Raw genomic sequence first — 57671 nt, 5'->3', positions numbered from 1 at the left:
ACCAGCAGCCATCCACATTACTAATGCGCCGCATATTAAAAAGTAAAATGTATCTAGGGCATAGCCCAACTCAAAAGTTATTTCCACAATCCTCTCCTCAAAATCTAAATGGCTTCGCCATCGGTTTCGCCTGTACGAATTCGAACGGCATGCTCTAAGTCATAGACGAATACTTTTCCGTCACCAATTTTGCCAGTTTTAGCTGCGCCAACGATGGCTTCTACTAAACGTTCAACTTGATCATCCTGAACGGCGACTTCAAGTTTAACTTTTGGTAAAAAGTCTACTTGATATTCTGCACCACGATATAATTCAGTATGGCCTTTTTGACGCCCAAAGCCTTTTACCTCAGTGACGGTCAAACCATCGATGCCGATTTCAGATATTGCTTCTCGCACATCATCAAGCTTAAAAGGCTTAATGATCGCTGTGACTAGTTTCATGGTGTTACTCCCAGTGTTTTAGTGATATTTTGCAAATGATTGACAAAAATACAACAAATCCTATGCCATAATTTTTTATCATTAAAAACAATGGATTACCTAGGCCAAGTAATGTTTAGATACATGTTCTCGCACCGCTTAGGTGCAATTGTTCTTGGGTGCATTTAAATGGTGCTTTTTATGGTGAGTAATATTTAAGCTAAATATCTAATGGATGTCTTGATTTTTCAGGTTAGTTTTCGAAGGTTAAATAGGAGGGGGAAACTAGCATAGCTAGCTCCAAACTTTAGAGTTTAAACTTAACCTAAAGCGAGACTGAATATTATTTTTTATTACCCCACCCCTTTTTTTTTGTGGGTAGATTTAACTGACTTAGGTGCATATCTAAAGCCTCTATGGATATCCGAATTTCTCTCACGGATAGCCAAAGAGAATACAAAAGCAATACTAAACTACAAGCGAATATTGAACTGCCGACGGTTTGATAGTTGGCGTAAATGGCAAGCATTGATAACACGCACATAAAAAAGGAGGCTATTCCTGCTGCTTGCATATTCTTTATTAACTGAATTCGTTGTCTTAAGTTCTTTATTTGTTCGTTCGAATTAGTATTCTCTTTCTCTAAATCAAAATTTCTAATGACGCTTGCAAGTGCCAGAAAACGATTTGTGTAAGCGAGTAACAATAAGGATATTGCTGGGAACAACATAGCTGGTGTGGTGAGTGTAATATCCATTAAAGTTCGTTGGCTTTTATAAGTGGCTAAAATTGGTGTGATATTTTATATAAAAGCGTTTGTCTTAATCTTTGCATTTATATAGTCACAGTGTCTCAGTACATACTTGAAAAATTTCGAGTTATTTTTCTACTGCTAGCCCCGATTTAATCCAGCCTAACATATCCCCCTCAAGGTGGTGAATCATAGAGAAACCATTGTCTGTTAATATACCAGAAGCTTTATTCGCTCTATACCCAGAGCGGCAATACAAAACAATGTTTTTATCAATAAAAGTATTTAGCTGCTCTAAGCTAGTAGAGATTTCATTTAAAGGAATATTAATTGCTGAGGGTACATGTCCATCTGCAAATTCCTCTGGGCTTCTTACATCAATCAAAATATATGAATGACTTTTATCGTTTAGTATTTCAGCTTGACTTAGTTCAATCATGTTAGAAGCTTGTGAAGAAAGCCCAATTAAACTAAGAAAACCAAACACGATTGGTTTAATCATCTATATTTCCAAGGTTGTTTTTATAATTAGGATAGTAAATTTACTTACTCAAGGTGTAAAGGATTTAAGTAGTTGAGTAAGCAAGCGCACAAAGCATGAAAGAAGTCATCAGAACGATCCAAGTTGCGCTGTTTATAATTATTAGTACTCTCTGACTGTCTGCTAAAGTGACTTTTTTCTGCGCTCCGCAATTTGGCATCCTAACTTTTTGATTATTGTAGAAGGCAGGCCCTCCTAAGCTAATGCCCATAGTTGAAGCTGAAATGTTCAAGACAAACATTGATAAATTCTTATAGCTTTTTCTTTGAATGAGAGCTGCGCTCCCTAGTCTAAGGTTACAGGCTAATATTAGGCTGCAGCAAGCTAAGAATGACGGTGCTAGTTGCAATATATGCATTAACTTTCTTGTGGGTACTCCAAAATATTTAAAACGATTCTGTTTAACATTCCAAGAGTGGCTTAATTCATATAGGACCCTATAAATTAATGCGCCAACTCCACCGGCAATAAGGTACCAAAATATCACGCTGCAATATTGATAACAAAATCGTAATAAAACTGACTCTATATTTGCTTTCACCATACCCATCGGAGATAGCTTTTCTGTTTCACGGAGTACTAAAGGGGCAAGCATTTGCCGAGCAAGAATTTTCTTCTCAGACCTTAAGGCTTGGGTGACCTTCTTGGTTTGCTTAATAACATACTGAAATTTCAATGCTGTTAAAAGCATCATACTTTCAAAAAATAGCGGAAATTGAGGTAGTAGAGTAAACACCGCTATAATTGTACATACAGGAACTAAAAGGATGAGAGGGGCTAAAACGCCAGCTATTTGTTGTTGTCGCTTTTGTCTGGGCTTAGACGGCACCACCTTGTTTGCCATACCGTAAGCCATTAGCTTGAGTAGCGTAAGTGGGTGATATTTTTCAGGTAAATAGATAAATTTTTCAATTAGTACTACGAATATCAAGATCCAATAAGTGAGTAGTTGCTCACTTATTAGTATATTGATTAAATTTGACATACTAACTTTAGGCTACTTCAGGTTTAAAATAGTGTGTATTACTAATTCTGCGGAGTTTTTAGCCGCTGTTTCTAGGTAGGTTTGAAACGAAACCGTTGACGTTTTACCTGCAATATCTGATAAAGAGCGTATTACTAAATAAGGAATACCAAGTAAATGGCAGGTCTGGGCTATAGCGACGCCTTCCATTTCTACGGCGCAGGCAGTTGGAAAGTCTTTCCGAATTGCAGCTGCTGACTCATCACTCCCAACAAATGAATCACCAGTGCAAACTAATCCGAGTTCAACTTGAATGCCAGCCATACTCTTAGCTTGCGTATAAGCCGTATCAACTAGCTTTGTAGCACATTCAAAATGAGTGGGCATGCCAGCACATTGACCTATTTCATAACCAAAGTGAGTCAAGTTGGCATCAAAATGTCGCAATTCAGTTGCAATCACAATATCACCAATATTCAAATGACTGGAAAAACCGCCAGCCGAGCCAGTGTTAATAACATAGTCTGGGGAAAATTGTTTAACCAATAATGTGGTGGAAACGGAGGCAGCTACTTTACCAATGCCACATCTGACGAGCACAACATCAGTCGAACCAAGTTTACCTGTGTACACTTTAAGATGGTTTACTTGGTGTTCTTCACATTGTTGAAGAGAGTCTTGAAGTAGTGAGATTTCTTCATCCATTGCACCTAATATGGCAATTTTCATAGGGAGGCTTCTGAGTCATTTTATTTTCCATAAGTTTATTACGTAAGCGTTTGATTTAAAACATACAAATAAACAGAACTTATAAATAATAAGAATTTGAATTCTATTGTTTGAAATAGATGTCAGATTTTTTCATTTAAGACGGATTCAATCTAGAAAGCGACGAATAGATTGGCTAATGCTTCCTAAAAACGCTAATGTTAAATTAATGTTAACGCTGGGGGTGGTATGTTTACTTTTGTTTTTAAATTAAAACGTCATGTCTGTTTGTTATTTGCTTTGGTTTTGTTGGGTTGTCAATCAACGGCAACGACAAATCCCGTTATTGTTACTTCGGAGTCCCTTTTATATGACCAAGGTTTTGAAGGTTTCTCAGATCATTTAGTAGAAACTGAAGATGAAATATTTTATTTAGATGAAGAAGCTAAAACATTTGTGCACAAGGCTATAGTTAACTTAGATAGCGAGATTGACCAAGTTGAGGCTCTTGTACATGCCGTATTTGACCGTTCTGAATTAAATCTACTCTATCAAGCAAATGCAAATACTGTTGCTAATGATACTTATAAATTGAAGGAGGCGAATTGTTTATCAATGTCGATTATGACCTATGCATTAACTCGGGAAGCTGGTTTTAAAGTGGATTTTCAGGAGGTGTTAATTCCTGAATATTGGACTCGTCGTCAAGGGTATAGTCTACTTAATGGCCATATTAATCTAAAATTTACACCTCATCTTGATACTAATGTTCTCAATTTAAGGACTCGTAGTTATCAAATAGATTTCGACCCTCAGCCTGCTAGGCGAAGCTTCTCTAAAAAGCCTGTCTCTAAAGAGCGGATTGTGGCTATGTTTTACAATAATAAAGGTGCAGACGCACTTGTTAAGCAACAATTTCCCTTAGCTTATGCCTATTTTCGCCAAGCTGTTATAAATGAGCCTCTGTTTACTTCTGCTTGGGTTAATCTGGGGATTTTGTATCGTATGGCTGGTTATCTTGAAAGCGCTGAGAAGGTTTATTTACATGCTTTGCAGCAAAGTTCTAATAACCTGAATGCACTGGAAAACTTGGCTTATTTATACAAGATAAATGGCAATATAAACTCTGCTAATAAGATAATTGCTAAGGTAGAACGGAAGCGCGCTATCAATCCCTATTATCACGTAAACTTGGGAGAGCAGGATATTGAGCAACGAAACTGGAAATTAGCCTTGGGGCACTTTAAAAAAGCACTCATTCTAAACAGGAATATGCACGAGGGGTATTTTGGATTAGCCAGAGTTTATTTTGAAATTGGTGAGCTAGATGAAAGCGAGCGTTATTTAAAACTGGCAAAAAATAAAGCGTTCAATAATCACTATGAAGAAAAATACCAGAGCAAATTAGACTTTTTAAGCAGTTTGTAATTTTACAAACTGCTTAAAATAATGGGCTAAGCGACACCTAGTTCTTCGAGTCTTTCCTTTAAGTAGCTTTTGGCTGTATACCTATCTGATAAGACAACTTCTGGGTTTGGGTGTAAAAACAGTGGAAGTGAAATACGGGCTTTAGTCTGATCGCTTCCTTCTGGGTTCACAACTCTGTGGGTGGTAGATGGAAAGTATCCGGCAGACGCTTCTTGTAACATATCTCCAATATTGACAATTAGGTTGCCAAAATCGCAAGGCACGTCAATCCAAGATTCTCCGGTGCCTTTAACTTGTAAACCGGGTTCATTGGCGGATGGCAGTATAGTCAGCAAATTAATATCTTCATGGGCAGCTGCTCTTATCGCGTCAGCCTCTTCTGAGCCATCTAGAGGTGGGTAATGAAGAATACGAAGTAGGGTTTGTTCACTCTCAGTGACCATGCTTGATAAAGACTGTGTATAGTTTACAGATATGTCTTTTGGCGAGTATTTTTCAACCCAAGCTAATAACTCTGAAGCAAGCGTATTAGTATCACGATAATATTCTACTATTTCTTGTTTGAGTGATTCTGGACAGCGTCCCCACGGATAAAAATGAAAATATTCTTTAATATCTTTCTTTTTAAAGCCTTTGGCGGTCTCTGATACAGTCGTTGGGAAAAATCCATCATGGGTTTCACGGTTGTACAAATAGTCATTCTTTTCATTGGTATTAAAAAATGCTTGCCAGTTTCTATATATGCTAGTGACGCGATCTTTGCTAATAGGGTGGTTTTTTAATACCCCAAACCCAGTCTTATGTAAGGATTCAACAAATAACTTATCGGCATTTGGAGCCTGATAATCTACGGCTTTTAATTCCATGGTTTACTCTCTACTAAAAAATTATATATTTTACATTGGTCTTTTTTACAAGCTTAAATAGAAGCCAGCCAAAGCGGCACTCATTAGGTTTGATAGCGTTGCAGCTAATACTGTTTTTAAACCTAGTTGTGCAATTTCTTTTCTTCTATTTGGAGCTAGTGCTCCAATGCCGCCCATCAATATTGCTATTGATGAGAAATTTGCAAACCCACATAAGGAGAAAATAACTATAGCTTGTGTATGGGGGGACAACTCGGCTTGATATTTAAGGAAGTCTAAATAAGCAACAAACTCATTTACTACCATTTTTTGACCGATAAAGCTTCCGGCAATATTTGCTTCATCCCAAGGTACTCCTAAGGCCCACGCTATAGGCTGAAATACATAACCTAGGATAACCTCAAAGCTCAAGTCACCTGCTCCAAACAATCCTCCTGCCCAACCTATTAAGCCGTTAAGGAGAGCTATCAACCCAATGAATGCAAGTAGCATTGCCCCAACATTTAGTGCTAAGTGCAGTCCTGATGCCGCTCCACTTGCTGCGGCATCAAAGATGTTGGCGTACTGGTTATCTTCAGTCGTTTTTTGATCTAGTTCATTCTTAAACTCTTCCGTTTCAGGAATAATTATTTTAGCCATTAAAAGCCCACCTGGTGCTGCCATAAAGCTTGCTGCAAGTAGGTACTTAATTTCAACTCCCATACCCGCATAACCAGCCATTACTGAACCTGCTATAGAGGCTAATCCACCAACCATAACTGCAAACAATTCAGATCGAGTCAAATTAGGTATAAATGGCTTAATAACTAGGGGGGCTTCCGTTTGTCCAACAAATATATTTGCTGCTGCAGACATAGATTCTGGGCGGCTAGTTTTTAAGAAAAATTGTAGAAAACCACCAATTACTCGAATAATGACAGTCATGACCTTCAGGTGATACAACACCGTTATCAAAGAAGAGAAAAAGATAATCACTGGCAATACATTGAACGCAAATATAAAGCCCATTGATTTATTACCCATAGGGCCGAAGATAAAATCAATACCATCTTGGCTGTAACCAATTATGTTTTCTACATACCCTGTTAGAGAAAGTAAAAAACTAATGCCTGGGGGGAAATATAATACTAACGCGCCAATTGAAGCTTGGATTGCAAACGCTCCCCCTACTGTACGCCAATTTATGGCTTTTTTGTGAGCTGATGCTAAGTAGGCGATAAACAACATTAAGGCCACACCAATTAAACTAACCATACTTTTTCCTTATTTTTATTGTATTTTTTGTGCAGCATTTAACGGTAAGTTGCTAAAGTAAACTTTGTTGGATATGTGACTTAATAACATCTAGTGCTATACGGTTTTCGCCACCCTGTGTAACCACTACATCAGCCGTAAAGCGACTTGGGGCTATAAATTGATGATACATAGGTTTTACTGTGGATTCATATTGAGTGGCGATGGAGTCTAGGCTGCGGCCTCTCTCAGCAATATCTCTTTTAATTCTGCGTAATAAGCAAATATCTAGAGAGGTATCTACAAAAATTTTAATATCAAACAGTGGTTGAAGAGCCTCATTTGCCAATAACATTATCCCTTCGATAATAATAACGGGTGCTGACTTTAATGTTTCCGTTTCTTCAAGCCTTGTGTGGGTTTTATAACAATATCTTGGGTATTCAATAGGCTTCCAATTTTTCAAGGACTGTAAGTGCTGCATGAGTAACTCATGCTCAAAGGCCTTGGGGTGATCATAATTGTTTTTTTCTCGCTCAAGCATGGGAAGGTGATCTTGAGAGCGATAGTAATGATCTTCGCGTAACACTTGGACTGATTTACCTTTTTCAGAAAACTCTTTTAAAAGGTTCTCAGTAAATAGAGATTTACCGGAACCTGATGCTCCAGAAATGGCAATAACTAAGGGGGCAGACATACCACTCCAGATAATTGAATTAAGACTAGTAGAAAGATAACAGCGGAAACACAAAAAGTCAGCACTTGAAATCAGCTTTCAAGTAACTAATCTGGACTACAGTCTCTGAATCGATTGTTTTTTATTCTATCGATAGATTAAACGTTACTTTTTATTTACCTTTTATTTCTAAAAATGAAGGATCAAGGTGCTCAAGTGCATAGTTGTGAAGTTTAGATCTGGACCCTTCGCCTTGTGCTTTAGGTGGGTAAAAAAGTTCTTTATCTTGCGGTTGATGCAAAAACACTGCGTCTAGTGTTGCCCGGATTTCACTCAAAGTTTTATCTAAATTAGTACTAAAGTCGGGGCGCTTTCGTTTAGTGTGGCCAATTTCTATAAGTCGGTAAAAATATTTGTTCGCTAAGGCAATTATGTCTTCTGGGACATTCTTACTTTGAATTAAAAGTGGGTGAGGTTCTTTTATGCAGTACTCTAATAAAGCAACATAAAAACAAAACGGCTTATTGGACAGTTCTATTTCATTACCAAATTTAACATTAACTAAGGTTTTATCATGAAGGTTAATGGATAGCTTTACTGGAGAGGTAGGTTGTGAAAACTCACTTAAATTAACCGCTTCGGAGTTGGTTTTTACATAGATCTTAAAACTTAAATAAGTCAATAGTATCGCTAAAAATAGTGCCGCGGGCGTTAACGTCGTTAAATAAGGCCAATCAAATATTGCTATTGCAATTTCTATTTTTTGTTCTGTTGGTGTGAGGGTCGAGTTACGTATGGAGTAACCACCTTCAATATCAATACCTATATTCTGTAATTTTAAAAGTTTTACATTTGAGTTCTGTACATCTAAATAGGCGTTTAACTCTTTAATATAACGTTTAACTGACGGAGGATGAGAAATGGTACTAAATATTGGGTTGGCTAAACGAAGTTTGTTGAGGTCCAATGCTATTCTTTTTTCAATATTTAGGGAAAATAAGCTAGCTTCATATTGGTGCTGAAAATATTTTGCAGTGGAATAGGTACCTTGAAACGTACTCCATAGGATAAAAAAGCAGGCGGTATATTTGTATAAGGTTTGGTTTTGTGAGTTCATTACTGTGTTACTTCCACAATTAAACACTCATTCGGTAATGACATATGGTTGAAATACTCAGACCCCATATTAGGGCTTAACATCAGTAAGGTTTTTTGCATCTCACAGACTAAATCAGTATTTTGCGTATCCATCTTTAAATACCATTTAGCGCCACTTACATTTTCTTGAATTTTGGTAATGTAATTTTGGGAAAATTTGATACTGTCCTCCTCTTGCCAATAAGAAGAAATAATATCTACTTGGCCCGAAGCTAATAATTTACGTAATTCATTATGGTTGTTGGCATAAGTAATCTTTACATCTTCCTCAGATAGGCTTAATGACTTTAACATCCCTTTCGGTATTATGTGCCCAGAACGACTACTGGGGTAATCTAGAAGACCTAACTTTTTTCCCCATAAATATTGTTTGTTGATAATTGGCTTTTCTTTTACAGAAATTAAATATGCAGAGTAGTTTTGATACGCCCCAATAATTTTATAACCATAGGTTTGGTCAGTAGCAAATGCATTCATTAGGTTTTCTTTTACCAAAGCCAAGTGTGCTAAGCCTTTACCTATATATTGAATAATATCTTCATCTCTATTACTCCACCTTACTTCAACCCCCCCAAATTGTCGATCGATGACAGGGTCTGAACATAAAGCGCCAAGCAACAAGCTTGCTTGGTATTGATCCTCAACAAGAACAACAAAGCTATCACTGTTTGTTTGTGAGTGAGTATGACAAGATTTTGACTCATTGATGATGACCGGAATCGCTTGTGGAGTATTGACATTTACATAGGCACCTAAGCACCACATCAAAATTATGGATAAACTGATCGCAGAAAGGAAAATTGTTTTGTAGTATGGTGAAAAAATAGACAAAATTTAGTGAGCTATACTTATTTGTTGAACTTCAATTTGTTGATTTCAACAGTTAGTTTTATTTATTGCAATAGGTAAGTTTATTTGTTTGAGTTAAGTCTTTGTATTTAATAGAATAATAAAAAACAAGGTTGAATGATATTAAATGCTTTTTACTTTTTATAATTTGTTCAGTATACACGTATGTGTTTTTCTTCTAAATAATTGAGAAAAATACGTTAGTACTTATTTTGTACAGGAAGTTTTCAAAATAAAAATAAAAAAATTAATTTAATAAAATAGCAATATTTAGTAGATACAGTTTCGTCAAGCATACTATATGTCCAAAAAAAACTTAGAAAACACAAAACTTAGGAAACACACAATGTTTAAGAAAACTAAACTCAATCGTATAGCGATTGCAGTGGCTATGTCTGTTGGCATGTCCACGGCTGCAATGGCACAAACGACTACTTCGTCTATTCGAGGTAATGTTGCTAGTGAAGCTGGAGTCATCGTACCTGGTGCAACGGTAACGATTACGCATACTCCTTCAGGTACTGTGCGCACTGCTGTTGCAAACGCGAGTGGTATATTTTCTGCACGAGGCCTTCGTGTTGGTGGGCCATACTCAATAAGTGTCAGTGGTAGTGACTTTGCAACTGTCGAAATGAATGACCTTTACCTAACACTAGACCAGACATTCTCACTTCCTGTTACAGTAGAGAAAAATGATAGTACTGAGGTTATTCAAATAACTGGTTCTAGCATTGCTGCTGGTGGCTTTTCTAATGAAGGCTTGAGCACAAGCCTTGGTCTGGAAGCGTTAGGTGAAATTGCATCAATCGACCGTGATATTACAGATGCAGCACAACTTAACCCTTTTGCATCAGTTAACTTTAATGGTAGTTCAAAAGAATTAACTATTGCAGGAGCAAATAGTAAATTTAACTCTTTAACTATTGATGGTGTTGCATTGAATGACCGTTTTGGTTTGAATGCAAATGGTTATCCAACTCAGCGTTCTCCAATTTCGTTTGATGCTATCGAGTCTATTTCGGTTCAAACTGCTCCGTTTGATGTTGAGTATAATGGTTTTACTGGCGGTACTATTAACGCCGTAACTAAATCGGGTACTAACGAATTCCACGGCTCAGCAAGTTACTACTATACTGATGACTCTTTCATCGGAGATAAGAACGGTGATGACGAGTTCAACTTTATCTTTGAAGAAAAGACTTTTGCAGCGACACTTGGTGGCCCAATTATAAAAGATAAGCTTTTCTTCTTTGTTTCTTACGACAAATTTGAAGGTGTAGCTCCTCTTGAAGACGGCCCAGCTGGTTCTGGTGCGTTAAATGAAGAAGCAAACATTACGCTAGACGACGTTGCGCAAGTTAGCCAGATTGTTTCCGATGTTTGGGGATTTGATATTGGTGATTTCAATAAGCCTGATACTGCGGATGAAAAAATTCTTGCAAATATAGATTGGAACATTAACAACGATCACCGTGCTAAGTTTACTTATCTTCTTACCGACGGAAACAGTATAAACGAGCAAAATGGTAACAACTTTTTAGCTTCGGATAACATACTTGGTACATCATCAGCATGGTACAATCGCTCTGAAAGAGTAGAAAGCTTTATTGGTCATGTGTTTTCTGATTGGTCTGAAAATTTTTCAACCCAAGTTAAGATTGCAAGTACCACACAAGCAACAGGCCAAGAATCACTAAACGGCGCTGAGTTTCCATCTTTTGCAGTATTCTTACGTGAAGTTGACGGTGATGAGAATTACCTTGTAACTGGTCCTGACCGTTTTAGACACGGTAACTCGTTAGATCAAGAATTCTTAAATATTAAATTCTTGGCGGAATACTCTGCTGGCGATCATATATTTAAAGCTGGTTTTGAAAGAGAAGAAGTAGATGTAGATAACTTGTTTGCTCAAAACTCAGAAGGTTCTTATCTTTTTGATAGTATTGATGATTTAGCTAACGCTACCGCGTCAGCTCTTTTGTACAGCAATGCTGTTACCAATGACGAAAATGATTTACGCGCTAAATGGGGTTATAACTTTAACTCGGTGTATATCCAAGATTCTTGGGCAGTCAACTCTGATCTGACTGTTGATGTGGGCCTTCGTTATGATTGGTATGAATCTGAAGGTGAAATCCGTGAAAATCAAAACTTTGTAGACCGATATGGCTACTCAAACACTAATGATATTGATGGCTTAAGTGTCATTCTACCTAGAGTATCATTTGAGTGGTTAGCTGGCGATTATACTACTGTTCGTGGTGGTCTTGGACGTTTTTCAGGTGGCGCACCTAGTGTTTGGATTTCAAACTCTTACTCTAATGATGGTGTGATTTCTGACAGTGTTGATGACTTTGGTTCTGGTAATACTTATCTTGTACCCACTACACCAGATGCTGCAACAGGGCAATATATCCCTCAAGAAGTACTTAATGCACTTGCTACTGAAGCTCCAGACGGTTCTGTAAATGCACTTAGCGATGATTTTGATATTCCTACTACTTGGAAGTTAAGTTTAGGTGTAGCACATGAGCTTGAAAGTGGCTGGTTGTTAAGTGCCGATTATTTATTTAACAAATTGGATAATGCTACATACTGGTATGATCAACGTTGCGAAGAGCCAGTCGGTACCTCACCAGACGGGCGTGGTGTTTACGATTGTAGTGAAGGACCAGAAGCTATTGCGGTTGGTTCAGTAGATGAAGGGTACAGTACGTTAATAGCGGTTTCAGCGTCTCAAGAATGGGATACTGATTACGGTAGTTTCGATATGTTTACTAGTTATACGTTTGCTGACGTAAAAGATATCGGTTACGGCACATCGTCAACAGCTACCTCAAACTATTCTGACTTTGCTGCTTTTGACCGCCAAAGCCCAACTGCAGGTACGTCTAGTTTCCAAACTGAGCATTTATTTAAAATGCGTGCCAACTGGAGCAAAGAGTTGATTGAAGGTTACGAAACTAAAGTATCGTTGTTTGCAGAGCGCCGTACTGGTCAACCATATAGCTATACTTTTAACGAAAATAACGCTTGTGTACTTGATATAGGTGGCGGTCGTTGTTCTCGTGAAAGTCGTAATGATGACGCAGGTCACCTGTTATATGTTCCTTCAGGCATAGATGATCCGTTATTTGCAGCCACTTCGTTTGGTGGTGACGCAGCTTCGCAACAAGAGTTTATAGATTATATTAACAACTCTGAGCTTGCTCAATATGCTGGTAGTATCGCACCTCGTAACGGTGACAACTCATCTTGGACTACAATTCTTGATGTGAGAATTCAACAAGAATTGCCAGGCTTCATGCCAGAGCATAACTTAAAAGTGTTCTTGGATATTGAAAATTTCGGAAACTTACTCAATTCAGATTGGGGTCGTATCGAACGTACTCGTTATGAATATGAGCGTGATGTCGTTTCTGCTAGCATCGTTGATGGTCAATATGAGTATTTTGATTTAAATAGTGACAGCAGTATCAAAAACCTAGAAGTGCTTTCCCAATCAGTTTGGCAAGTTCAGTTCGGAATTAAATACGAATTTTAATTTCTTGGGTTTAAGATATAAATCTATATTATTAAGACTCCTCACGTAAGTGAGGAGTCTTTTTTTTGCATGTATTTAAATTTTTCTAATGGAACAACCTTGGGTACAAAATTTGAGGATGTATAAATATAGCAATCACTAAGGAGTATTATGAATTTTAAGCGTGTAGTTATAGGGCTATTTACAATGACATTATTTATTGGATGTAGCTCAACTAATCACCAAGGCACAATTAGGATAGCGACATTTAATGTTAGTATGGAAGCTACGAACTATGTAGAGCAAATTAGTGATGTTGAGGGAAATGAGCTATCTAAGTATATAACTGAAGGTAACCACCCACAGATCAAAAACATTGCAGAAATTATTCAACGCACTCAACCGGATATCATCTTGTTAAATGAGTTTGATTATCTACCTAGCTCTAAGACTGATATTCAGGCATTCATAGATAAATACTTGGTAATGCCACAAAGTGGAACTCAGGCAATTGATTACCCCTATTTTTATGCTGCGCCAGTAAATACGGGCATAGATTCAGGAGTAGACCTAGATAACGATGGTGTTGCTTCAGGCGTAAAAGGTGATGCATTCGGTTATGGATTGTATCCCGGGCAGTATGGCATGGTGGTGTTGAGTAAATACCCTATCAACGAAAGCAATGTACGTACTTTTCAAACCTTTTTGTGGAAAGATATGCCTGATAATTTGTTAAATACGGTTAAAAATGAAGATGGGACTCAGTATTACTCTGAAGAAGCGCAACAAGTATTACGTTTATCATCAAAATCTCACTGGGATATTCCGATTGAGGTCGACGGAAATAAGCTGCATATTTTAGCTAGCCACCCAACGCCCCCGGTATTTGATGGTCCAGAAAACCGCAATGGTAAACGCAATCATGATGAAGTTCGATTTTGGCGAGATTATTTATCCGCAGCAGCTGAATCAAGTTACATTTATGATGATGAAGGTGAACGAGGTGGTTTTAAAGGAATACACTTTGCCATAGTAGGCGATTTAAATGCATCCTCTGATGAAGGTGATGGTTTAAAAAGTGGTATTAAAGGGTTGTTAAATCATCCCAGTGTAAATGATTCATTTACACCTGAAAGCCAAGCCGCAAAGTTACATACACCTGGTAACACTTTTTCAGCGAGTCACACTGCTTTTTGGAGAATGAGAGCTGATTATGTTTTACCGTCAAATTCACTCAAAATAATAGAAAGTGGTGTATTTTGGCCAGACATTAAAGATCCTATTTACCGTCTTATTAAAGATAGAAAAAGTTCATCTGACCATAGACTAGTTTGGGTGGATGTTGAATTTATGTAATTGAGTCTAGGACTTTAGCTTCATACATTTTCGAAAAGCGCTTCCACTTTATTTCGTGTGTCTTCTATATTACTAACATCAGCGGGGGCGATAAATATTGTATCGTCACCAGCTATCGTCCCTAAAACACCATCTTTTTTACCAAGAGAGTCTAATAAACGGGCAATGAGTTGCGCAGCCCCAGGACTTGTTCTAATAATTACCATTGAATTATTATGAACAACATCTAGTACAAGTTGTTTGAGGGGGCTTTTTGCTGTTGGCATACCTAATTCAGGAGGCAAACAATATACCATGTCACCTCGAGCGTTTCGGGTTCTGACTGCACCAAATTTACTTAGCATACGGGACACTTTTGATTGACTGATGTTATCAAACTCTTGTGTTTTCAGAGCTTCAACAATATCTCCTTGGGATCCAAAGCTTTCGGTGTTCAAGATATCTTTAAATGCTTTAATTAACGCTTCTTGTTTGTTGCTTGCCATAAGTCCCTCGATTTTTAGTTAGAGTATTTTGCCGTATTGCTTGGGTTTTCGCAATTTGGCCTAGTGACCTTTACACCAATAAAAGCATTTTTTGGAACAGTTTGGCTCTATTTATTCTTTAGTTGAATAATAATCATCAGCTTATGCATATATTAAAAACCTACGGTTCCTTGTATAATTGTTCAGTTACAAACTGTTAAACAAGAATAAACTTGTATTTCACAACCTCGTTAGCAACATCTTATTGATTGCAACGCAGAAAGTACTTCACAGGAGAAAATCATGAAAATAGCTGTATTAGGTGCAGCCGGCGGTATCGGCCAAGCATTATCTTTATTGTTAAAAACTCAATTACCAGCAGGTTCAGAGTTATCTTTGTATGATGTTGCTCCAGTAGTTCCGGGTGTTGCAGTAGATTTAAGTCACATACCAACTGATGTAAAAGTTAAAGGTTATGGCAAAGATGATTTAGCGGATGCACTAACTGGATGTGACATAGTGTTAATACCAGCAGGCGTGCCGCGTAAACCAGGTATGGATCGCTCTGACTTGTTTAACATTAATGCAGGTATTGTAAGAAATCTAGTAGATGGCATTGCTGATAATTGTCCTGAAGCTTGTACTTGTATTATCACTAACCCTGTAAATACTACTGTTGCAATTGCTGCAGAAGCTCTCAAAGCTAAAGGTGTTTACAACAAGAACAAATTATTCGGTGTAACGACTCTTGATGTTATCCGTGCAGAGACGTTTGTAGGTGATTTGAAAGGTTTAAATCCAGCTAATTTACATGTACCTGTAATCGGTGGCCACTCTGGTACTACTATATTACCTTTGTTATCTCAGGTTGAAGGTGTTGAGTTTACAGCTGAAGAAGTTGCAAGCCTAACAACTCGTATTCAAAATGCAGGTACTGAAGTAGTTGAAGCAAAAGCTGGTGGTGGTTCTGCAACATTATCAATGGGTCAAGCTGCTGCTCGTTTCTGTCTATCTCTTGTTGATGCTATGCGTGGTGAGAATGTTGTTGAATATACTTACGTTGAAACCAACAGTGATGATGCGGTATTTTTCTCGCATCCAGTGCGTTTAGGTAAAAATGGCGTAGAAGAAATTCTTTCTTACGGTGAGCTAAGTGAGTTTGAAGAAAGCGCTAAAGCGTCTATGATTGAAGGCCTACGTGGTGATATCACGTTAGGTGTAGATTTTGTTAAGGGTTAATTAACCTTTAATCATAAAAAAACCAGCGAGTTGCTGGTTTTTTTATGCTCTTAATTTAGTAGTTAAGCCGGAACTACGGGATGCCTGGGTACTGTTTTATTTGTTCTTATAGGGCGAGTAGGCCTTGCTTGGCCTGTCAATTCACTAGTTAAAGCGCTCTTCCCTTGGCTGGTAGGAGGGCTTAATTTCTTAAGTTGTGGCTTAGGAAGTTTAGTGTAAATACAATCTCGTATATTTGCAGCTGTATAACCGGAACGCACTTTGATTCTCACATGGGGAATGTGTGCAGCATCTAAAGCCCCACTTACAAAAAAGTCACGTTGGCTTTTATAGCCGTCCTTGCCGTTCAGATGGACTAGATCGATTGCCATAACGGGAGACATGTCACTTTTTGAACATAAAACAAAATCTAAATGTTTGCTACTAGCTCTGGTGGTAGCGTTTAGGCTGGTTTTTTTGTTGGTACTCTGACGGATGCTTAAAATATCATTCATCTTGACTCGGCACAGAATTCTATAATCGTTTCCAACCGCCTCATCTATTAATGATAAAAATGTGCGCTCTACTGGTGTGAATAAGTTACCTTTCTTTTTAAATGGAAAAGCAATGCCCGGCTCATTTAGCTTCATTGCGCCCACTGCTACTATAATCAGTAGCATCATTAGTATAATTCCAAGTTCCATGATCTCTCCAAGAGCTAATGTCAGTTTTTTGACAAACGTATGTTGTTACTTGGATAAGCAAAGAAAGTGCCAATGAATTAAAATATTCATTGGCAAAAATTGGAGAGTTAATTAGTCATTTAGATTGCTGTTAACTTGTTGATTTAACAAGAATATCAACTTGACTACCGGCACCATCTTTAGAAATTATTACTACTTTTTCCCCCTTTTCATATTGTAATACTATTCTGCCCTTTAACATCTCTTCATCTTCAGCTTCACCAAGCTCTTGAAGATAAAAGTCTTTAGTGGTTTGCTGATCATCGACAGCAAAATAAGACAAAGTTGCAGGTAGTTTAGTGTCAAACAGTTGGCAAAATTTAGCATTTGGATATAAAGGTAAGGCGAAGAAGTCAGTTGGGCAAACCTTACTAACAGTAGGAGCAACCTGTTCATCTATCACTAGCTCGTCAGCAATCAAGTTGCTTGAAATAGCCATCATAAGTAAGGTGGCAGGTTTTAGAATAAATTTTAACAAACACGTATCTCCTAGAATGTCCTTTTGTTTACTATAGAAGTTCATTAAGTTAGCAGCAAGGCAATTCAGCGCAGTAAAGGTATGCCGGCTGCCCAATGAGTATATTTATGTTCAAACTATGTGTAGATTATTTAAGGCTGACCTTGTTTTGCTGTGGCTTACTGATCGGTATTCAGGTGCCGGCTGTAGTTGACCAGTATGAAAAACGAATTAATGCACAGTTATCAGAAGCCCAGACTATATTGAGTGGATTTCAACAAACAGCAGAGCGTTATTTTCAAGGAGATATACATGCTCTTTTGAAACATTATGAGTTAAGTAAGGATGATGTATTTAGACATGATGCTCAAAATATTCGGTATATCACTGAGCGTGTTACCTTTTTAGAGGCAGAGCAAAGGGTGTTATTGCAGAGTGAAATTCACCGCGTATTTCACGTGTTAGTTACTCCTGAGCGAGAGACCTTTAACGAAACCATGAAACATTACAATCACATGATATTAATTGATCTTCAAGCTCTAGTTTGGGGGGTATTGTTTGGATTTTTAAGTGCCACATTAGTAGAAGGGATCCTGCATCTACTTGGTTATTGCGTAATGTGTCTAAAACCACATAAACATAAGGATAATTTGTGATTTTAGAACAAGCGATATTAGATGTTATTCCTGGGAAACAGCAAGCGTTTGAAATTGCGTTTAAACAGGCCCAAGTCATTATTTCTTCTATGGAGGGGTATATCCATCATCAATTACAAAAATGTATAGAGAAAGACAATCGTTATTTATTGTTAGTACAGTGGCAAACGCTAGAAGATCATACTTTGGGTTTTAGAGAATCTCCTGAATATCAGCAATGGAAAGCGCTATTACATCATTTTTACGAACCCTTTCCTGAAGTTGAGCATTTTCAGCTCGTGCAAGCTTAAATAGATGCGAAGTTACTATCGGAATCTGACGATTTTATTGAGGAGTTATTCTAAAAGAGTATTTTACCTTATTACTCTAGTCATTTACGTCACCACTTAGTTTAGCTGTGTATTAGTTCCTCTTAGGAAACTCTCTACTTTGGTGATTTAGAGGTGCTCGCAATTCTTATGTTAGGGCGTTAGAATTAGCGAAATATCTAGATGAGCTTCATCTAATTGCATATTGACCTTAGTGTCGCTATTTTTTCTCGTAGGAATACTTATCAATCACATGGACTCTACTTCTTTTAAATTAACTTCTTCACAACTCCATTTTTTTAGCCAAGGGCAAAGTGCGGCAAGATGGGCGGGTATTGTTGCAAAATATCAACCACTATTTACTGCGCATCCGGCTAAAAAATGGCTTTTAGCTGAATCTGACAGCTTTGTGTTTTCTGCTTTGTTTTATGCATTATTAGCTTCAGGAAAATCTGTGGTACTGCCACAAAATACTCAGCCCGAACATATTAAGCAGGTAAAAGAGACTGTCGGTGCGAGTGTTGGCCCAGCAGGTATATCGCCAACTTATCAATCTGATTTAGACTTCTGTCCAAGCTCAGAGATAACATTAACGATTCAATTAGATTCCAAAGTGTATTTTTATACTTCTGGCTCTACAGGTGTTCCTAAAATTATTGTTAAGCCATTTAAGTTGTTACAAAAAGAAGTGGATGCATTAGAGGCTAAATTTTCTGAGCAGGTGACAGGCACCGTTTTTGTTTCAACCGTACCGCATCAGCATATATACGGCTTGCTCTATAAAATTTTATGGCCCATGAATAAAGGTCATCAATTTGTTCCGCAAGGATTTGAATATCCAGAGCAAATGGCAAATCAAATCGCCAAAGATGATTGTATCTCAACAACTATTATATCAAGTCCTGCTCAATTACAGCGAATGATTGCAGACAACCCCTTACTAGCAGTAAAGGATAAGGTAACTAATATCTTTTCTTCTGGAGGTCCATTAGACGCGCAGAAAAACTTAGGTTTACAAGATGTTTTACAATGCACTTTAATAGAGGTTTTTGGGAGTACGGAAACTGGAGGAATTGGTTGGCGTTGTCGTAAGTCAATACAAGATGAAGACTGGCATATCTTTAATGAAGTAAATATATCTTATCAACAAAATAGCGATTTACTGGCTATATCTTCATCTTATATTGATGAACCATTTTTCAATGCAGATGATCGTGTTGAAATAATAGATGCTAATCGGTTTCGAGTCTTAGGGCGAGCGGATAGCGTGGTAAAAATTGAAGAAAAAAGAGTCTCGTTAGATGAAGTGCAAGCAAGGCTAAAACAACATCCATTTGTGGACGATGCGTTTGTGGTGGTAGTTGGTTCAGAGCGGCGCAAGTTGGCAGCGTTAATTGTATTAAATGATGAGGGATTAAAGACCCGTAAAGGGGCAAAAAAGATTGAGTTAGATAGGCTATTCAAAGGCTTCTTATCTAACTGGTATGAAGCCATTTTACTGCCAAAAAAATATAGATATCCAGTTGAATTACCCTATAATGCCAGAGGAAAATTGAGTAGGCGAGAAGCGGAGTCTTATTTTGAGTGAAGATGTATATCATGGAGATATATTAACTAAAGAGTTAGCTGAAGGAGAAGTTAAATTGGAGCTTAAAATTCCCGAGAATCTCTATTATTTTCGAGGCCATTTCCCATCAGCTCCCGTACTCCCAGGTGTCGCTTTAACCCATTGGGTAATGGAATATCTATCTGAATATTTTGATGTTGATCCTGCTCAGTTTGTGGGCTTAAGTGCTTTAAAGTTTCAAATTATTATTCGTCCAAATTATGAGATATCTCTGCATTTAAGAAGAGTCAACTCGAGTAAATATTCCTTTAGCTACAGCTCTGTTCATGGGCAGCATGCATCAGGCAAGGTACTGTTTAAGTGAAACCTCAGTACTGCATTGTTATTCCTAATTATAACCATGGGGATGTGATTGAAGACACTATTGCGAGTCTTATTAAGTTTTCACTGCCTATCATTTTAGTGGATGACGGCAGTGAATCTTTGACTCAGAAGGTGCTTTCAAAAATTAATGAAAATTATGCTGAAGTGTTGTTGTTACGCAGAGATAAAAACGGCGGTAAAGGTGCTGCTGTTAATACTGGCCTTGTAAAAGCCTATGAGATGGGTATGACCCATGCTTTGCAAATTGACGCTGACGGACAACATGACTTAGCAGACGTAGACACTATGCTGGCTGAGTCTAGAAGTAATCCCAAAGCGTTAATTAGTGGTAGGCCAATCTACGACGATAGTATTTCAAAAGGCCGTTATTATGGCCGCTTTATCACTCACTTCTGGGTATGGATTGAAACCCTCTCTTTGCAGATAAAAGACTCAATGTGTGGCTTTAGAGTTTACCCATTAGAGGCATATGCCGAGTTAATCAAACAAGTTAATTTGGGAACTCGCATGGATTATGACATTGAAGTTATGGTGCGGTTATTCTGGCAAGGGGTAAATGTAAGGTTTATTGCCACTAAGGTTCATTATCCTGAAGGCGGGGTTTCCCACTTTAATGCACTGCAAGATAATTGGTTAATCTCAAAGATGCATAGCAAACTTTTTTTCGGCATGTTGGTGCGTTTACCTGCATTGCTTTTTAGACGCAGTAATAGGTAGTCATGGAACAAAATCAACATTGGTCAACACTGAAAGAGCGTGGCAGCATGTTCGGTATTCAATGCCTAGTTTTTATCTACAAGGTCTTTGGTAAAGGGCTTTTTCAGATATGTTTGTTTCCTGTGATGCTTTATTTTTATTTTACCGGGCGCATTGCAAGGCACGCCATTAAAGACTATTGGATACAATTAGAAACCACTCGAGGCGTCACACCATCTAAAGGTTATAGGTTACATCGCCATGCATTTAAGGTATTTATTTCCTTCGGATTAGCGATTGTGGATAAGTTCGATGCCTGGTTAGGTAAAATTCATATTGAAGACATTGAAATTATGAATTCTGAGGTTTATAACAAATTAACCTCTAACCAAGGGGCGGTAATTTTAAGTGCCCACTTAGGTAATATGGAAATATGTAGGGCTATTTTTAGCTCTGGTGAAAATAAGAAAAAGCTCAACGTTATTACTTACAACGAGCATGCGCCTTCATTTAATAATTTTCTCAAAAAAATTAATCCAGATGCCGCAATAAATTTTATTCATGTGAATAACTTTGGGCCTGATGACACTATTATGTTGAAACAGAAAATAGATGATGGTGAAGCAGTGGTTATTTTTGCAGACCGTACTTCAGTGAATAACCCAAACAGTGTTAATTTCGTCCCTTTCTTGTCTAAACCAGCACCCATAGCTATTGGGCCCTTTGCCTTAGCTACAATTATGGAATGCCCCGTATTTTTTATGACATGTATAAAAAATTCAGAAAAGGGAAAGTATCAAACTTACATTGAAGAGTTTGCTGAGCCCACTAAAGTGAAGCGCAAAGAGCGTAAAGAGTATTTTCAAATGTTGATGGAAAAGTATACCGATAGATTAGGTTACTATTGTTTAAAAGAACCTTATCAGTGGAATAACTTTTTTGATTTCTGGCGTGCTAACGAAGCAGAAAACCCTAACCAACCAAAACAAAAAATAGATAAAGCGGGAGTAAGCTAAATGGAGTCAGGCTTGAATAAAGTGTGTTTGGGTTCAAATAAGATTTCTATTGAAGATGTCGTGAAAATTGCAAAGTCTGGTACACAAGTTGTGTTATCTGAAGATGAGCTGTTTCGGAAAAGAATCGACCAAGGCGTAACGTTTTTAGATAAATTGCTAGAAGAAGACGGACATATCTATGGGGTTACAACTGGATATGGTGACTCTTGTACTGTAGAAGTGCCCTTGTCACTGGTTGATGAATTACCTATTCACTTAACACGGTTTCATGGTTGTGGATTAGGTGAATTTTTTAGTGTTGAAGAAGGCAGAGCAATATTAGCTGCTCGCTTGATATCTTTATCTCAAGGTTTCTCTGGGGTGAGCTGGGAGCTACTAAACTTGCTAGTGGCTATGTTAAATCAAAACATTATTCCAGTTATTCCTCAAGAGGGTTCTGTAGGGGCAAGTGGTGACCTTACTCCTTTATCATATGTAGCGGGAGCCTTGATTGGTGAGCGAGATGTTTATTACCAAGATAAAATCATGCCAAGCGCAGAAGCCTTTAAGTTAGCAGGGCTTACCTCAATAACACTTCGTCCTAAAGAAGGCTTGGCTATTATGAATGGCACAGCGGTAATGACTGCATTAGCTTGTCTAGCCTATGACAGAGCCACTTATTTAGCGAAATTAATGGCAAGGATAACAGCCTTATCCAGTTTGGCATTGAAGGGTAATAGCAACCATTTTGACGATATCTTATTTAGCGTAAAGCCTCACCCTGGGCAAAACCAAATTGCTGCGTGGATTCAACAGGACCTCAATCATCACTCTCATCCACGTAATTCACAACGACTACAAGATAGATATTCTATTCGTTGCGCCCCTCACATTATTGGTGTGTTGCAAGATAGCTTGCCTTGGTTCCAAAGTATGATCACCAATGAGCTTAATAGCGCTAACGATAATCCCATTATAGATGGCATTGGTGAGCATGTATTGCACGGTGGGCACTTCTATGGTGGCCATATCGCTATGGCGATGGACTCACTAAAAAATTGTGTTGCTAACTTAGCTGACCTAGCCGACAGACAAATTGCAACTATGGTTGATGTAAAAATGAATCATGGTTTGCCTTCTAACTTGTCTGGGGCGCAAGGCGAAAGAAAGTTTATCAATCATGGTTTTAAAGCAATACAGATAGGCTGTTCTGCTTGGACCGCTGAAGCATTAAAGTTAACTATGCCAGCCAGTGTATTTTCCCGTTCAACCGAATGTCATAACCAAGATAAAGTGAGTATGGGAACCATAGCCGCTAGGGATTGTTTGCGGGTTTTACAATTAACTGAGCAGGTTATTGCTGCAACGTTATTGGCTTCAGTGCAGGGCGTGTGGTTGCGTATTCGAAGTGGAGAGCTTCAAAAGGCATCATTAACCACAGAGATGACAAGCATGTTAGATGATATTAGCGAGTTTTTTGAGCTATTAGACGAAGACCGTCCAACGGACAAGTTGTTACGTAAGACCGTTGACTTTGTTAAACAACAAAAATGGTCTTTATATGAAAGCTAAAGCCATACTTAGTGTCAGTACTGAAATGGAAGTCCAGTTTTATGATGTAGACTCTATGCGGGTGGTGTGGCACGGAAATTATGTAAAGTATTTAGAAGCAGCACGATGTGAGTTATTAAAAGCTTTTAACTACAATTATTTAGAAATGGAAGCCACAGGCTATATTTGGCCGATTGTAGACATGCGCTTGAAGTATGTTGCGTCTGCAAAATTAAGTGACTTTATTATCGTTGAGGCAAACCTAATTGAGTATCAAAGTAGGTTAAAAATTGAATATGTGATCAGAGATAAAGCCACAGCCAAGATATTAAATAAGGCATATACCATTCAGGTTGCGGTAGATATTACAAATGGTGAGATGTTATTTGAAACGCCCCAGTGTTTATTAGAAAAATTATCGCCATTTATAAATGAATTATAAAAATAGCTTGTGGGTTTAAATACGGAGTAGGGAATATGAGTAACACAGAGGCGTGTGACGTAGTCATAATAGGGGCTGGTCCAGCAGGAGCTATTGCAGCCGCTATTTTAGCTAATAGAGGCTGGAATACCGTAGTTGTAGAACGTGAGGAGTTTCCTCGCTTTTCAATAGGTGAAAGCCTATTGCCACATTGTATGGAATTTGTGGAACAAGCGGGTCTGTTGGATGGATTGCTTAAACATGCCTCTGAACTGAACTTTCAATATAAGAATGGTGCAGCTTTCTACCGCAAAGGCGAACGTTCAGATTTCAATTTTGAGCAAAAATTCTCTGAAGGGCCAGGTACTACATATCAAGTGAAACGAGCAGCATTCGACAAGTTATTAGCAGATGAAGCCGCTAAGACAGGCGCTGACTTTAGATACAAGCAAACGGTTCAGTCAGTAACGAATGATGAGAAAGGTGCCTGCCTAGAAGTTAGTACCGAGCTAGGAAGCTACCAACTAAACGCCAAATTCATGCTTGATGCCAGCGGTTTTGGCCGAGTCTTACCTCGGATGTTGGATTTAGAGTTACCCAGTAACCTTAGCAATAGAAAAGCTGTATTTACGCACTTGAAAGATAATATTCCTAAGAGTGCCAACTTCGATCGTGAAAAAATATTAATCACAGTTCACCCTGAAATCGCTGATGTTTGGTATTGGTTAATTCCCTTTTCTGACGGTACCTCGAGTATTGGTGTGGTAGCCCGTCCAGAGTGTTTCGACGAGTCTCAGAGCTGTGAACAGCAGTTACTCAAGTTTATACATGAAGACGACAATTTAGGTGAGCTATTAGCCACCGCTGAAGTGTTACAACCAGCTCGAATGATTGGGGGGTACTCTGCCAGTGTTAAGTCTTTGCATGGGCCTAGTTTTGCGTTACTTGGTAATGCTGGAGAATTTTTAGATCCGGTATTTTCATCTGGTGTGACCATAGCAATGCGCTCCGCTGCTTCTGCTGCAACATTGCTTGACCGTCAATTATCAGGGGAAACTATCGATTGGCAAACCGAGTATGAAGTTCCATTACGTAAGGGAATTGAAGTATTTAAAACCTTTGTGATGTCTTGGTATGACACCAGCTTTCAAAATGTAATCTTTTTCCAAGATGAAGAATCAGAGGTTAAGCCTATGATAACTTCAATATTAGCTGGGTATGCTTGGGATGAAACCAACCCTTTTGTGAAAAGCTCAACTAGAGGCATTCGCATGCTAACAAAATTATGTGAGGCAGATTAGTTGTATAACGCGACACCTTTATACATAAATGGTATTGGCTTATGCAATCCGTTAGGTGGAAATGCAGATGAAGTCGCGGCAAATTTATTTGCTGGCACTCAAAGTGGAATGCTTTTACGCGAAGACTTACTCCATGAAGGTAAGATATTCGTTGGGCAAGTTACCGTAGGCTTGCCTGAATTAAGCTCGTTTCCGAAACACTTTCAAAGTCGAAATAATCAATTGTTATTACAGGCTTATAAACAAATTGAGCCCCTTGTGAATGAGTTTAAACTACAATTTGCGAGTACTCGATTTGGGATTATATTGGGTACGAGTACTTCTGGCATTGCTCAAGGAGAAGAGGCAATGAGCTATCGGCTAGAAGCAGAGAGTTTTCCTGATAGTTATGATTATCGTATTCAAGAGTTATCAAACCCTGCTGAGTTTTTGAGTGAGTATGCAGAGCTCGATGGCTACGTATCAGTAATTTCAACTGCCTGCTCATCTAGTGCTAAAACCTTTATAACAGCGGCAGAGATGATCAGCGCTGGGGTAATAGATGTTGCTATTGTTGGTGGAGTTGATTCACTGTGTGGAATGACAGTAAATGGTTTTAGTGCTTTAGAATCGACTTCAGATGGTATTTGTAATCCATCAAGCGTTAACCGTGATGGTATCAATATAGGGGAAGCGGCAGCCTTAGCTGTACTAAGTCGCCAAAGGTCAGATATTAGACTGTGTTCTGGTGGTGAGTCTAGTGATGCCCATCACATGTCAGCGCCACACCCAGACGGTGCCGGGGCCAAAGTTGCAATGCAACATGCATTAACACAGGCGCAGCTTAGCCCTCAAGATATTAATTACATCAACTTGCACGGTACGGCTACTCCAAAAAATGATGAAATGGAAGCGATAGCAGTGTCGTCGGTTTTTCCTGATAACCCTTATGTTAGCTCTACTAAAGGAAGTGTTGGGCATACTTTAGGGGCGGCAGGAGCAACAGAAATAGCTTTTTGTTATTTAGCATTACAGCAACAAAAGATGCCGCTTCACATTTGGGATGGTGAAAAAGACTCGGCAATGCCTGAATTAAATTGGGTTAAAGCAGGGAGCCAAATCGATGGGAGTTTAAAATATTGTTTAAGTAACTCCTTTGCATTTGGTGGGAATAATGTGAGTTTAATTATAGGCTTAGAACATGAATAAATATGCCATAGAAGATGTGGTGCCGCATGCTCACCCTATGATATTAATTGAGCACTTAAAAGAGTTCAGCGAAAATTCTGCTTCTTGCTTATTAGAGATTAAAGAAGATAGTAACTTTTATAATCCAGAGAGAAAATCGATACCATCTTATGTCGGCTTAGAATATTTAGCCCAAAGCATAGCTGCTTATGCGAATGCCAATAAGGTAGCTGAAGGTGGTGAGGTTGCTTTAGGGTTTTTAGTGAGCGCCCGCAGTTTTAAAGCTGCGGTAAGTGAATTTATATTAGGTACGCAATTAGAAACTAAAGTCACTAAGCTCTTTAAAGAAGAAAATGGTTTGAGTGTATTCGATTGCTCGATAGTTTGCGGTGAAGATAAGCTAATTGAGGCCAAAATTAATGTATATGAACCAGAAAATCCTGATTTGTATCTGAAGGAGAACACCTAAAAATGTCTAAACGGGTAATTGTAACTGGTTCTAGTAAAGGAATTGGCAAGGCAACCGCATTGCGATTAGCAAAAGATGGCTTTGATGTTACTGTCCATTGTAGGGGAGACCTTGAAGCTGCAAATAATGTGGTAGAAGCGATTAAGGCCATGGGCCAGGAAAGCTATTGTTTGCAATTTGATGTTGCTAATCGCAGCCAAACTAAAGCCATTTTAGAAAAAGATTTAGAAGATAATGGCGCCTATTACGGCGTGGTTTGTAATGCGGGTATAACCCGAGATACTGCGTTTCCTGCAATGACTGAAAATGAATGGGACGACGTCGTACATACCAATTTAGATGCCATTTATAATGTATTGCACCCGCTTACTATGCCTATGGTGCGCACTCGAAAAGGAGGGCGCATTGTAACTATGGCTTCTGTTTCTGGAGTAATAGGAAACCGAGGGCAAGTTAATTATAGTGCCTCAAAAGCAGGAGTGATTGGTGCCACTAAAGCTTTAGCATTAGAATTAGCTAAACGTAAGATTACCGTTAACTGTGTCGCTCCCGGTTTAATTGATACTGGAATGACAGATGAGTTACCTATGGATGAAATTATGAAAATGATCCCTCTAAGAAGAGCTGGTCAAGCTGATGAAGTTGCAGGTGCGGTTTCATTTTTGATGTCTGAAGATGCATCTTATATAAGTCGACAAGTATTATCTGTAAATGGTGGAATGGCTTAATGAAAAGAGTTGTTGTAACCGGCATGTCATCAATTACTGCTTTAGGTGATAACTGGGCAAGTTTTGAGTCAGCTCTTAAAAAGAAAAAAAATGCCGTTATTCGTATGCCCGAATGGCAAGATGTAAAAGGGCTGCATTCAGACTTAGCGGCTCCCATCTCTGATTTCTCTGTTCCAGAGCACTACACTCGTAAGAAAATACGCTCAATGGGGCGGTTATCTTTAATGGCCACACGTAGCGCTGAGATAGCGCTTCAAGAAAGTCAACTACTCGGAACCGAGGTGTTAACCAACGGTGACACAGGTGTAGCCTATGGGTCATCTATAGGCTCCACTCCTCCACTTATTGGGTTTGGAGACTTGCTTAAGCACCATGATATGTCAGGTATGACTGCTACCAGTTATATCAAAATGATGAATCATACTTCCGCAGTGAACATAGGTGTCTTTTTTGGTATAAAAGGTAGGATTCATACCACTAGCTCGGCGTGTACTTCAGGTTCTCAAGGTATTGGTTATGCCTATGAAGCCATAAAGTTTGGTAAACAGAAAGTCATGGTAGCTGGTGGTGGTGATGAACTATGTTTATCTGAAGTAGCTGTATTTGATACCTTGTTTGCCACTAGTACTAAATTAGACCACCCAGAACTAACCCCGAGACCATTTGATGTAGATAGAGATGGGTTGGTTATTGGTGAAGGGGCAAGCACACTTATTTTAGAAGAGATGGAGCACGCTATCGCTCGTGGCGCGCCTATTTTAGCTGAAGTGGTTGGATTTGGAACTAACTCCGATGGCTTGCATGTTACTCAGCCTAATAACGAGACGATGGCGGTATCTATGCGCCTAGCATTACTAGATGCAGGGTTATCAGCTGAAGACATCGGATACGTTAGCGCCCATGGTACTGCCACTGGTAAAGGGGACATTGCAGAAACCCGAGCCACTAGCAGTGTTATGGGAAGTAATATGCCAGTCAGCTCATTAAAAAGTTATTTAGGCCATACCTTAGGGGCATGTGGCGCAATAGAAGCTTGGGCGAGTATCCATATGATGAATAACAACTGGTTTGCGCCAACAATTCAACTAAAGAATGTAGACCCTTTATGTGGCGAGTTAGATTACATTGTTGGTGATGGAGCAATGATCGAAACTGACTTTGTTATGTCTAATAATTTTGCATTTGGTGGTATAAATACATCATTAATATTTAAGAGAACAAACTAAGCATTGCGGATTACTTGACCGATATAAAAACGGCCTTTTAGGGCCGTTTTTTATAGATTTTCAATAAGTGACTTAAAGTCTAACTTCAGTAACCACTCCGTTTTCATCAAACTCAATTGCTTGCTTTTTAAATTTATTTAACCAGTACATCCACGTTGAACCTTCTGTAGAAGGAGTCGCATGAATAGGTGGGCGGCCCATAGCGAAAAGAATGCCTTCTTTGGTCATGCCTATACTAGGTTTACCGGATTTAATACCCGCTTGATCAAGGGCATTTAAAGATGCCACTTTACTTTGATCACATGATGTACCAATAAAGTTGGAGATATTTTGCAACAATGACTCACCCGCTTTTCGAGTGTGCTTGTCCCAAAGGTAGGTGTAAGTTGCGCCGTTGTAGACAAATTCAACTTCTTTTTCGCCAATATCTTCAATTTCTACTTTTGAACACATAGGGATCATCATGCCATCTAGCTGATAATTGACTGCGTAAAGTATTTTTCGTTTGTTGTCAGGGTGCAAATTAACTAGGGTTACCAGTGTGGCACCTTCTTTTATTACACTGTTGCTATCAGCAGTTGAAGAACACCCTAAGGTGATTGAGCCAACCGCGATTGCTATGGCTAATAGAGATTTTGATTTGGTAAGTAACATCATTTTTAGTCCTTTTAAGGTTTAGTTAGCGTACCCTAATATTTCTATATAAAAAATAACGACTAGAGTGGCATTATTTAAGTGCAGATAGAGATAATAAACTCGTCTGCAATTGTTTCTCCATTTTGGCACATTCTTGCAAAGTCTCAGCAATAGTGTGCAAAGAGATATCTTGGCGCTTTTTACAAAATAACACAGCTTGCATGGCGAATTCTCGCCATTTATCGCCTATTTCGGTCGTTAGCTGTGATAGCTCATACAGCCTATTATCACCTGTTAAAACCGATGCCTCATCTAAAAAGCTAGCAAACATAAACCTAAAGCCAGCTCCACCTGTACCGATTTCTTCTTGCATCCTTACGATATTACCTAAATATAAGCGGGTGTATTTCATGGGCTTATACTCTAGTTTCACTATCTGTTTTGCTAGGTAATGTATTCCTTTAATACCAAAAAAAGACACCCCAGGAATGGGCAGTCCATTCATCATTTTGGCCGTTTTTCTAATGCTTTTATAGATCAGAGCATTTAATTCAACTTGATGTCCATTATCTTCTAAAACATACATTAAACCTTTTGGGGCAAGGGCGCCTTTGGCGAACCTTGCTCGTTTTAGATCGTCTGCGGGGCAGGTGACGACATCTTCAAAAACAGGGTCACTTATAAGATAATCACCTTGTTCGTTTTTTCCATATACAACTAGGTTATGAGCATTGAAATGAAAACGCATATCCTCTGGAAAATAAGGCAACCAATATACAGAAGTTTGCAAGCCTACGGCATGACCTTTCTCAAGCTCTTTGTCTAATGCTTGCATGCCTTTTTCTGGGCTCGAAAATTTTTGGCTATGTACTGTCATACTTAGTTTTTTAGCTACGCCTTTAATAATACTTTTAGGAGGCATTCGATATGCAATTAAAGGCAACCCATTAATTTTTATGAAAGGCAAATATGCAAAGGTAAGTGCTGATGCTAGGCCAAAAGCCATAGGCTCGCTCATTGATAGACGGCCCTGATTGCTTAACATATTCGCCACAACACCACTTTCACAATGTGATGATTGGCGATGCACAAAGTTATTTTCTATATGATTCATTAGGACTCTTCAATATTGATAAGCTGCAGCATTGATAGAGCAAAAACGTCACAATAAATGTCTAGTTTACGTTGGCTTAATTGACTAAATATCTTAGGTTTAAGGTGGCGTTTTACTTGCCACTGAAAGAACCCGCTCACTTGTGCTAGATTTGGGATGTCAAAACGGTGTTTGTGCATATGGTAAGCCAAAGGAGACAGCTCGCCTACTTCGACTGCTTTTTTGGCTTCTAATGTTAATAGCTCTAAATCTTCTACGGCCATGGAAGTGGCGAAACTCTCTACCTCCCATCCACTTGATTGCACACCTGTGTAATGGCCTTCTTTGTCCGTGGCATACATTAGCTTTTTATGGCCATCGTAGGTGGGGCTATTATCTTGTGGCACTTTATCTTCACGCATAATTAGACAACAGTTAGTTGAATGAATGCACTAGAAAAGCGACCGCTTTCAGGTACGTAACAAAGTAACTTTTGACCCGCTTTCAATTGAGATGAATTAAACAGTTCTTCAAGCATAATAAAAATAGATGCGGATCCTGTGTTGCCTTTTTGAGGTAAGTTGGTAAACCATTTTTCAAAAGGTAATTCAAAGTCAATATTGACCAAGCTTTGATATACTTTGTCTCGGAAGTAATTAGAGGAGTAGTGGGGCACAAAATAATCATAATCACTTGTTTTAAGCTCTCGCTTAGCGATGATTTTTTTAAGTGTTTCTTCTACGGTGAACTTAACTATATTTTCGTTTAACAAGCGTACATCTTGTTTCACTGACATGATTGACTCTTGCTCTCTTTGGGCTCCGCTGTAGGTATTCCACCCTTTGAGTTTGCCGTCAATTTTTTCAGCTCCTGCATACATACAGGCTTCAAGTTGGTTGGCAAAAGAGTAACTGTCTATCCAATCGATACGTAGAGATAAGCCATCGGTATTGGCTTTATCGCTTAGTAATGCGGCACCCGCGCCATCAGATAGCATCCAGCGTAAAAAATCTTTTTCAAAAGCCATTTCAGGGTGGTCGGCTAAGGTATCAATTTTATGTTGATGCTCAGAGTCAAAATTACGAGCATGCATAATGGAAGATGCCACCTCACTGGCGACTACTACACTTTGCTTGCTTTCACCTGCTTTTATATTCAAATAGGCATATTTAAGGGCCGTGATGCCACATAAACACACCCCTGAAGTTGACACGATTTCGCAGGGTGGGTTTTTTAACTCGCCATGAACCATAGCAGCATGATTAGGCATAACTTGGTCAGGCATAGATGAAGATGCTACTAAGCTGTCAAATGAGGTTAAATCGGCATCTTCTGCAAATAAGCCCCGAACCGCTTTGGCTGCTAATTCAGCGTTAGTGTAATTTTGCTCGCCAGTTTCTGGGTCTATGGCGTAATAACGTTGCTTGATGCCATTGCTTCTAAGAATGACTGCTCGGGCTCGAGATTTTTTATCACCAATAAGGCCTAAACGCTTTTCCATCTCACTATTAGTGACGGCTTTATTAGGAAGGGCTGCAGATAATTTAGTGATATATATATTATTTTTCATTCTACTCTCCAGATGGTTCCGCGTAGTATTTTTTTTGAGCAACAATTTTTTTTCTAGTCAGAGGCGAAATTAGCTTTTTAAGCAACGCACTAATAGGTACCACAGTGAGGATTAATAATATTAAAAAGGTTACGTACACTGAAAGCCCAATGGCTCTTCTTTTGCTGTGTTGTGGGCCAAGCTTGCGTAATATTTTTGACCAAATATTAAAGCTATGGCTGGCGACTCTTTCACTAGCAATCAATTTCTCGTTTATTTTTACGGCACCTAAACCCGCTAACATGCTTTCTTGCACAGGTTCGGGGTTAAACTCTAGGCGTTGTCTAATTGCTTCACCAAAACGCTTTGCATCAATAATATCTTGCTCGCCTACCCCTGCCGGTGGCACCCAAGATAAAGGCTTTTTGTTGCCGGTTAGCATCCATAGAGGCGTAGCTAAAAAGCTAAAAAATGCGCCGCAATCATCACTTAGCACTACGTTATCTACTAACTTAGCGTTCAGACCAGTAAGCAGGCTTTTTACTTTTTCTTGGGCCATTAACCACATTCCTCGACAACCAATAACGGTTACCACAGGTGTATTGTTAAACAATGCTTGGGCTTGTGGTGATTGTAAAAAAGAAGCAACTGGGATAGAAGGTGATAAAAACCAAACTTGATAGGTCAGGATAATTAAATCATATTCATCATATTGTGGTGCGATAGGGTTTAGCTCTACTGGTTCCATCACAACCGTTTCAGGAAAAATACGAAAAAACTTTAAAAAGGGCCAAGGAAAAGGAAAGGCTACCTTAGGTTTAATTACGATTGTTTCCATCGAGATTTGTTTAGAATCTTCAAGTGGCTGGCAGATAGAGTCTTTAATTTTAGACAATTGCCCTGTTTGGGTATAACAAATAGTCAGTATTTTACGCATGGATTAGCTGATTGTTCCTTCCTCAGTAAACCAGTATTATACTGAACCATGTCTCAATGTGAACTCTTAGTTAATGATGAAAATGTCAATTCTTGTAACCAAAATCTTCTTACTATGCTTGTTGTTCATGTTAACTCTCTCTACTGCTTTAGCTATTGATATAAAGGTGCAGGTCACTAGTAAAAAGCCTAAACAAGCTCAGTTACATATTGAGCTATATAAGCTTGCTGGCGACTTAGACTTCAAAGAAAGTTGGCAGCATACAGTTGCTATTGCTAGCCATGATTTTGAGATGAATGGGGATCAGAATACACAGTTTTTTATATTGAAAAATGTAGAGCTAGGTGAAATGTGCGCTCGTAGTTTTGTGGATGTAAATGGTAACAATAAATTAGATAAAAGCCCTATGGGATTGCCTAAAGAGCCCGTTGGTTTTGCTAACAACCCTATTTTGATTTTTGGTGAGCCTTTGCCATCTGAGGCTTGTTTTGAGGTTACCCCTACCACAACAGAAATACATATAAAGTTGCAGCATAAAAAGCGCAATAAATCTTAAAACTGAGAGTTAGGCTCTCCTATATCGATAACGAAAGGCGTTGTATTACTAGCATTGCGTATGGCGTCGAAACTAAAGTTTTCTATATCAGCGATAGCTGTATTCTCAGCATTTTGGGCTAACAGGGCATAACAATTTCTTTCACTTTGAGTTTCTTGCCACAATAAAATAATGACTCGTTGAGAGGGTTTAGATATGACTTCCATAGAGCTGACCAATAGGGCCTTTTCTAGCGCTTGTTTGTCTGCACCTAAAAATAAATTGCTGCCGTGAATATTAAACTCTTTGGCAATGTAAAAATTAGCAGCATTACCCACAGTGGATACAAAATCTAAGGGACGAATAGACTTTCCTGAATGCCCATCAATAATTAACTTTTGAACTAACTCAACTGAAAAGTATGGGGCGCAACTTACAAGTGATGAAGTATCTGGGTTGCTAACCTCTAGCTTTAACTTGGCTACCGCAGCTAGTCCTGCAAGGGTAAAATTATCCATTCTACGCACTGCTACATCAAAATTGGATTTTACTAGTTGCCGCAGTGCTTTGTTGTCCATAGACCGGGGGTGGGTAAAGTGAGCTTGGCGAATAATAGTTAACTTCATTGGTGTTCTGCCTTTAAAACGAGAGCTGCATTATTCCCACCGAAGCCACAATGATTGATTAGAACATGTTTGTAAGTATTAAGCTGCCCAGAAACAGGGGCAAAAGGGAGCATAAGATTTTCATCTTGAGTGTCTGGTACAGGTAAATAATGTGTATTTAATAATTCATCCATAAGGGCAATTTCAAGTGCGCCGCATGCTCCAAGTGTATGTCCAATATAGGGTTTGAGTGCAATGATGGGGGGGGGCGTTTCAAAATATTGTTTCAGGCCATGGTATTCAGAAATATCATTATTGTAAGTTGCAGTGCCGTGTACCTTAACGAGATCGATATCAGTTGGATGTAAGCCTGAATTTTCCACAGTGTGTTCTAGCACAGAGTTAATATGACTACCGTCCTCTGCCGTCATAGTTAAACTAGATGTATCACAGGCTGAATATCCCCCTAAAACACTAAAGTAGTGTTGGCGCTTAGGTGGAGTTTTACTTAATAGCAGCGCGCCTATTCCTTCTCCTAACATTAAGCCATCTCTTTGGTATTCGAATGGGCTTATTTTGTTCTCTGATATTAAGTCTAGAGAGTGAAAGCCATCGAGGGTGAGGTGATTGTAAAACTCACATCCAATAATAATAACCTGCTTTATATTAGTGTTTTCAAGTAAGCCTTTCCCATAAAGCAGTGCGTTTATACTTGCGGTACACGCTGTATTAAATACCATATGGCAGAGGCTTAGCCCTAGTGTTTGTTGCAAGTGCTCGCTAAGACGATCTATCTTAGGTACCCAAATAGCTGGGCCTGGATTAGGTTTTATTGTGCCAATATCTAACGAAGTTGAACCTAACATTAGGGCCGTGTGTTTAAGGTCCTCTTGGCTTAGCCCAGTTTTCTCTATCAGTTGTTGGGTAACTTTTGTAAGGGTGCTAAACACTCTTACTTCAGATGAATCGATACTTAAGCTGTGCATACCATAAAAAGGAACATTTTCTTGATTAGGCATAGCAACTGAAATATTGGGGCGGTCATTAAAAGTTAATGAGTCAGTAGTACTATTGCCGCAAGCTGAATGAGAAACACTAGAGTGAATGTAGATTGCCATTTTTATGGTTGTTTAACGCTTTGGATGTAATCAACAATACTGGATATTGAATGTAAGTGCTTACGTGATTCTTTTGAGCCCTCTACTTTTATACCAAAATGTTCTTTTAGTACTAACGCTAACTGTAATGCGTCTAATGAATCTAAGCCAACGTTTGATTTTTTTCCAAAGAGTGGCTCGTCATCTTCTATATCTTCCCATGACAAATCATCTTCTTTGTCACACTCAACTATTATTAGCTGTTTTAATTGTTTCTTTATCGCATCTAATTCCATAATACATCCCTAATTTTACGACTAAATAAAAATGACGCCACCCCCAAAGATGCCAAGCTGAAAAGGCAAAGTAGCATAATTTGTTGTGCTGAATTATTTGCTGTGGTGTAAAACATATTCTGTTTGATTAGTTCGGCGGCCCAATACATAGGAGAAAGTTGAGCCACTTCTCGCAGGCTTGCTGGCATCACATCCAAGGGCACCATAAAACCACTTAAAGCAGCTAAGATAATGTTTACACCACCGCCGAGTACGATAGCTTGTTCAAAACTTTTCACGAGAGCAGAAAAAATAGCTGCAAAACATACGGCACTAAAACAAATAAATAAGCCCATAGGAATAATATGTAATATTTGGCTATAGGTTATGGGAGCTGAATCGACCACTAGCGGTACTAGCCGCAATCCAATGAAAACTAATACTAAGAACTGAGCCAAGCTAATACAGTAAAACGCAGTTAGCTTTGTAAAAAAATAAGTGTACATGTTTATCGGGAATGTTTTTAAGCGTATTAGTGTGCCGCTTTGTCTTTCATTTACCAAAGTGATGGAAATAGGTAATACGATAAAGAATATTCCAAACACTAACCAAGAGGGAATGCTGTAACTAATAACGGGTGATAAAGACCCAGTTTTAGTTTTTATTAATTCCGATGTATCTGATTGTTTAACAATTTGCTCCATTTGCTGTTCTAAAGGTAAATCAGCATTTAACTCTTCGGTTTCCAGCATGTATAAATGTAACTTTACTCTAGCAAATGATAATTCTAAGTGTTGCTGAATAACAGTTTGCACAGGGATCGAAGCGTTAGCGCTGAATGTAACAACAAGCAAATTTTTAGCGCCGCTAGTGAATACATTGTCGTTGAAGGAGTGACTGAAAGATAATGTGGCAGTTGCAGAGTCTGAAGAGTGAGCGAAGTGATACCCTAATTTAGTCAAATATTGGACGTAGAGCTTTTCATATTGTTGGGGGGGTTGTTCTACATAAATACTAACAGAGTCGAGCATATCTGACTGACGGCCACTCATGGCGAATGTCATCAGTAACATAAAAGTGACTGGCATGATAAATAACACCGCAATACTGTGCAGGTCACTAAATACCACGTGTAATTCCTTTTTAATGCTCTGCAGTATCATGGGATCCCATTAATCTAAGATAGTGATCGGTTAGGGAGTTTTGCCCTAACTGCATGCTGTGAATACCGATTTCACTTTGTTGTAGCAATTGCATTATTTGCCACAGGGTTTCATCTTTTTGTACTTGGCATTCTAAGGTGTTGCTCTGACTAATATGGCACCCTGTTAGACTTTCGACTTTTAGTTTAATAGCCTTGGCTAAGGTATGAGTAAATGTGACTTTGAGTAATCGGTTGCTCTGTATTTTGTCAAATTGAAATGCTTTGCCACCTTTAAGCATATAAATATCATCACAATGTGCTTCAATTTCACTCAGCATATGAGAGGTAAATATGATGGTTTTATGTTGGTCTTTGAGAGACTCGATTAGGGCTAGAATCGCTTTTCTGGAAACAGGATCTACCCCTACAGTAGGCTCATCTAAATATAAAACTTGTGGGTCTTTGAGTAATGCAATTGCTAAATTTAAGCGCCTCTTGTAGCCCCCAGATATAGACTTAGACTTTTGTGTCAGTACGTTCTCTAATTGACATTCTTGTATCACTCTTTGGATCGCACTTTGTTGTTGAGCTGAGCTGTAACCGCATAAGCTGGCAAAGTATTCAAGGTTTTGCATTACGCTAAGTGGAAAATAGAATGCATATTCCTGAGGAACTAAGGCTATGTTTTCTTGAATAAAATGGCGCTGGTTTACTACCTGTTCATTATTCTGAGAAAAGCGGATAGATCCAGATGAAGGTTGCAGTAAGCCAGAAAGAATAGAAAGCAGTGTAGATTTTCCTGCACCATTGGGACCTATGAGTCCCAAACAGATACCTGAAGGTATAATTAATGAAATGCTTTCTAAAGAGAGCCTTTGCGCTTCTTTATATTGATAACTAACATTTTTAACTTCTATATCAATCATATTTTCTTGCTTCTATCGCAACGATTTCGCTTTAACAACTAGAATAGAGAAAATCATAGAATGGTCATCGTTATATAGTGGTACTTTGAATATTACTCAGTAACGAGCACTCGTATTCCATTACTTGCATGCCAGAATACGAGGCATATTGTTTAAGGCAGAGTAACCAAAGTCGCTTTTAATGCGACTCCGGCGAGGAACTTTCCGGCACCACACTCAAACTCTGAACTACTTGAAAACTCCTGGTGCTTATAGTTCGACTTTACATCGATAACGGCATTCATGCCTTTTTTTAAGGCGCTTTCTTGCAGAGCTTTGATTGCAGAAAGTAAAACCCATTCACACGCTTCTTGGTCTGATTTATTAAACGCATTGGTTTTTTTGCTGGTGGTAACTTCACCCCAAGTATTACTTGGTGTTGCATGTGATTGACCAGCGAAATAAACAGGAACACTCAATAATGCTTGTTTGGCTTTTGAAGAGCTAAGTAGCGGTTCGATTGGAAATTTTACTCGGTCGTCTCTGGCAAATGCGCTTGATGATATTAATAGGCAAGATACCAAGCCAGCTAATAATACTTTCATTGTTAGTCCTTAATAATAAAAATTTAATATTGAGAAACATGATCACAACATTAAATGCCTTGCTATTCAATCATTAATCTAAGGTTTCAATTGTTATTTGGTAATTGTCTAAATGATGAATTAGCTGAGTTATGTGATTATTTTGTGTAACCGAAAAACTAAGACTCCCGCTTTCGAAAAATTCACGTTTAGTGCTGTTACCGTTACTTAACAAAATATCAATGCCTATTAGTCCATTTTTTATATCAATTAGAGGCCAATTAGAAAGTTGATAGTAAGCGAGTAATTGTTGTGCGGGAATATCTGACATTGCTATGCTTTTACTCACCACCACTTCATCATTTTGTCGCCAAGTAAGTTGAAATAGTTCAATACCAGATAAGCTAAAACCTACCATTTGAATACTATCTTCAGCTAGTTCAGTTTGTAGCAAAAATTCATGTTGGTTATCTTGCTCTGTCACCTGAAGTTTTTGTAAAGAAATGCGGCCCACAAGCTCATCTGGCACAACTTGAATTAAATAACTGGCCTGTTCGCTGAGTTTTACTTGGTTGGATTGCTGTTTTAATGTACTGCAAGAGAATAGATATAGGGTAATAACGAGTAACCCGAAATTAAAAGTATTTTGGCTCATTATTATTGGTTCCGCTTTAAGATTGTCGTTGGCAGGGTGAAGCATAAAGACCACGCTATGATTACCCCTATTAATATAGTTAAACCAAATTGTAAAATCGCGGGGGTACTACTAAACACAAACATGCCAAAGGCAATGCCAGATGTGGCGGCTGATAGGCTTATGGCTTTTATTACATGCTGTTGTTTGCCGTGTTCAATTAAAAACACCACATAATCCACAGCTAAGGCAATAATCAAAATACAAGCTAACAAGTTAAACAAGGTCACATAACCTAAGAGTAAGTGACTCAAAGCTAAAGAGCTCAGTGCTGTGATTATGGGTATGGCAGCAAGTTTTAAGCCTTGTAAATAACCATATCTGAAAGTCATTAGTAATAATAAAGCACAGGCGGCTAGCATCAAAAACAACAGTAAATACCCTCGCAATTTTGCAAGAGCTTCTGAGTATTTTGTTGGTTGGTCAAAGTAATGTACTGGAAAGTCTAATTGCTGTTGCAGTGTTTGTAAAAATTTGGGGTCTATTGGCCCCATGTAACTTAAAATGCCTACTTGGTTATCTTCTTTAGCCGTTATAGCTGGGTAGAGTGTAAGTATTGCTTGAGGTAGCTGCTCTATCGTCATGAAACTGTCTGATGAAGCATTCAGGTTTGATACAGATTCAGTCGTCATAAAGTCAGTGATAGGCGTTAATTTCCCTTGTGCTAAACCAAGTTGTAACCACTTAATATTGGCTTGTTGGGTATTAATTGAAGGCACCCATTGGTCGACACCAAGTAATTCAAACTCCCCACCATTTATACTATTAATAGCCAGTCTAATTTGCTCTAAGCGTTCCAATATTTGTTGCTGGTTATCGCCCTTGGTATAAATGAACCTAGGGTATTGTTGATTACCTATAATCTGACTGACCCGTTTCTCATTGTTTACTAGGTGAGCTGGGCTGCTGTTGAATGCGTTAATGTTATCTTGAAAAAACCAAGTAGGAGCGGCAGCTAAGCAACATAAAATTAGCCCCGCCAATATAGCCTTGAAGCCTTTTGGCTGAAGCCCTAGTTCATTGATTGGGGGATGAGTTTCAGGCTTATTTTGCCAAGGCCAATGTACTATCAAGGTTAAAGCTGTAATTATGGTGAAAGCTAAGCCTGCGGTAATAAAAACAGCTACTTGTTGTAATAATGGTATGGGTAGCAAAAGTAGTAGCAAATAGCTGATAATAGTCGTACCACCACTGACGAAAATAGCAGGGGCAATATACCCTCTTAACTGTTTATTTCTAAACCCTGTATATTTTGCTGTTAATAGTGTGTGATACCCATAATCCACAGCTACACCAATCAAGCTTACTGCAAAAACTAACGATAAAATATGGATGTTGTCGAATACTAAAGTAAGCGCTAACATACCTGATAGTGATGCACTACCAAGCAATAAGCTTATGCAAATTAAAGGTTGGATACTTCTAAAGCTAACAAGGGTTAGTAGTAATACACCTACTATTGATAGCCCACCGAATAGTTGGGTTTCAAAGCTTGCTTGAGATGTTATCGCTGCTGAGTGAAACATTAAGCCGCTAGATAGAACCTCCATGTTTGATGTTTGGTATTGAGCCACTAACTTGTCTAATTGCGCTATGGTAGCTACCACTGTATCTAATTGAATCGCTGCTTGGTTAAAGTTTAAAAATAATGGGTAATACCTTTTATTTTCATGCTCTATATAGGTAAACCCTTGATCTTGTTGCCAGCGATTAATAGAGGATTTATCTGCAAACCAATCTGCAAGATTAAGCAGAGGGGCTTTATTAATTGTTAATGATACTAGCGGGTTCGAAGGGGCACTCATTAGACCCATGTAATTATTTACTATGTGGGAATAATCGTTGTTATTCTTGGCTCTAGTGGCAGCTTGGCTCAAAAAAGCTAAAGGGTAACTGGAATATATATTGGCTAACTCATTCACATCAAAGTCTTTGCTAGGCTCAGAGCTAGCTGCTTGAACTAAGCCTTTAGCTAGTAGTTGTTCTGCAATCTTTGCTAAAGTTGTTTTAGACACTTGATGTTCTTGATGCTGAATAAGCAATAACCCCTTAGTTTTAAAAGGCTCTGCAGCGGCTTTAGTAAGGTCATTAATTTCATCGCCTAGGTCTAATACATTGAGTATATTAGCGTCAAAAGTAATGCCTCCAGATACAGATTTATAAACTAAGGCGCTTGCCATTAGACTAGTTAGTATCGCCCAGAGGGTGATGATTAAGCTATTTTTTGAAAACGCCATCACTGGATTATTGACCTTTTTCTTTGAGCTGAGTGTGTGCCTCTAAGTATATATTGGTCAAGTTTCCATTAGATTCATACAGAATTATCTGTTGCAAAGCTTGCTCGGTGATCACTAAATCTAAGCTCTGCATAACATTGGATACGTTGGGATCCATAGGATCTAGGGTCAATCCTTTACTATTTTCTGAAATTTTAAAATATTGGGCTAGTTCTTGAGGATCTCCACTAAAAACTGGTAGTAACATGGCGCTAAAGTTGGCATCAGTCGTAAGCATTTTAAAACTACCGTCCGCTTGCTTTTCTGAAACACCATCTTGGTTGATAAGTAGAAAATTGTCGACCGGCTTAAGGGTATTCCATACTAAGCCTGTTTCAGGTGAGTATTGGTATTTACCTTGGGTAACAAAAGGCCGACTTAAAGCTGCTAAGCGTTTTTCTTGGATAAAATTACCCTGAATATGCTTTTGGTTGGCCCAAGGAAGTTCAAATCCATGCAATATCGGGAAATGTAAGGTAAGTAAAAAAAGTAATGATGAGAAAAAATGTCGCATTTATATTCCCTTTTCGAAGCCTAGAAATCTTAGTGCTTATGCTTTACGGTTTGTCTAATTAACCACTCTGATGCACCTAATATGCCCATCAAAATGTAAGAGATGATGCCATTGTATAGAGTCCAAATTTCAATGTCGCTATACAAAGCAGTGTAAAATGAAATGCCTGCATTTAGTATAAAAAAACCACACCATACCTTAGTGAAAAATCGGGTATAGCTGACGCCATAGTCAGATAAATTTTTATTTTTTATTCTAGCAAAGCGCTCAATGACAGTTGGGGGGTAAATTAAAGAATAACTAAACATTGCGAAAAACATTAAGCTCATGGCTACAGGATAAAATTTAATGCCGTAGTCAGAATTAGAAAGCAATGAAAACATTAATAACGTCAGTATTGCGCCAAATACCAGTTTAAAATGCTTATGTTTATGGGAGCTAGATTTATCTAATACAAATCGTAACGTTAACAATAAAATGAGTAAAGCCGAAACAATACTAGGGTTACAGTATTTAAGGCCAAAATAAGCAATTATTGGATACAAAATCGCGAGTATAGTGAGTAATATTGGCACTGTATTATGTCTCAATACAAATGATATAATTTACAGAACAAGGCTGTGAAGACAAAACATTAGCCTTATTGTTTTTCATAAATTTTATCGAATTTTGCAAAATCTTCTCGGTAAGTTTGTTGCAAATCCCTAGTCAGCTGGCGCACGGACTTAGTGATGCTATCAGATGAATAACTGCTAGTTTCTACCTCATTCAAAACAACTAACTTCATGTGGATTTTACTTTTGGGCACTTTATACCAGGGCCATCCTTTAGTGAGTGCTGGTGGCGTGACTTCAATTAATACTCGCTGAAAGTTCTTTTTACTTCGCAACGCAATATTAGCTGCACCACGCTTGAAGTTGAATTCTGTATTGGGGAGTGTTCGAGTACCTTCTGGGAAGATAATAAGGTTGCAACCTTTTTCCAAAGATGTTTTGCAATCTGTAATTAATTCTTCAGGATCTGCATTACTAATGTAACCAGTATTTTTAATAATACCTCTCGTAAAAATATTTTGAAGAAGAGTTTGCTTAACAATACAGTCTGCATTTTTGACAATTGAAATTAACACTACAACATCAATTAGAGATGGATGGTTGGCAATAATAATTTTGCCTCTGACGTTTTTAAGCTCCTCTAATCCTCTAGTATCGACTTTAGTTACCCCTACCACGTACATTAACCAAACAAACCATTTAAAGGTGAGATGCACTGCATATCGGCAAGCTTGTTTACGTTTATCTTCATTATTTTTATATCTGACTCTATAAAAAGGCAACCATAAAGCTGCAATTACCACACCTCCGAGTCCAAAAACTGTAAAGCAAAAAGCCGTGCCAAATAAACGCCAAATTTTACTTAAATATATGTTCACAGTAGTCTTTATGTACTCTATTTTATGATTTTTGAAAGTGTTAGTTGTATGTTCAGAATGTTGTAGTCGAATCATCCTACTATATTATTGATGCTAATTCTGCGGCTTGCCGTATCGCTACCATAGCGTCTAGTTGTTTAACTTGCTTAGATCCCCCAATACGATGATAAGGTACGGTTAAATCTTTAACATTTACACTGTTATCAGATTGTTGCCCAGCACAAATAATGATGGTGTCTGCCTCAAGAGTAAATTCTTTGCCTCTGCTTTCTAGCTCTAATCCATTGGATACAATTTTACGGTAAGATATCTTGCTCAAAGTTTTAATGTTTTTTCGTTTAAATTCTTCTCTGTGGATCCATACTGTGGTTTGCCCTAGCCCTGTGCCTGGCTTACGAACAGAGCGTTGAAGCATGGTTATTTCTACTGTTTGCTGAGTTTGCAAAGAGGTTTCTTTCTTTCCTCCTTGAGTTTGGTTAGTTAGGTCTATTCCCCAGTGCTTCGCAAAAATGTCACTTTGTTGTTTTAATGGTAAGTGTTCTGTATAGGGAGTGGTTAACTTGGTAACAACATCAAATGCAATACCACCTGTACCCACAATGGCAATTTTATCACCTAATGGCTGTTGTTCAATTACATCAATGTAACTTAACACATTCGCCGTTGTTGAGGTTGGTATGTTGAGAGGCTGTGGTTGTGTTCCGGTTGCAATAACGACTTCATCAAAGGAGTTCAACATATCAGTGTTTGGGATTGTGTTGAGTTTTAGGTCAATCGCGTTATCAACAATAGAAACCTTTAAGTAACGAATAAATTCTTTAAATTCGCCTTTTCCGGGAATGTTTGCGGCTAAATTTAATTGACCACCTAGCTTTGAGGAAGCTTCAAATATGCTCACATTATGACCTCGTTGAGAGGCGTAAATAGCAAACATGGCACCAGCAGGCCCTCCACCTACCACCGCTATTTTTTTAGGGGAAGGGGAGGCTGAAAATATAAGGCTTGTTTCAAATGCGGCTCTTGGATTAACTAAGCAACTCGCTACCTTGCCTTTAAAAATAGGATCTAGGCAGGCTTGATTACAGGCAATGCACGTATTGATTGAGTTCGCTGCGTCTCTTCTAGCCTTTTCGACAAAATGGCTGTCGGCTAAAAATGGTCTTGCCATTGACACCATGTCAGCTTCTCCGCTCTCTAAAATAGCTTCAGCGACATCTGGGGTATTTATTCTGTTACATGCAACAATTGGGATGTTAATGTGCTTTTTTACTAATGCCGTAATAGAACTAAAAGCGGCTCTGGGTACAACACTCGCAATAGTTGGTATTCTTGCTTCATGCCAGCCAATACCACTATTAATTATATTTGCTCCTGCTTTTTCTAACGCAGTAGCTAGTATCGCAACCTCGTTTATATTGTTTCCGTCTTTTACTAAATCAAGAATCGATAGCCGAAATATAATGATAAAGTGCTCGCCAATTCGTTTTCTAATGCGGCGAACTATCTCTAGAGGAAAACGTATTCTATTTTCAAAATTTCCGCCCCAAACATCGGTACGAATATTAGTGTGTAGGCATAAAAATTGGTTAATGAGATAACCTTCAGAACCCATTATTTCGACACCGTCATACCCAGCCATTTTTGAAAGCTCTGCACAGTTTACAAAGTCTTCGATCTGTTGCTCTATTGCTTGCTCACTTAACTCGTGAGGTATAAAAGGTACTATGGGTCCTTGAATAGCACTGGGCGCTACAAGTTCATTATGGTAGCCATATCGCCCCGCGTGAAGTATTTGTAAGCATATCTTGGTGGGATATTGGTGAACGGCTTCAACGATGACTTTATGTTGTGGAACTTGCATTGAGTCTTGCAAAATCGCCCGTTTGGGAGCCAATATTCCAGAACGGTTAGGAGATACGCCACCAGTAATAATAAGACCTACTCCGCCAGCTGCCCTTTCAGCATAAAAGGCTGCTAATCGCTTGAAACCATCAGGCTGCTCTTCTAAGTTAGTATGCATTGAGCCCATAATGATTCTATTGCTAAGAGTCGTAAAACCTAAGCTTAGCGGTGACAGAATATTGGGATATGGCATAGAGAGATGATCTAGAGTTGAGACTTTTGTTTGCCTAGTTTAACATGAATTTTTGATTTTTTAAGTTGCAATCTAAATGGAAGAAGTAGGTAAATTCAATGGAGTAGAAGAATTTTCAACCGAAAGTTCCAACCTATTCTATTGCGATGTACAAACATGCAGTATACAAAATCAAAAGATTTTTTCGCTTTTAAACGATGAAGATTGCGAACGATTTGTCAGGATTAATAAAACCTTACGCAAGTATCAATTTGGTATAGCTCGTTGTTTAGTGAAACAGGTGTTGTGTGAGTATTTTGATATTCCCCTAGAACATAAATACACACTTACGGATTATTGTGAATGGTTGGTCGTAGACATAAGTAGAAAATTTTATATTTCTATAAGCCATAGTAAGAATATAGTTGTGGTTGCTATTTCGTCGCAGAAATCACCTATCGGCGTTGATATTGAATTTCAAAAAGACCGAAACTTTAACGAGTTAATTAATAGCTTGGGAACTGAAAATGAAAAACTCTCATTCCAAAAAAGCCTTGATAAAAAACGAATGTTTTATCGACTGTGGACCGCAAAAGAAGCCTATATTAAAGCCTTTCAACTTAGTTTAAGTGAGCTAACTAAAATTGATTTGTCTGAATTAAATCACAATGAGTATGACCAAGAGTTTCAGATACAAGAGTTCACTCTTGAAAATAATAAATATTGTTTGAGTTTGCTGAGCAATAAAGGAAAAAGTGCAACACTTCAAAAGGTTGTTCTTAATTGAATGTTTGCTCCTCTTTGTGTGAACTCGTAGAATACCGAATCGAAAAAATAGGAGTATGAAGCAATGGAATTGGCGTTTCAGATTGCTAAGTGTGTTGCATGGGCCCCTGGGGTAGAAACTGAACAAGAGTGGCGTTTATGGCAAGCTGAAAACCATGATTTTTCATCTGATATCACTTTACCTGCATTAAAAGCTATACCTGCTATGCAAAGACGCCGCCTAAGTCCTTTCGCTAAGGTTAGTTTACATTGTGCTTTAGAGGCTAGCGATCATCAAGAAGGTAATTTACCTTGTGTATTTTCATCTCGTCATGGAGACTTAAATCGCACGACTAAGCTCATTGAGAACGTAGCAGCAAAAGAAGATTTATCACCTACTCAATTTGGTTTGTCTGTGCATAATGCCGTTTCAGGTTTATATAGTATTTACACCAAAAATCACGCACCTATTTCAGCAGTCGCCTCCGGAAAAACAAGTTTCATGGCTGGTTTAGTGGATAGTGTGGTGAAATTAAATGTTAATCAATTAGACAGTATTTTATATGTATACACAGACTTAAGCGTACCTGATTGTTACTCCAGTTACCTTGATACTAATGAGTCTGTTGGTATTGGTTTACTGATTCAGGCAACTGAACCTAAAAAAAATGGATTTAAGTTAACAAGTGCAACTACTGAGCGAGCTGCATTGGCAAATGTTCAATCCTTAGATTTTCTAAACTTTTATTATGGCGATGCAATAAGCTTGAATACCCCGGTAAATAAGCAGGGTTGGACATTAACAAAAAGCTAGAGGGCGTAAGTCTTTGTCAATCAAGGGGTGTTGCTATTTTATGATAAGTTGCTAATGCTAAATTGATTGGTATTATTGCTCCCATCAAAGTTATTTGAATACTGTTAGAAAAGGAAGTGAAATGAGTGATCTTATCCTTGAGATAAAAAACCTGATCATTGATGCGTTAGATTTGGAAGATGTGACACCAGATGATATCGAAGATGAAGCACCATTATTTGTAGATGGACTTGGACTCGATTCTATAGATGCGTTAGAGCTAGGTGTTGCTATTAAAAAAGCCTACAAGGTCAAAATTGATGGCAATACTGAAGAGAGTAAAAAGTACTTCTACTCAGTAAAAAGTTTACACGACTTTGTTTTAAAAGCTCAAAACTAGGTAGAAGTACTAATGAATTCAGAACAAATATTGTCAATGGTGAAAACCATTTTAGTTGAAGAGTTTGAGATTGAAGAAGCTGATATAGTGCCCGAAGCTAATATTTACCAAGATTTAGATATCGACAGTATAGATGTGGTGGACTTAGTGGTGAGGTTAAGAACTGAAACCGGTAAAGTTATTGAGCCTGAGAATTTTAAGCAAGTACGCACTATCGGTGATTTAACCAGTGCATTAAGTACTATGATGAATGATTAACGAATTGTGTTTACCCTCGGATACTTATGAATAAGACCTTAACACTGGATATTGTCTCTGATGTGTCATGCCCTTGGTGCATTATTGGTTATAAGGCGTTAGAACAAGCTTTGGCTAATTTGGCTCCAGATATTCAAGCCAAGATCACTTGGCAACCTTTTGAGCTCAATCCTCAAATGCCGCCAGAAGGTCAAGAAATTACTGAGCACATTACACAGAAATACGGCATAAGCGTTGAGCAAGCGGCACAAAACCGTGAAGCCATAATACAGCGTGGGCTGTCTGTTGGTTATGAGTTTGGTGAACGCCGTGGTGGTGGTATGATTTACAACACTTTTGATGCTCACCGTTTATTACATTGGGCAGAAGAGTTTTATTTAGAGAAACAGATGGCTTTGAAGTTAGCTTTATTCGATTTGTACTTTAAAGAAAACGGTAATCCCAGTAATCATGCACAATTATTGTCTGTAATTGAAAAAGTAGGGCTGGATGTAGTAGAAGCAAAGTCTGTTTTAGATTCTGATAAGTTCACCGTAGAAGTCAGACAACAGCAACAGCATTATCAGTCTGCCGGTATTAGTTCAGTACCTGCTGTAATTGTGAATAATAAACATCTTATCAGTGGCGGCCAACCTACAGAAATATTTGAGAAAGCACTCAAACAAATAGCGAATGAAGTTTAAAGTTTAGCTTTAATTTTATATTTTTAACATTGTGTAAAAGTGATACTAAAAAGCCGCTCAAAGAGCGGCTTTTTAGTATCGAATGGTAACTAGCAAATTAGACGTTTAAGTAATCCATTATACCTTCGGCTGCTACGCGGCCCTCATCAATAGCTGTTACCACCAAGTCTGAACCACGCACCATATCACCGCCTGAGAATATTTGAGGATTAGACGTTTGGAATGCATACTTGCCATTTCGGGGCGCGCGTACACGGCCTTTTTCATCCAAGATAATACCAAAGTCAGCAAACCAATTTGCTGGGCTAGGTTGAAAACCAAAAGCTATAATTACGGCATCCGCTTCTAGTAAGTGCTCAGAACCTTCGATAATAACAGGACGGCGACGACCTTCAGAATCGGGCTGGCCCATTTCGGTTTTCACCATAGTTACACCTATGGTTTTACCATTTTCATCAACTGCTATATCTAATGGCATTAAGTTAAATTCAAACTCTACGCCTTCTTCTCTAGCATTAACCACTTCACGGCGTGAGCCTGGCATACTTGCTTCGTCGCGACGATAGGCACAGGTGACTTTTGCAGCCCCCTGGCGAATTGAGGTTCGTACACAATCCATGGTGGTATCACCACCACCTAATACAACGACTTTTTTATCTTTCATGTCTACAAAGTCGGCGGGATCTTTTTCAAGGCCAATATGACGATTAATATTCGCAATCAAGAATGGTAGTGCTTCATATACACCTGGAGCTTTTTCGTTATCAAAACCACCTTGCATAGGTTTATACGTTCCCATCCCTAAGAACACTGCGTCGTATTCATCTAGTAGTTTTTGGAATGGAATGTCTTTACCTACCTCGGTATTTAACACAAATTCTATACCCATCTCAGTAAAAATTTCGTGACGTAAATCGAGCACTTCTTTCTCTAGCTTAAAAGCGGGAATACCAAAGGTTAATAAACCACCAATCTTTTCATATTTGTCAAAAACTACAGGTTTTACACCGTTACGGATCAGAATGTCAGCACAGCCAAGGCCAGCTGGGCCCGCGCCTACAATAGCAACTTTTTTATCTGTTGCTACAATGCCAGACATATCAGGTCTCCACCCCTGTTTAAAGGCTGTGTCCGTGATGTATTTTTCGATACTGCCTATAGTCACCGCCCCAAAGTCTTCGTTCAGGGTACACGCCCCTTCACAAAGACGGTCTTGGGGACACACTCGTCCACACACCTCTGGTAAGGTGTTGGTTTTGCTAGAAAGCTCAGCCGCTTCAAATATACGTCCTTCGTTGGCTAGGCTTAGCCATTGAGGTATATAATTGTGGACTGGACATTTCCATTCACAATAAGGGTTTCCACAATCTAGACAACGGTCAGCTTGCCCCGCTACTTGCTTATCACTCATAGGCTGATAAATTTCAGCAAATTCTTCACGCCTGATGTGAGAGGGCTTTTTAGGTGGATCTATGCGCTCTACATCAACAAATTGGTATACATTCTTCGACATGTGATACCCCTTATTGCACTTGAACACGAAGTTCGGCAGTTGACCGACTTATGTGTCCAAGTAAGTTCTTAACATCACTGGTTTTCGGTTTAACCAGTCTGAATTTAGGTAAATAACTTGCAAAATTACTTAAGATATTATGGGCATGTTGACTGCCCGTCGCTTCATAATGCTTGTTAATTAAACCGCGTAAATGCTCAGTTAGGATGGCTTTATCAACAATAGATAGCATCTCAACTAGTTCACCATTTACACGTTGCTCAATGTCGTCTTGTTCATCCAGTATGTAAGCAAAGCCGCCTGTCATACCCGCGCCAAAGTTAACACCTGTACGGCCAAGTACGGCGACTATTCCGCCTGTCATGTATTCACAGCCATTATCGCCAATACCCTCAACAACCGCTATGGCTCCTGAGTTACGCACTGCAAAACGTTCACCTGCTAAACCTGCGGCATATAATTTACCGCCTGTTGCACCGTACAAACATGTATTACCTGCAATCACACTTTCGTTAGACTTAAAGGTAGAGTTTGTGGGTGGGTGAATGATTAGCTTACCGCCAGCCATGCCTTTGCCGACATAGTCATTTGCATCACCAGCAATTTTCATCACTAGGCCGCCAGCATTCCACACTCCAAAGCTTTGACCAGCAGTACCAGTAAAGTTAAGTTGTATTGGATGCTCATCCATTCCTCTATTGCCATGATGTTGAGCTATTAATCCTGACAAGATTGCGCCTACTGAGCGGTCTGTGTTACGAATATCGTAATTAAAGGTACCACCTTTTTTACTTTCAACTGCTTGACGTACATCATTTAACAGTTGTTGGTTTAGATCCCCTTTGTCAATTGGGTCGTTAGTCGCTTGATTACAAAATAACTTAGTGTGATCGCCTGCTTCTGGTTTAGTCAAAATAGGGCTTAAATCTAACTTACTCTGTTTAGCTGTGACACCATCTAACATTTCTAGAAGGTCGGTGCGTCCAATAAGGTCGTCTAGCTTACGTACGCCCATAGATGCCATGATTTCACGTACTTCTTGAGCTACAAACTTAAAGTAGTTCATTACCATTTCTGGTAAACCAATAAAGTAGTTATCACGGAGGTTTTCGTCTTGAGTTGCGACACCTGTCGCGCAGTTGTTCAAGTGACAAATACGTAGATATTTACAACCTAAAGCAACCATAGGGCCTGTTCCGAATCCGAAGCTTTCAGCTCCTAATATTGCCCCTTTAATAATATCTAAGCCAGTTTTTAGACCGCCATCAGTTTGCACTCGCACTTTATGGCGCAGACCGTTACTAACTAATGCTTGCTGGGTTTCGGCCAAGCCTAATTCCCAAGGGCTGCCAGCATACTTAACTGACGTTAATGGGCTAGCACCTGTTCCGCCGTCGTAGCCTGAAATAGTAATTAAATCGGCATAGGCTTTTGCTACGCCACATGCAATGGTGCCAACTCCTGGTTCTGATACTAATTTCACAGAAATAAGAGCGGTTGGATTGACCTGCTTCAAGTCAAAAATCAGCTGAGCCAAATCTTCGATAGAATAAATATCATGATGAGGCGGTGGCGATATCAATGTGACACCTGGTACTGAGTGACGTAATTCAGCTATGTATTGATTCACTTTGTCACCTGGTAATTGACCACCTTCTCCAGGTTTTGCGCCTTGAGCTACTTTAATTTGTAGCACTTTTGCGTTCACCAGATAATGAGGGGTAACACCAAAACGACCAGATGCAATTTGCTTAATATTTGAATTACGCTCATTACCAAAACGTTTTGGATCTTCACCACCCTCACCAGAGTTAGAATTACCTCCTAAACGGTTCATGGCGATTGCTAGGGCTTCATGGGCTTCGGGGCTGAGTGCTCCGATTGACATGGCCGCAGTATCAAAGCGTGGATATAAGTTTTCAGCTGATTCCACTTCATCTATTGAAATGGCTTCAGTCGCAGGAGTTAATGCTAAAAGGTCACGTAAACAAGCGATAGGGCGCTCATTAACTAGTTCACTATACTTCTGATAATCGTCATAGTTACCACTGACTACCGCTTTTTGTAAGGTGGTAACTACATCAGGGTTATATGAGTGATACTCACCACCATGCACGTACTTTAACAAACCGCCATGGGAAAGGGGTTTACGTTTAAGCCAAGCTAGGCGATTTAGGTTAATTTGATCTTGTTCAAAGTCTTCAAATCCAGCGCCTTGAAGGCGACTAGGTACACCTTTAAAGCAGGTTTCCATTACTGCGTCATTAATACCTATAGCTTCAAATAACTTGGAGCAACGGTAACTGGCAATAGTTGAAATTCCCATTTTAGACATAATTTTATATAAGCCTTTATTAATACCTTTACGGTAATTAATGATGGCCTGCATTGGCGTGATGTCTAGTTGGTCGTTATCACACATTTGCTCAATAGTTTCATAAGCAAGGAACGGATAAATAGCCGTTGCCCCTAAACCCAATAACACAGCGTAATGATGTGGGTCACGCACTGTTGCTGTCTCAACAACGATATTTGCGTCACAGCGCAGGCCTTTGTCAACCAAGCGTTTTTGTACCGCTCCCACGGCCATTGCGGCTGGGATAGGAATACGGTTTGCTTTAATCGCGCGGTCTGACAAAATAACAAATGCTGCACGCTTGTGTTTCACAATGTGTTCAACTTCATCACATACTCTGCTGATGGCTTTTTTGAGGCCTTCATCTGGATTGTAATTTAGTTCTACAAATTCTGTGTAATAGTGCTCTGAATCGTACTCTCGAAGTTGTTTTAAATCTGTGTAAACCATAACAGGGGAGTCGAATAATACGCGATCTGCGTAGCCCGAAGTCTCTGTAAATACTGATTTTTCACGGCCAATACAGGTAGCTAACGACATAACATGATTTTCACGTAGTGGGTCGATAGGTGGATTGGTTACTTGGGCAAATTGTTGACGGAAATAATCATAAATAGTGCGACTTTTACCTGATAACACCGCCATTGGAGTGTCATCACCCATAGAGCCTGTTGCTTCTTGACCATCTTTTGCTAGCACTTTAATGACCTGATCCATCTCTTCGAAGCTAATATTAAATTGCTTGTAGTAGGTGTTCATCATTTCATCGTCAAACATTCGCTTGCCAATTTCTGGCGTCTCGCACTCTTCTATTGGGGTAAGACGGCGAATGCTATGATCTAGCCATTCTTTATAAGGATGACGATTTTTCAAATCATCATCGATTTCGTTAGAGCGCCAAATTCTACCTGATTCAGTGTCTATTGCTAACATTTCACCAGGAGCAACACGACCTTTTTCAACGACTTCAGATGGTTCGTAATCCCAAATTCCTACTTCTGAGGCAAGGGTTATTAGTCCATCTTTAGTAATAACATAACGGGCAGGGCGCAAACCATTTCGGTCTAGGTTACAAGCTGCATGACGACCATTGGTGAGTACAATACCGGCTGGTCCATCCCATGGTTCCATATGCATCGAGTTAAATTCGTAAAACGCTTTAAGGTCCTCATCCATAGTTTTGTTATTTTGATATGCTGGTGGAACAAGTAGGCGCATCGCGCGAAACAAGTCCATGCCGCCAGCTAAAAATAACTCTAACATATTGTCTAATGACGAAGAGTCTGATCCTACTTCATTTACAAATGGTGCTGCGTCTGCAAGGTCTGGAAGCAAAGGTGTTTTAAATTTACCAGTTCTAGCTTTAGCCCAGTCTCTGTTACCTCGTATAGTATTGATCTCACCATTGTGAGCTAAAAATCTAAAAGGTTGCGCCAATGGCCAACGAGGTAGTGTATTAGTTGAAAAACGTTGATGAAATACGCATATAGCAGACTTCATATTCTCGTCAGCTAAGTCTAAATAAAACTTAGGTAGGTCACCGGCCATTACTAAGCCTTTGTAAACGGTAACTAAGCTCGATAGGCTAGCAATATAAAACTCTTCATCTTCGGCTAAGCGCTTTTCAGTGCGGCGGCGAGCCATGAATAATCGGCGTTCTAAGTCTTGAGAGCGCCACCCTGGAGGACCGTTAACAAATACTTGTTCAATCTGTGGTACACAAGATGCAGCTAAATCACCTAATATTGTTTCGTCAGTTGGGACTACACGCCACCCAACAATACTCAAGGTTTCTTTTTCTAGCTCTTCTGTTAAAACGGCACGGGCAGCTTCGGCTAATGCTGTGTCTTGATTTAAGAAAATTACCCCAACGCCGTATTTATGGCTTAAATGCCAACCGTTATCAGCAGCTACTTGTTGGAAAAAAGCGTCTGGCTTTTGCATTAAAAGACCACAACCATCACCGGTTATGCCATCGGCAGCGATACCGCCTCGATGTTGCATACGGTCAAGCCCTTCAATCGCAGTACTGACTAATCTATGACTAGGCTCACCTTGAGTGTGGGCAATTAGGCCAAATCCACAATTATCTTTCGAATCATTCGGATGATATAAACTCATAATGTTCACTCCTTCAATCTTCGACTGGGCAGAAATTTGTATATTTTTACTGCCAATTATAAATGCAAAGCACGAGCAGGATTTGAAACTTCCTCTTACTTCTAGTGCTTACTTTATGCTGTATTTGTTATTGGGGATACCAGTCGAGTATCGAATATTTATCTTAAGCAGGAGGTACAAAATACCGAGGATCATTTTATAAATCAATTATCATCTATTCGGGAATTTACTATTTTTGTTAATTTCAGGTGTTAAATTCTGTTTTATATATATAAAACAAGTGGATAGTATGTTTTTTTAGCTTAGTTATATGCTATAAAAAAATGTTCGTTTTTGGTGGTTTTTGTTGCCTAATGGCGGCCTTTGAAGAAATTAGCTAGTTATATATTCTTAAATTTTTGGGTATTTATTAAAAAAAAATGAATTTCTAATCAATTTTGTTGTCGTTTTTAGATTTTTAATGAGTACGTAATTATGATCCTTTTAACATTCTTGCTAGCATGTTGGGAATATATAAAACATCATTTCTAATTTGAGACTTCAAAATATGCCAGAACCCACTTTCGTTGAACCTTGGGCAATACGATTTGCACAACTAATTAGACGTTTTGGAGCGATAAAAGCCGCGACTATATTTGTAATTTTCACATTGCTTTTCAATTTTGCAGGTTCTTATTACATCAGGATGTGGATTGGGAATCCTGTCCATACTGAAGACTTTATCAGTGCTACTTTATTAACATTATTGAGTGCCCCTTGGGTACTTTGGTACTTTTTCCAATTAGTAAAAAAGCTGGAGCAATCTAGGGCTAGTTTGGCTGGTGCAGTGGAAGAACTAGAGCGTTTACGTAAAGATGATGAAATACTCAATCGCACCTTACAGAATAATATTAAGCAGCTAAACCATGAAATTGAACAACGTAAGCAAGCGCAATTAGAGCGTGAAAGTGTATTCAGTGAATTAGAACGAGAAATTGAAGATAAATCAGATAAAGAACAGCAAGCTTTGCGGTTGTCCACTTTGTTACGTTCTATAATTGATGCTTCACCAGATTTAGTTTATTACCGTAACGAAGAGGGACGTTTTGCTGGGTGTAACCGTGTCGCCGAGCAGATGACAGGCAAAACCGAACAAGAGCTCATCGGTTTGACGCCTCACGAGGTTTACGACGAAGAGTTAGCCAGGCAAGTTGTAGCAAGTGATCATAAAGTACTAGAGAGCAACCAAAGTATAACTGAGGAGTTATGGTTACGTTTTGCTGATGGACGTCGTGGCTACTTTGAAATGCGTAAGGTGCCATTTTACGGTGAAGGCAACGTTCGTTTAGGTCTTTTAGCTTTTGGTCGTGATATTACCGAGCGTAAGAAAGCAGAGAACGTAGTGGCCAAAGCCAGTAAAGATAAAACCGCTTTTATCGCCACCATCAGCCATGAGTTACGTACCCCTTTGAATGGTATAGTTGGTTTAAGCCGAATGCTCAGAGACACTAATCTCACAAGTGAGCAATTTGCATGGGTAAGTACTATTTATGCTAGTGGTATTACCTTGGGTAATATTTTTAACGATATTATTGATTTAGATCGCTTAGACCGAGATAGATTAGAGTTATCTTTAAAAACTGTTTCATTGAATGATTTTACTTCTGAACTTGGCAGTATTATTGAGTTACTAGCTGATGATAAAGAGCTCACTTTTGTGGCTAAAGTTTACGACCCATTACCAGCGTTAGTTGAGGTAGATGGTACTCGTTTACGACAAATATTATGGAATTTGCTCTTCAATGCCGTTAAATTTACACAGAAAGGTACAGTCTCATTAGAGGTAAAAGCAGAGCCAATTGATGCTGAGACTAGTAAGGTGACTTTCCATGTTCGTGATACAGGTGTGGGTATACCTCAGCAAGAGTTAGATAAAATTTTTGCTATGTATTATCAAGTTGATTTACCAGAGCATCAAAGTGCTACCGGAACAGGTATTGGGTTAGCGATTTGCCAAGAAATGGTGTCACTAATGAATGGTAAAATTAGTGTAAGCAGTGAAAGCGGTAAAGGGACATGTTTTACTGTGGAGCTGCCTTTGGCTATTAGTAAGAAACCTATTCAAGTTGAATCTTTGAAAGTTACTGGGCTGCAGATTCTTCTGGTAGAAGACATCGAATTGAATGTCATGGTGGCTAAAGCATTATTAGAAAAATTAGGACAATATGTTGATGTGGCTATGACGGGTGCTGAAGCTATTGATAAGGCCAGAGATAAAGAGTATGACCTAATTTTACTCGACATACAGTTGCCTGATATGAATGGCTTTGAAGTCGCCAATGTACTTCACGAAGAGTCTTTGGTGGAACAAACCAGTATAGTTGCCTTAACAGCAAATGTGATTAAGACGCGTCAAGAATACCTAGAAAATGGTATGGATGATGTTATTGCAAAGCCAGTTAAAAAGAGCCGCATTATTGAGGTCTTTAATAGTCTCTTTTGCGAGCAACCTATAGAGCCACATCAGCCTAAAGAAGAGCCCAAAAAAGACGAACTAAATACATTTTTAGATTTAGAGTTATTACAAATGCTAGTGGATACCATAGGTCATGAAATGGTTCGAACTAGTGTTAAAGTCTTTCAAGAAAACATGCCCGAATATATGGAAATACTGCAGCTTAGTTTAAGCGCTGATGAAAAAGATGAAGTATGTTCCCAGGCACATAAAATAAAAGGTGCTGCTGGTTCTGTGGGCTTAGCAAGAGTACAAAAAATAGCGAATGAAATTCAACAAGGTGACCATCCAGCATGGTGGCAAAATGTTCATGATTGGGTGGAACAACTTAGCCAAGCTGCTAACCAAGATATGCAGAAGTTAGAGAGTTGGCTAAGTAAACAAGATATAGATGACTGATGATAACGCTGCAAACTCACAGTAATATGTGGGTTGATGGTTTTTACCTGTTAGCCTTTGCTAGTATCACTAATAAAATTCCACCAAGAATTACTGTTGCTGATACTAGCATGTGCATGTCTAGTGGTTCGTTAACAAGTAAAAGACCACCTGCTGCTGCCCAGATGGGTACCGATAGTTGACACACTGCCGCAATACTCGGTGCCAAGTTAGGCAATACTAAATACCAAATTGCATACCCTACACCTGAAGCTAGGGCTCCGGACGCAATTGTATACACCCACCCCATGGTTGTAATAGATAGCTCTGAGTTTAGTATTACAAATGCTAAGCCCAGTATGCTTATAGGTATTAATCTTAAAAAATTACTCGCTGTATCGTAAAGTGGTTGGGTAGATTTTGAACCAACTCTGCTATATAAGCCCCATGCAATTCCAGCTATAGCCATCAAAATACAGCCAACTAGACTTGGCTTTTCTAATTCAGGCATGACGAAATATACAAAGCCAGCAACAGATAATAATACCCCTATGTATTCTTGCAGACCCATTCGGCTCCCATTTAGCCACGCCATAAATAGCATAGTAAATTGTACACAGGCAAATAAGACTAAGGCTCCTGTAGCGGTACCAAGGGATACATATGCGTAGGAAAACCCGGCAGCATAAATGAACAAATATACTGCACCAATGTAACTGCCGTAGTTCGTTATT

Annotated in this window: 58 protein-coding genes (2 of these 58 cut by a window edge); 24 read left to right on the top strand and 34 right to left on the bottom strand. The window is 38.8% G+C overall.

Annotation, left to right across the window (positions count from 1 at the left end; genetic code table 11):
* The 6 genes from ABJD71_RS06595 to ABJD71_RS06570 form a co-directional block, all read right to left on the bottom strand.
* A protein-coding gene (locus tag ABJD71_RS06595; protein ID WP_348166379.1) for an ammonium transporter crosses the window boundary here: on the bottom strand, positions 1–87 show its 5' portion. The gene continues 1155 nt to the left of window position 1, outside the view; 87 of the gene's 1242 nt are visible here — the first part of the coding sequence; the start codon lies at positions 85–87; its stop codon lies beyond the left edge, outside the window.
* Between the two features lie 17 nt (positions 88–104).
* A complete protein-coding gene (glnK, locus tag ABJD71_RS06590) occupies positions 105–443 on the bottom strand; it encodes a P-II family nitrogen regulator (RefSeq protein ID WP_006992692.1) in 339 nt (112 codons plus the stop codon).
* Positions 444–765: 322 nt separating this feature from the next.
* Complete coding sequence (locus tag ABJD71_RS06585) at positions 766–1179, bottom strand: DUF2721 domain-containing protein (protein WP_348166376.1); 414 nt, start codon at positions 1177–1179, stop codon at positions 766–768.
* Positions 1180–1300: 121 nt separating this feature from the next.
* Positions 1301–1675, bottom strand: coding sequence for a rhodanese-like domain-containing protein (locus tag ABJD71_RS06580; protein ID WP_348166373.1), 375 nt, complete (start codon positions 1673–1675; stop codon positions 1301–1303).
* A gap of 64 nt (positions 1676–1739) precedes the next feature.
* Positions 1740–2699 carry a cobalamin biosynthesis protein gene (locus ABJD71_RS06575; RefSeq protein ID WP_348166370.1) on the bottom strand — a complete coding sequence of 320 codons (960 nt, stop codon included), beginning with the start codon at positions 2697–2699 and terminating at the stop codon, positions 1740–1742.
* A 12-nt stretch (positions 2700–2711) separates the two neighbouring features.
* Positions 2712–3407 (bottom strand): 5'-methylthioadenosine/adenosylhomocysteine nucleosidase, encoded by a 696-nt coding sequence (locus ABJD71_RS06570; protein WP_348166367.1) that lies wholly within the window; start codon positions 3405–3407, stop codon positions 2712–2714.
* A gap of 228 nt (positions 3408–3635) precedes the next feature.
* On the opposite strand from ABJD71_RS06570, the gene ABJD71_RS06565 reads away from it, so the two are divergent.
* Positions 3636–4814 (top strand): tetratricopeptide repeat protein, encoded by a 1179-nt coding sequence (locus tag ABJD71_RS06565; RefSeq protein WP_348166364.1) that lies wholly within the window; start codon positions 3636–3638, stop codon positions 4812–4814.
* A 26-nt stretch (positions 4815–4840) separates the two neighbouring features.
* On the opposite strand, the gene ABJD71_RS06560 is transcribed toward ABJD71_RS06565, so the two are convergent.
* From ABJD71_RS06560 to ABJD71_RS06540, 5 genes are all read right to left on the bottom strand, one after another.
* Complete coding sequence (locus tag ABJD71_RS06560; RefSeq protein WP_348166361.1) at positions 4841–5680, bottom strand: 2OG-Fe(II) oxygenase family protein; 840 nt, start codon at positions 5678–5680, stop codon at positions 4841–4843.
* Positions 5681–5725: 45 nt separating this feature from the next.
* A complete protein-coding gene (locus tag ABJD71_RS06555) occupies positions 5726–6934 on the bottom strand; it encodes a NupC/NupG family nucleoside CNT transporter (RefSeq protein WP_348166358.1) in 1209 nt (402 codons plus the stop codon).
* 52 nt (positions 6935–6986) lie between these two features.
* Positions 6987–7610, bottom strand: a complete 624-nt coding sequence (gene udk / locus ABJD71_RS06550) for a uridine kinase (protein WP_348166355.1) — start codon at positions 7608–7610, stop codon at positions 6987–6989.
* Positions 7611–7761: 151 nt separating this feature from the next.
* Positions 7762–8706 carry a hypothetical protein gene (locus tag ABJD71_RS06545; RefSeq protein ID WP_348166352.1) on the bottom strand — a complete coding sequence of 315 codons (945 nt, stop codon included), beginning with the start codon at positions 8704–8706 and terminating at the stop codon, positions 7762–7764.
* Complete coding sequence (locus ABJD71_RS06540) at positions 8706–9578, bottom strand: PhnD/SsuA/transferrin family substrate-binding protein (RefSeq protein WP_348166349.1); 873 nt, start codon at positions 9576–9578, stop codon at positions 8706–8708. The genes ABJD71_RS06545 and ABJD71_RS06540 overlap by 1 nt, the downstream gene beginning before the upstream one ends.
* 364 nt (positions 9579–9942) lie before the next feature.
* On the opposite strand from ABJD71_RS06540, the gene ABJD71_RS06535 reads away from it, so the two are divergent.
* Together ABJD71_RS06535 and ABJD71_RS06530 are read left to right on the top strand one after the other, a co-directional pair.
* The gene (locus ABJD71_RS06535; RefSeq protein ID WP_348166346.1) at positions 9943–13140 is read left to right on the top strand and encodes a TonB-dependent receptor; all 3198 of its coding nucleotides are present in this window, start codon (positions 9943–9945) and stop codon (positions 13138–13140) included.
* A 186-nt stretch (positions 13141–13326) separates the two neighbouring features.
* Entirely contained in the window at positions 13327–14475 is a 1149-nt protein-coding gene (locus tag ABJD71_RS06530) for an endonuclease/exonuclease/phosphatase family protein (protein ID WP_348166559.1), read from the top strand.
* Between the two features lie 20 nt (positions 14476–14495).
* Here the strand turns inward: ABJD71_RS06530 and argR are convergent, their stop codons facing one another.
* Positions 14496–14960 carry a transcriptional regulator ArgR gene (argR, locus tag ABJD71_RS06525; RefSeq protein ID WP_348166343.1) on the bottom strand — a complete coding sequence of 155 codons (465 nt, stop codon included), beginning with the start codon at positions 14958–14960 and terminating at the stop codon, positions 14496–14498.
* Between the two features lie 282 nt (positions 14961–15242).
* Here argR and mdh point away from each other — a divergent pair, with 282 nt between their 5' ends.
* Positions 15243–16178, top strand: coding sequence for a malate dehydrogenase (mdh, locus tag ABJD71_RS06520; protein ID WP_348166340.1), 936 nt, complete (start codon positions 15243–15245; stop codon positions 16176–16178).
* Positions 16179–16240: 62 nt separating this feature from the next.
* On the opposite strand, the gene ABJD71_RS06515 is transcribed toward mdh, so the two are convergent.
* Entirely contained in the window at positions 16241–16861 is a 621-nt protein-coding gene (locus ABJD71_RS06515) for a DUF2726 domain-containing protein (protein ID WP_348166337.1), read from the bottom strand.
* A gap of 130 nt (positions 16862–16991) precedes the next feature.
* The gene (locus ABJD71_RS06510) at positions 16992–17378 is read right to left on the bottom strand and encodes a hypothetical protein (RefSeq protein ID WP_348166334.1); all 387 of its coding nucleotides are present in this window, start codon (positions 17376–17378) and stop codon (positions 16992–16994) included.
* A 95-nt stretch (positions 17379–17473) separates the two neighbouring features.
* Here ABJD71_RS06510 and ABJD71_RS06505 point away from each other — a divergent pair, with 95 nt between their 5' ends.
* The 13 genes from ABJD71_RS06505 to ABJD71_RS06445 all read left to right on the top strand — a co-directional run bounded on the left by ABJD71_RS06505 (position 17474) and on the right by ABJD71_RS06445 (position 28826).
* Positions 17474–18013, top strand: coding sequence for a DUF2937 family protein (locus ABJD71_RS06505; RefSeq protein ID WP_348166331.1), 540 nt, complete (start codon positions 17474–17476; stop codon positions 18011–18013).
* Positions 18010–18303: an antibiotic biosynthesis monooxygenase gene (locus tag ABJD71_RS06500; RefSeq protein WP_348166328.1), complete on the top strand. Its 294-nt coding sequence runs from the start codon at positions 18010–18012 to the stop codon at positions 18301–18303. The genes ABJD71_RS06505 and ABJD71_RS06500 overlap by 4 nt, the downstream gene beginning before the upstream one ends.
* 271 nt (positions 18304–18574) lie before the next feature.
* Entirely contained in the window at positions 18575–19909 is a 1335-nt protein-coding gene (locus ABJD71_RS06495; RefSeq protein WP_348166325.1) for an AMP-binding protein, read from the top strand.
* The gene (locus ABJD71_RS06490) at positions 19902–20252 is read left to right on the top strand and encodes an acyl-CoA synthetase (protein WP_348166322.1); all 351 of its coding nucleotides are present in this window, start codon (positions 19902–19904) and stop codon (positions 20250–20252) included. Before ABJD71_RS06495 ends, ABJD71_RS06490 begins: the two co-directional genes overlap by 8 nt.
* A complete protein-coding gene (locus ABJD71_RS06485; protein WP_348166319.1) occupies positions 20249–20989 on the top strand; it encodes a glycosyltransferase family 2 protein in 741 nt (246 codons plus the stop codon). The genes ABJD71_RS06490 and ABJD71_RS06485 overlap by 4 nt, the downstream gene beginning before the upstream one ends.
* A 2-nt stretch (positions 20990–20991) precedes the next feature.
* On the top strand, positions 20992–21984 hold the full coding sequence (locus ABJD71_RS06480; protein WP_348166316.1) for a family 2 glycosyl transferase: 993 nt from the start codon (positions 20992–20994) through the stop codon (positions 21982–21984).
* Positions 21985–23535, top strand: coding sequence for an aromatic amino acid ammonia-lyase (locus ABJD71_RS06475; protein ID WP_348166313.1), 1551 nt, complete (start codon positions 21985–21987; stop codon positions 23533–23535). It begins immediately after the preceding gene.
* A complete protein-coding gene (locus ABJD71_RS06470) occupies positions 23525–23956 on the top strand; it encodes an acyl-CoA thioesterase (protein ID WP_348166310.1) in 432 nt (143 codons plus the stop codon). The genes ABJD71_RS06475 and ABJD71_RS06470 overlap by 11 nt, the downstream gene beginning before the upstream one ends.
* Before the next feature lie 35 nt (positions 23957–23991).
* Entirely contained in the window at positions 23992–25236 is a 1245-nt protein-coding gene (locus tag ABJD71_RS06465; RefSeq protein ID WP_348166307.1) for an NAD(P)/FAD-dependent oxidoreductase, read from the top strand.
* A complete protein-coding gene (locus ABJD71_RS06460) occupies positions 25237–26424 on the top strand; it encodes a beta-ketoacyl-[acyl-carrier-protein] synthase family protein (protein WP_348166305.1) in 1188 nt (395 codons plus the stop codon).
* On the top strand, positions 26417–26872 hold the full coding sequence (locus ABJD71_RS06455) for a 3-hydroxylacyl-ACP dehydratase (RefSeq protein ID WP_348166302.1): 456 nt from the start codon (positions 26417–26419) through the stop codon (positions 26870–26872). Before ABJD71_RS06460 ends, ABJD71_RS06455 begins: the two co-directional genes overlap by 8 nt.
* A gap of 2 nt (positions 26873–26874) precedes the next feature.
* Positions 26875–27600, top strand: a complete 726-nt coding sequence (gene fabG / locus ABJD71_RS06450; protein WP_348166299.1) for a 3-oxoacyl-ACP reductase FabG — start codon at positions 26875–26877, stop codon at positions 27598–27600.
* Positions 27600–28826 (top strand): beta-ketoacyl-ACP synthase, encoded by a 1227-nt coding sequence (locus ABJD71_RS06445; RefSeq protein ID WP_348166296.1) that lies wholly within the window; start codon positions 27600–27602, stop codon positions 28824–28826. Before fabG ends, ABJD71_RS06445 begins: the two co-directional genes overlap by 1 nt.
* Positions 28827–28898: 72 nt before the next feature.
* Here ABJD71_RS06445 and ABJD71_RS06440 read toward each other — a convergent pair whose 3' ends face one another.
* The 5 genes from ABJD71_RS06440 to ABJD71_RS06420 all read right to left on the bottom strand — a co-directional run bounded on the left by ABJD71_RS06440 (position 28899) and on the right by ABJD71_RS06420 (position 33041).
* The gene (locus ABJD71_RS06440) at positions 28899–29483 is read right to left on the bottom strand and encodes a hypothetical protein (RefSeq protein ID WP_348166293.1); all 585 of its coding nucleotides are present in this window, start codon (positions 29481–29483) and stop codon (positions 28899–28901) included.
* A gap of 70 nt (positions 29484–29553) precedes the next feature.
* Positions 29554–30576 carry a BtrH N-terminal domain-containing protein gene (locus tag ABJD71_RS06435; RefSeq protein WP_348166290.1) on the bottom strand — a complete coding sequence of 341 codons (1023 nt, stop codon included), beginning with the start codon at positions 30574–30576 and terminating at the stop codon, positions 29554–29556.
* Complete coding sequence (locus tag ABJD71_RS06430) at positions 30576–30977, bottom strand: hypothetical protein (protein WP_348166287.1); 402 nt, start codon at positions 30975–30977, stop codon at positions 30576–30578. Before ABJD71_RS06430 ends, ABJD71_RS06435 begins: the two co-directional genes overlap by 1 nt.
* Before the next feature lie 2 nt (positions 30978–30979).
* Positions 30980–32125, bottom strand: coding sequence for a beta-ketoacyl-ACP synthase III (locus tag ABJD71_RS06425; protein ID WP_348166284.1), 1146 nt, complete (start codon positions 32123–32125; stop codon positions 30980–30982).
* A gap of 1 nt (position 32126) precedes the next feature.
* Positions 32127–33041 carry a dialkylrecorsinol condensing enzyme gene (locus ABJD71_RS06420; protein ID WP_348166281.1) on the bottom strand — a complete coding sequence of 305 codons (915 nt, stop codon included), beginning with the start codon at positions 33039–33041 and terminating at the stop codon, positions 32127–32129.
* Between the two features lie 127 nt (positions 33042–33168).
* Between ABJD71_RS06420 and ABJD71_RS06415 the strand changes: the two genes are divergently transcribed.
* Positions 33169–33597 (top strand): DUF2141 domain-containing protein, encoded by a 429-nt coding sequence (locus ABJD71_RS06415; protein WP_348166278.1) that lies wholly within the window; start codon positions 33169–33171, stop codon positions 33595–33597.
* Here ABJD71_RS06415 and ABJD71_RS06410 read toward each other — a convergent pair.
* From ABJD71_RS06410 to ABJD71_RS06355, 12 genes are all read right to left on the bottom strand, one after another.
* Positions 33594–34202, bottom strand: a complete 609-nt coding sequence (locus ABJD71_RS06410) for a hypothetical protein (RefSeq protein ID WP_348166275.1) — start codon at positions 34200–34202, stop codon at positions 33594–33596. The two genes, ABJD71_RS06415 and ABJD71_RS06410, sit on opposite strands and share 4 nt — an antisense overlap.
* Complete coding sequence (locus tag ABJD71_RS06405) at positions 34199–35299, bottom strand: beta-ketoacyl synthase N-terminal-like domain-containing protein (RefSeq protein WP_348166272.1); 1101 nt, start codon at positions 35297–35299, stop codon at positions 34199–34201. The genes ABJD71_RS06410 and ABJD71_RS06405 overlap by 4 nt, the downstream gene beginning before the upstream one ends.
* Positions 35300–35301: 2 nt before the next feature.
* Positions 35302–35574, bottom strand: coding sequence for a phosphopantetheine-binding protein (locus ABJD71_RS06400; RefSeq protein ID WP_289029879.1), 273 nt, complete (start codon positions 35572–35574; stop codon positions 35302–35304).
* Positions 35565–36683: an ABC transporter permease gene (locus ABJD71_RS06395; RefSeq protein ID WP_348166269.1), complete on the bottom strand. Its 1119-nt coding sequence runs from the start codon at positions 36681–36683 to the stop codon at positions 35565–35567. The genes ABJD71_RS06400 and ABJD71_RS06395 overlap by 10 nt, the downstream gene beginning before the upstream one ends.
* Before the next feature lie 13 nt (positions 36684–36696).
* On the bottom strand, positions 36697–37623 hold the full coding sequence (locus ABJD71_RS06390) for an ABC transporter ATP-binding protein (protein ID WP_348166266.1): 927 nt from the start codon (positions 37621–37623) through the stop codon (positions 36697–36699).
* Between the two features lie 152 nt (positions 37624–37775).
* Positions 37776–38207, bottom strand: coding sequence for an excinuclease ABC subunit A (locus ABJD71_RS06385; protein WP_348166263.1), 432 nt, complete (start codon positions 38205–38207; stop codon positions 37776–37778).
* 73 nt (positions 38208–38280) lie between these two features.
* Positions 38281–38841: a DUF3261 domain-containing protein gene (locus ABJD71_RS06380; RefSeq protein ID WP_348166261.1), complete on the bottom strand. Its 561-nt coding sequence runs from the start codon at positions 38839–38841 to the stop codon at positions 38281–38283.
* Positions 38842–38843: 2 nt separating this feature from the next.
* Positions 38844–41117 carry a hypothetical protein gene (locus ABJD71_RS06375; protein WP_348166258.1) on the bottom strand — a complete coding sequence of 758 codons (2274 nt, stop codon included), beginning with the start codon at positions 41115–41117 and terminating at the stop codon, positions 38844–38846.
* Positions 41118–41124: 7 nt separating this feature from the next.
* Positions 41125–41670, bottom strand: a complete 546-nt coding sequence (locus ABJD71_RS06370; protein ID WP_348166255.1) for an outer membrane lipoprotein carrier protein LolA — start codon at positions 41668–41670, stop codon at positions 41125–41127.
* Between the two features lie 29 nt (positions 41671–41699).
* The gene (locus ABJD71_RS06365) at positions 41700–42245 is read right to left on the bottom strand and encodes a hypothetical protein (protein WP_348166252.1); all 546 of its coding nucleotides are present in this window, start codon (positions 42243–42245) and stop codon (positions 41700–41702) included.
* Between the two features lie 65 nt (positions 42246–42310).
* A complete protein-coding gene (locus tag ABJD71_RS06360) occupies positions 42311–43102 on the bottom strand; it encodes a lysophospholipid acyltransferase family protein (RefSeq protein WP_348166250.1) in 792 nt (263 codons plus the stop codon).
* A 79-nt stretch (positions 43103–43181) separates the two neighbouring features.
* A complete protein-coding gene (locus ABJD71_RS06355) occupies positions 43182–45197 on the bottom strand; it encodes an FAD-dependent oxidoreductase (RefSeq protein ID WP_348166248.1) in 2016 nt (671 codons plus the stop codon).
* A gap of 76 nt (positions 45198–45273) precedes the next feature.
* Here ABJD71_RS06355 and ABJD71_RS06350 point away from each other — a divergent pair, with 76 nt between their 5' ends.
* From ABJD71_RS06350 to ABJD71_RS06330, 5 genes are all read left to right on the top strand, one after another.
* Complete coding sequence (locus ABJD71_RS06350) at positions 45274–45963, top strand: 4'-phosphopantetheinyl transferase superfamily protein (RefSeq protein ID WP_348166246.1); 690 nt, start codon at positions 45274–45276, stop codon at positions 45961–45963.
* Positions 45964–46026: 63 nt separating this feature from the next.
* A complete protein-coding gene (locus ABJD71_RS06345) occupies positions 46027–46755 on the top strand; it encodes a beta-ketoacyl synthase chain length factor (protein ID WP_348166243.1) in 729 nt (242 codons plus the stop codon).
* A 121-nt stretch (positions 46756–46876) separates the two neighbouring features.
* Positions 46877–47134 (top strand): phosphopantetheine-binding protein, encoded by a 258-nt coding sequence (locus ABJD71_RS06340; RefSeq protein ID WP_133470755.1) that lies wholly within the window; start codon positions 46877–46879, stop codon positions 47132–47134.
* 12 nt (positions 47135–47146) lie between these two features.
* Positions 47147–47392 carry an acyl carrier protein gene (locus ABJD71_RS06335; RefSeq protein WP_348166241.1) on the top strand — a complete coding sequence of 82 codons (246 nt, stop codon included), beginning with the start codon at positions 47147–47149 and terminating at the stop codon, positions 47390–47392.
* Positions 47393–47418: 26 nt separating this feature from the next.
* The gene (locus tag ABJD71_RS06330; RefSeq protein WP_348166238.1) at positions 47419–48075 is read left to right on the top strand and encodes a DsbA family oxidoreductase; all 657 of its coding nucleotides are present in this window, start codon (positions 47419–47421) and stop codon (positions 48073–48075) included.
* A 97-nt stretch (positions 48076–48172) separates the two neighbouring features.
* On the opposite strand, the gene ABJD71_RS06325 is transcribed toward ABJD71_RS06330, so the two are convergent.
* A complete protein-coding gene (locus tag ABJD71_RS06325) occupies positions 48173–49588 on the bottom strand; it encodes an FAD-dependent oxidoreductase (RefSeq protein WP_348166235.1) in 1416 nt (471 codons plus the stop codon).
* A gap of 10 nt (positions 49589–49598) precedes the next feature.
* Positions 49599–54065: a glutamate synthase large subunit gene (gene gltB / locus ABJD71_RS06320; protein WP_348166232.1), complete on the bottom strand. Its 4467-nt coding sequence runs from the start codon at positions 54063–54065 to the stop codon at positions 49599–49601.
* A 547-nt stretch (positions 54066–54612) separates the two neighbouring features.
* On the opposite strand from gltB, the gene arcB reads away from it, so the two are divergent.
* Positions 54613–56958 carry an aerobic respiration two-component sensor histidine kinase ArcB gene (gene arcB / locus ABJD71_RS06315; protein WP_348166229.1) on the top strand — a complete coding sequence of 782 codons (2346 nt, stop codon included), beginning with the start codon at positions 54613–54615 and terminating at the stop codon, positions 56956–56958.
* Between the two features lie 43 nt (positions 56959–57001).
* On the opposite strand, the gene ABJD71_RS06310 is transcribed toward arcB, so the two are convergent.
* Positions 57002–57671 carry the 3' portion of a DMT family transporter gene (locus ABJD71_RS06310; RefSeq protein WP_348166226.1) on the bottom strand. The gene runs 191 nt beyond the window's last position, so 670 of the gene's 861 nt are visible here — the last part of the coding sequence; the start codon falls outside the window, past its right edge; its stop codon occupies positions 57002–57004.

This window comes from Paraglaciecola sp. (genome assembly GCF_039943935.1).
GTDB lineage: Bacteria > Pseudomonadota > Gammaproteobacteria > Enterobacterales > Alteromonadaceae > Paraglaciecola.
Note: the sequence above shows the minus strand (reverse complement) of the source record. Positions and strands in the feature narration are given on the sequence as shown.

Coding starts and splice junctions, on each gene's coding strand:
- fabG (WP_348166299.1), top strand. CDS start 26,875: ATGTCTAAACGGGTAATTGTAACTGGTTCTAGTAAAGGAATTGGCAAG.
- ABJD71_RS06455 (WP_348166302.1), top strand. CDS start 26,417: ATGAATAAATATGCCATAGAAGATGTGGTGCCGCATGCTCACCCTATG.
- ABJD71_RS06355 (WP_348166248.1), bottom strand. CDS start 45,197: ATGCCATATCCCAATATTCTGTCACCGCTAAGCTTAGGTTTTACGACT.
- ABJD71_RS06565 (WP_348166364.1), top strand. CDS start 3,636: ATGTTTACTTTTGTTTTTAAATTAAAACGTCATGTCTGTTTGTTATTT.
- ABJD71_RS06505 (WP_348166331.1), top strand. CDS start 17,474: ATGAGTATATTTATGTTCAAACTATGTGTAGATTATTTAAGGCTGACC.
- ABJD71_RS06495 (WP_348166325.1), top strand. CDS start 18,575: ATGGACTCTACTTCTTTTAAATTAACTTCTTCACAACTCCATTTTTTT.
- ABJD71_RS06425 (WP_348166284.1), bottom strand. CDS start 32,125: ATGAAAAATAATATATATATCACTAAATTATCTGCAGCCCTTCCTAAT.
- ABJD71_RS06470 (WP_348166310.1), top strand. CDS start 23,525: ATGAAAGCTAAAGCCATACTTAGTGTCAGTACTGAAATGGAAGTCCAG.
- ABJD71_RS06575 (WP_348166370.1), bottom strand. CDS start 2,699: ATGTCAAATTTAATCAATATACTAATAAGTGAGCAACTACTCACTTAT.
- ABJD71_RS06400 (WP_289029879.1), bottom strand. CDS start 35,574: ATGGAATTAGATGCGATAAAGAAACAATTAAAACAGCTAATAATAGTT.
- ABJD71_RS06570 (WP_348166367.1), bottom strand. CDS start 3,407: ATGAAAATTGCCATATTAGGTGCAATGGATGAAGAAATCTCACTACTT.
- ABJD71_RS06415 (WP_348166278.1), top strand. CDS start 33,169: ATGTTAACTCTCTCTACTGCTTTAGCTATTGATATAAAGGTGCAGGTC.
- ABJD71_RS06480 (WP_348166316.1), top strand. CDS start 20,992: ATGGAACAAAATCAACATTGGTCAACACTGAAAGAGCGTGGCAGCATG.
- ABJD71_RS06440 (WP_348166293.1), bottom strand. CDS start 29,483: ATGATGTTACTTACCAAATCAAAATCTCTATTAGCCATAGCAATCGCG.
- ABJD71_RS06560 (WP_348166361.1), bottom strand. CDS start 5,680: ATGGAATTAAAAGCCGTAGATTATCAGGCTCCAAATGCCGATAAGTTA.
- ABJD71_RS06335 (WP_348166241.1), top strand. CDS start 47,147: ATGAATTCAGAACAAATATTGTCAATGGTGAAAACCATTTTAGTTGAA.
- ABJD71_RS06345 (WP_348166243.1), top strand. CDS start 46,027: ATGGAATTGGCGTTTCAGATTGCTAAGTGTGTTGCATGGGCCCCTGGG.
- ABJD71_RS06535 (WP_348166346.1), top strand. CDS start 9,943: ATGTTTAAGAAAACTAAACTCAATCGTATAGCGATTGCAGTGGCTATG.
- udk (WP_348166355.1), bottom strand. CDS start 7,610: ATGTCTGCCCCCTTAGTTATTGCCATTTCTGGAGCATCAGGTTCCGGT.
- ABJD71_RS06380 (WP_348166261.1), bottom strand. CDS start 38,841: ATGAGCCAAAATACTTTTAATTTCGGGTTACTCGTTATTACCCTATAT.
- ABJD71_RS06375 (WP_348166258.1), bottom strand. CDS start 41,117: ATGGCGTTTTCAAAAAATAGCTTAATCATCACCCTCTGGGCGATACTA.
- ABJD71_RS06340 (WP_133470755.1), top strand. CDS start 46,877: ATGAGTGATCTTATCCTTGAGATAAAAAACCTGATCATTGATGCGTTA.
- ABJD71_RS06330 (WP_348166238.1), top strand. CDS start 47,419: ATGAATAAGACCTTAACACTGGATATTGTCTCTGATGTGTCATGCCCT.
- ABJD71_RS06445 (WP_348166296.1), top strand. CDS start 27,600: ATGAAAAGAGTTGTTGTAACCGGCATGTCATCAATTACTGCTTTAGGT.
- ABJD71_RS06580 (WP_348166373.1), bottom strand. CDS start 1,675: ATGATTAAACCAATCGTGTTTGGTTTTCTTAGTTTAATTGGGCTTTCT.
- ABJD71_RS06325 (WP_348166235.1), bottom strand. CDS start 49,588: ATGTCGAAGAATGTATACCAATTTGTTGATGTAGAGCGCATAGATCCA.
- ABJD71_RS06545 (WP_348166352.1), bottom strand. CDS start 8,706: ATGAACTCACAAAACCAAACCTTATACAAATATACCGCCTGCTTTTTT.
- ABJD71_RS06350 (WP_348166246.1), top strand. CDS start 45,274: ATGGAAGAAGTAGGTAAATTCAATGGAGTAGAAGAATTTTCAACCGAA.
- ABJD71_RS06465 (WP_348166307.1), top strand. CDS start 23,992: ATGAGTAACACAGAGGCGTGTGACGTAGTCATAATAGGGGCTGGTCCA.
- mdh (WP_348166340.1), top strand. CDS start 15,243: ATGAAAATAGCTGTATTAGGTGCAGCCGGCGGTATCGGCCAAGCATTA.
- ABJD71_RS06390 (WP_348166266.1), bottom strand. CDS start 37,623: ATGATTGATATAGAAGTTAAAAATGTTAGTTATCAATATAAAGAAGCG.
- ABJD71_RS06555 (WP_348166358.1), bottom strand. CDS start 6,934: ATGGTTAGTTTAATTGGTGTGGCCTTAATGTTGTTTATCGCCTACTTA.
- ABJD71_RS06420 (WP_348166281.1), bottom strand. CDS start 33,041: ATGCGTAAAATACTGACTATTTGTTATACCCAAACAGGGCAATTGTCT.
- ABJD71_RS06410 (WP_348166275.1), bottom strand. CDS start 34,202: ATGAAGTTAACTATTATTCGCCAAGCTCACTTTACCCACCCCCGGTCT.
- gltB (WP_348166232.1), bottom strand. CDS start 54,065: ATGAGTTTATATCATCCGAATGATTCGAAAGATAATTGTGGATTTGGC.
- ABJD71_RS06430 (WP_348166287.1), bottom strand. CDS start 30,977: ATGCGTGAAGATAAAGTGCCACAAGATAATAGCCCCACCTACGATGGC.
- ABJD71_RS06530 (WP_348166559.1), top strand. CDS start 13,327: ATGACATTATTTATTGGATGTAGCTCAACTAATCACCAAGGCACAATT.
- ABJD71_RS06585 (WP_348166376.1), bottom strand. CDS start 1,179: ATGGATATTACACTCACCACACCAGCTATGTTGTTCCCAGCAATATCC.
- ABJD71_RS06435 (WP_348166290.1), bottom strand. CDS start 30,576: ATGAATCATATAGAAAATAACTTTGTGCATCGCCAATCATCACATTGT.
- ABJD71_RS06370 (WP_348166255.1), bottom strand. CDS start 41,670: ATGCGACATTTTTTCTCATCATTACTTTTTTTACTTACCTTACATTTC.
- arcB (WP_348166229.1), top strand. CDS start 54,613: ATGCCAGAACCCACTTTCGTTGAACCTTGGGCAATACGATTTGCACAA.
- glnK (WP_006992692.1), bottom strand. CDS start 443: ATGAAACTAGTCACAGCGATCATTAAGCCTTTTAAGCTTGATGATGTG.
- ABJD71_RS06515 (WP_348166337.1), bottom strand. CDS start 16,861: ATGGAACTTGGAATTATACTAATGATGCTACTGATTATAGTAGCAGTG.
- ABJD71_RS06405 (WP_348166272.1), bottom strand. CDS start 35,299: ATGGCAATCTACATTCACTCTAGTGTTTCTCATTCAGCTTGCGGCAAT.
- ABJD71_RS06475 (WP_348166313.1), top strand. CDS start 21,985: ATGGAGTCAGGCTTGAATAAAGTGTGTTTGGGTTCAAATAAGATTTCT.
- ABJD71_RS06385 (WP_348166263.1), bottom strand. CDS start 38,207: ATGAAAGTATTATTAGCTGGCTTGGTATCTTGCCTATTAATATCATCA.
- argR (WP_348166343.1), bottom strand. CDS start 14,960: ATGGCAAGCAACAAACAAGAAGCGTTAATTAAAGCATTTAAAGATATC.